The organism is Cryptosporangium sp. NPDC051539 (assembly GCF_044454545.1).
Taxonomy (GTDB): domain Bacteria; phylum Actinomycetota; class Actinomycetes; order Mycobacteriales; family Cryptosporangiaceae; genus Cryptosporangium.
In genome coordinates this window covers 270776-328446 of record NZ_JBITDV010000009.1, presented here as the reverse complement: position 1 = coordinate 328446, position 57671 = coordinate 270776, and the positions used below count along the sequence as shown (strand labels likewise).

At 72.4% G+C, this 57671-nt stretch carries 40 protein-coding genes (1 of these 40 cut by a window edge); 18 read left to right on the top strand and 22 right to left on the bottom strand.

The window, feature by feature from the left end:
- Positions 1-305, bottom strand: the 5' portion of a protein-coding gene (locus tag ACIBZJ_RS28020) for a lantibiotic dehydratase (RefSeq protein ID WP_395934686.1). 1957 nt of this gene lie to the left of the window's left edge; the window shows 305 of its 2262 coding nt (coding positions 1-305); its start codon is at positions 303-305; its stop codon lies off the left edge, out of view.
- A gap of 148 nt (positions 306-453) precedes the next feature.
- Between ACIBZJ_RS28020 and ACIBZJ_RS28015 the strand changes: the two genes are divergently transcribed.
- The 4 genes from ACIBZJ_RS28015 to ACIBZJ_RS28000 are packed head-to-tail and all read left to right on the top strand — an operon-like array spanning position 454 to position 3830.
- Complete coding sequence (locus ACIBZJ_RS28015) at positions 454-1437, top strand: ATP-binding cassette domain-containing protein (RefSeq protein WP_395934684.1); 984 nt, start codon at positions 454-456, stop codon at positions 1435-1437.
- Positions 1434-2252 carry an ABC transporter permease gene (locus tag ACIBZJ_RS28010; protein WP_395934682.1) on the top strand — a complete coding sequence of 273 codons (819 nt, stop codon included), beginning with the start codon at positions 1434-1436 and terminating at the stop codon, positions 2250-2252. Before ACIBZJ_RS28015 ends, ACIBZJ_RS28010 begins: the two co-directional genes overlap by 4 nt.
- Before the next feature lie 16 nt (positions 2253-2268).
- Entirely contained in the window at positions 2269-3063 is a 795-nt protein-coding gene (locus tag ACIBZJ_RS28005; protein ID WP_395934680.1) for an ABC transporter permease, read from the top strand.
- Positions 3060-3830 (top strand): thioesterase II family protein, encoded by a 771-nt coding sequence (locus ACIBZJ_RS28000; RefSeq protein ID WP_395934678.1) that lies wholly within the window; start codon positions 3060-3062, stop codon positions 3828-3830. The genes ACIBZJ_RS28005 and ACIBZJ_RS28000 overlap by 4 nt, the downstream gene beginning before the upstream one ends.
- Here ACIBZJ_RS28000 and ACIBZJ_RS27995 read toward each other — a convergent pair whose 3' ends face one another.
- Positions 3831-6458: a type I polyketide synthase gene (locus tag ACIBZJ_RS27995; protein ID WP_395934676.1), complete on the bottom strand. Its 2628-nt coding sequence runs from the start codon at positions 6456-6458 to the stop codon at positions 3831-3833.
- A gap of 139 nt (positions 6459-6597) precedes the next feature.
- On the opposite strand from ACIBZJ_RS27995, the gene ACIBZJ_RS27990 reads away from it, so the two are divergent.
- The 8 genes from ACIBZJ_RS27990 to ACIBZJ_RS27955 are packed head-to-tail and all read left to right on the top strand — an operon-like array spanning position 6598 to position 30302.
- Positions 6598-11736, top strand: coding sequence for an amino acid adenylation domain-containing protein (locus ACIBZJ_RS27990; RefSeq protein ID WP_395934674.1), 5139 nt, complete (start codon positions 6598-6600; stop codon positions 11734-11736).
- Positions 11733-17003: an SDR family NAD(P)-dependent oxidoreductase gene (locus tag ACIBZJ_RS27985; protein WP_395934672.1), complete on the top strand. Its 5271-nt coding sequence runs from the start codon at positions 11733-11735 to the stop codon at positions 17001-17003. Before ACIBZJ_RS27990 ends, ACIBZJ_RS27985 begins: the two co-directional genes overlap by 4 nt.
- A 1-nt stretch (position 17004) precedes the next feature.
- Entirely contained in the window at positions 17005-20088 is a 3084-nt protein-coding gene (locus ACIBZJ_RS27980) for an amino acid adenylation domain-containing protein (RefSeq protein WP_395934670.1), read from the top strand.
- Complete coding sequence (locus ACIBZJ_RS27975; protein WP_395934668.1) at positions 20085-20846, top strand: thioesterase II family protein; 762 nt, start codon at positions 20085-20087, stop codon at positions 20844-20846. Before ACIBZJ_RS27980 ends, ACIBZJ_RS27975 begins: the two co-directional genes overlap by 4 nt.
- A complete protein-coding gene (locus ACIBZJ_RS27970; RefSeq protein ID WP_395934666.1) occupies positions 20843-23953 on the top strand; it encodes an amino acid adenylation domain-containing protein in 3111 nt (1036 codons plus the stop codon). Before ACIBZJ_RS27975 ends, ACIBZJ_RS27970 begins: the two co-directional genes overlap by 4 nt.
- The gene (locus ACIBZJ_RS27965; protein ID WP_395934664.1) at positions 23950-24297 is read left to right on the top strand and encodes an acyl carrier protein; all 348 of its coding nucleotides are present in this window, start codon (positions 23950-23952) and stop codon (positions 24295-24297) included. The genes ACIBZJ_RS27970 and ACIBZJ_RS27965 overlap by 4 nt, the downstream gene beginning before the upstream one ends.
- A gap of 6 nt (positions 24298-24303) precedes the next feature.
- The gene (locus ACIBZJ_RS27960; RefSeq protein WP_395934662.1) at positions 24304-29658 is read left to right on the top strand and encodes an SDR family NAD(P)-dependent oxidoreductase; all 5355 of its coding nucleotides are present in this window, start codon (positions 24304-24306) and stop codon (positions 29656-29658) included.
- Positions 29655-30302 (top strand): 4'-phosphopantetheinyl transferase, encoded by a 648-nt coding sequence (locus ACIBZJ_RS27955; protein WP_395934660.1) that lies wholly within the window; start codon positions 29655-29657, stop codon positions 30300-30302. Before ACIBZJ_RS27960 ends, ACIBZJ_RS27955 begins: the two co-directional genes overlap by 4 nt.
- 21 nt (positions 30303-30323) lie before the next feature.
- On the opposite strand, the gene ACIBZJ_RS27950 is transcribed toward ACIBZJ_RS27955, so the two are convergent.
- The 8 genes from ACIBZJ_RS27950 to ACIBZJ_RS27915 form a co-directional block, all read right to left on the bottom strand.
- On the bottom strand, positions 30324-31187 hold the full coding sequence (locus ACIBZJ_RS27950; RefSeq protein ID WP_395934658.1) for a 3-hydroxyacyl-CoA dehydrogenase family protein: 864 nt from the start codon (positions 31185-31187) through the stop codon (positions 30324-30326).
- A 110-nt stretch (positions 31188-31297) separates the two neighbouring features.
- Positions 31298-32593 carry a sensor histidine kinase gene (locus tag ACIBZJ_RS27945; RefSeq protein ID WP_395934656.1) on the bottom strand — a complete coding sequence of 432 codons (1296 nt, stop codon included), beginning with the start codon at positions 32591-32593 and terminating at the stop codon, positions 31298-31300.
- The gene (locus ACIBZJ_RS27940) at positions 32590-33237 is read right to left on the bottom strand and encodes a response regulator transcription factor (RefSeq protein WP_395934865.1); all 648 of its coding nucleotides are present in this window, start codon (positions 33235-33237) and stop codon (positions 32590-32592) included. Before ACIBZJ_RS27940 ends, ACIBZJ_RS27945 begins: the two co-directional genes overlap by 4 nt.
- Positions 33218-34543: a cation:proton antiporter gene (locus ACIBZJ_RS27935; RefSeq protein WP_395934654.1), complete on the bottom strand. Its 1326-nt coding sequence runs from the start codon at positions 34541-34543 to the stop codon at positions 33218-33220. The genes ACIBZJ_RS27940 and ACIBZJ_RS27935 overlap by 20 nt, the downstream gene beginning before the upstream one ends.
- Complete coding sequence (locus ACIBZJ_RS27930; protein WP_395934652.1) at positions 34540-35874, bottom strand: cytochrome P450; 1335 nt, start codon at positions 35872-35874, stop codon at positions 34540-34542. The genes ACIBZJ_RS27935 and ACIBZJ_RS27930 overlap by 4 nt, the downstream gene beginning before the upstream one ends.
- A gap of 5 nt (positions 35875-35879) precedes the next feature.
- Complete coding sequence (locus ACIBZJ_RS27925) at positions 35880-36935, bottom strand: alpha-hydroxy acid oxidase (RefSeq protein ID WP_395934650.1); 1056 nt, start codon at positions 36933-36935, stop codon at positions 35880-35882.
- A complete protein-coding gene (locus ACIBZJ_RS27920; RefSeq protein WP_395934648.1) occupies positions 36935-38497 on the bottom strand; it encodes an NAD(P)-binding domain-containing protein in 1563 nt (520 codons plus the stop codon). The genes ACIBZJ_RS27925 and ACIBZJ_RS27920 overlap by 1 nt, the downstream gene beginning before the upstream one ends.
- Positions 38498-38532: 35 nt before the next feature.
- Positions 38533-40011 (bottom strand): aromatic amino acid ammonia-lyase, encoded by a 1479-nt coding sequence (locus ACIBZJ_RS27915; RefSeq protein ID WP_395934646.1) that lies wholly within the window; start codon positions 40009-40011, stop codon positions 38533-38535.
- A 62-nt stretch (positions 40012-40073) separates the two neighbouring features.
- Here ACIBZJ_RS27915 and ACIBZJ_RS27910 point away from each other — a divergent pair, with 62 nt between their 5' ends.
- Together ACIBZJ_RS27910 and ACIBZJ_RS27905 are read left to right on the top strand one after the other, a co-directional pair.
- Positions 40074-41606, top strand: coding sequence for an NAD(P)-binding domain-containing protein (locus ACIBZJ_RS27910; protein WP_395934644.1), 1533 nt, complete (start codon positions 40074-40076; stop codon positions 41604-41606).
- Positions 41607-41608: 2 nt separating this feature from the next.
- Positions 41609-43018, top strand: coding sequence for a class I adenylate-forming enzyme family protein (locus tag ACIBZJ_RS27905; RefSeq protein ID WP_395934642.1), 1410 nt, complete (start codon positions 41609-41611; stop codon positions 43016-43018).
- Positions 43019-43027: 9 nt separating this feature from the next.
- Here ACIBZJ_RS27905 and ACIBZJ_RS27900 read toward each other — a convergent pair whose 3' ends face one another.
- A complete protein-coding gene (locus ACIBZJ_RS27900) occupies positions 43028-43642 on the bottom strand; it encodes a TetR/AcrR family transcriptional regulator (protein WP_395934640.1) in 615 nt (204 codons plus the stop codon).
- Between the two features lie 141 nt (positions 43643-43783).
- Between ACIBZJ_RS27900 and ACIBZJ_RS27895 the strand changes: the two genes are divergently transcribed.
- The 3 genes from ACIBZJ_RS27895 to ACIBZJ_RS27885 are packed head-to-tail and all read left to right on the top strand — an operon-like array spanning position 43784 to position 46148.
- Positions 43784-44245, top strand: coding sequence for a cupin domain-containing protein (locus ACIBZJ_RS27895; protein ID WP_395934638.1), 462 nt, complete (start codon positions 43784-43786; stop codon positions 44243-44245).
- On the top strand, positions 44242-44586 hold the full coding sequence (locus tag ACIBZJ_RS27890; protein ID WP_395934636.1) for a hypothetical protein: 345 nt from the start codon (positions 44242-44244) through the stop codon (positions 44584-44586). The genes ACIBZJ_RS27895 and ACIBZJ_RS27890 overlap by 4 nt, the downstream gene beginning before the upstream one ends.
- The gene (locus ACIBZJ_RS27885; protein WP_395934634.1) at positions 44583-46148 is read left to right on the top strand and encodes an MFS transporter; all 1566 of its coding nucleotides are present in this window, start codon (positions 44583-44585) and stop codon (positions 46146-46148) included. Before ACIBZJ_RS27890 ends, ACIBZJ_RS27885 begins: the two co-directional genes overlap by 4 nt.
- Before the next feature lie 204 nt (positions 46149-46352).
- On the opposite strand, the gene ACIBZJ_RS27880 is transcribed toward ACIBZJ_RS27885, so the two are convergent.
- Entirely contained in the window at positions 46353-47255 is a 903-nt protein-coding gene (locus ACIBZJ_RS27880) for an NADP-dependent oxidoreductase (protein WP_395934632.1), read from the bottom strand.
- Positions 47252-48283, bottom strand: coding sequence for an alpha/beta hydrolase (locus tag ACIBZJ_RS27875; RefSeq protein ID WP_395934630.1), 1032 nt, complete (start codon positions 48281-48283; stop codon positions 47252-47254). The genes ACIBZJ_RS27880 and ACIBZJ_RS27875 overlap by 4 nt, the downstream gene beginning before the upstream one ends.
- 123 nt (positions 48284-48406) lie before the next feature.
- On the opposite strand from ACIBZJ_RS27875, the gene ACIBZJ_RS27870 reads away from it, so the two are divergent.
- Positions 48407-49018 (top strand): TetR/AcrR family transcriptional regulator, encoded by a 612-nt coding sequence (locus ACIBZJ_RS27870; protein WP_395934628.1) that lies wholly within the window; start codon positions 48407-48409, stop codon positions 49016-49018.
- Positions 49019-49115: 97 nt separating this feature from the next.
- On the opposite strand, the gene ACIBZJ_RS27865 is transcribed toward ACIBZJ_RS27870, so the two are convergent.
- From ACIBZJ_RS27865 to urtB, 9 genes are all read right to left on the bottom strand, one after another.
- Complete coding sequence (locus ACIBZJ_RS27865) at positions 49116-49526, bottom strand: SgcJ/EcaC family oxidoreductase (protein WP_395934626.1); 411 nt, start codon at positions 49524-49526, stop codon at positions 49116-49118.
- Positions 49527-49645: 119 nt separating this feature from the next.
- A complete protein-coding gene (locus ACIBZJ_RS27860; protein WP_395934624.1) occupies positions 49646-50650 on the bottom strand; it encodes a sigma-70 family RNA polymerase sigma factor in 1005 nt (334 codons plus the stop codon).
- Between the two features lie 377 nt (positions 50651-51027).
- Positions 51028-51594, bottom strand: coding sequence for a TetR/AcrR family transcriptional regulator (locus ACIBZJ_RS27855; protein WP_395934622.1), 567 nt, complete (start codon positions 51592-51594; stop codon positions 51028-51030).
- Positions 51595-51724: 130 nt separating this feature from the next.
- Entirely contained in the window at positions 51725-52297 is a 573-nt protein-coding gene (locus ACIBZJ_RS27850; RefSeq protein WP_395934620.1) for a TetR/AcrR family transcriptional regulator, read from the bottom strand.
- Positions 52294-54015 (bottom strand): purine-cytosine permease family protein, encoded by a 1722-nt coding sequence (locus ACIBZJ_RS27845; protein WP_395934618.1) that lies wholly within the window; start codon positions 54013-54015, stop codon positions 52294-52296. The genes ACIBZJ_RS27850 and ACIBZJ_RS27845 overlap by 4 nt, the downstream gene beginning before the upstream one ends.
- A 59-nt stretch (positions 54016-54074) precedes the next feature.
- Positions 54075-54758: an ATP-binding cassette domain-containing protein gene (locus tag ACIBZJ_RS27840; RefSeq protein ID WP_395934616.1), complete on the bottom strand. Its 684-nt coding sequence runs from the start codon at positions 54756-54758 to the stop codon at positions 54075-54077.
- 1 nt (position 54759) lies between these two features.
- A complete protein-coding gene (gene urtD / locus ACIBZJ_RS27835; protein ID WP_395934614.1) occupies positions 54760-55554 on the bottom strand; it encodes an urea ABC transporter ATP-binding protein UrtD in 795 nt (264 codons plus the stop codon).
- A complete protein-coding gene (urtC, locus tag ACIBZJ_RS27830; protein ID WP_395934612.1) occupies positions 55551-56639 on the bottom strand; it encodes an urea ABC transporter permease subunit UrtC in 1089 nt (362 codons plus the stop codon). The genes urtD and urtC overlap by 4 nt, the downstream gene beginning before the upstream one ends.
- A gap of 11 nt (positions 56640-56650) precedes the next feature.
- Positions 56651-57535: an urea ABC transporter permease subunit UrtB gene (gene urtB, locus ACIBZJ_RS27825; protein WP_395934610.1), complete on the bottom strand. Its 885-nt coding sequence runs from the start codon at positions 57533-57535 to the stop codon at positions 56651-56653.
- Positions 57536-57671: the final 136 nt, after the last annotated feature.

Here is a 57671-nt window from a genome sequence, read left to right as displayed (position 1 = left end):
TGGGGCTCGTCCCCGGCCCGCAACGCCGCGACCCAGGCCGCCAGCCAGTTGTCGAGGATCTCGGGGTTCTGCCAGGCCAGCGCGCCGAGCAGGAAGTCGTCGAGCACCAGGTCGCGGCACGCGGCCCGGGTCGCGGCACGCAGCCCGCTCTCGCGCTCCGGGCCGGCCGGCAAGGCCAGCTCGCGCTCGGTGGCCAGGCCGCCGAGCCGTTCGATCGGCCCGCCCGCCGAGCGCAGCGCCATCAGGCGCCAGACCGACCAGCCGCGGTCCAGGGCGAAGCGGTGCGTGCCGTCGGTGCCGGTCATTCGGTCAAGCTAAGGCGCCGGTCACCGTGCGCACAGCCACCGATATACGGGACGCGGACGTATCCCGCGAACAGGTGACAGGCGCACGGACCGCCGGCTCCCCAATCATGGCGATGTCCTTGTCACTGCGACGTCGACGGGGTGTTCGGTGCCCACAGAGCCCGTGATCAGCGTGCGCGACCTGCGCCGAGACTTCCTGGTGCCGGTCCGTGACGCCGGCCTGAACGCGGCCGTGGCCAGCATCTTCCGCCGCAAGACGCGCGCCGTGGCCGCGGTCGACGGGGTCTCGTTCGAGATCACCCCGGGCGAGGTGGTCGGCTTCCTCGGCCCGAACGGCGCGGGCAAGACGACCACCCTGAAGATGCTCTGCGGGGTGCTCCACCCGACCGGCGGCGAAGTACGCGTTCTGGGCTTCACACCGGCGCAGCGACGGCACGAGTTCCTCAAGCGGATCACGCTGGTGATGGGCAACCGCAGCCAGCTGCAGTGGGACCTGCCGGTGGAGGACTCCTTCGAGCTGAACCGGGCCATCTACCAGACCCCCTGGGCCGAGTACCGCCGAACCAGGAACGAGCTCGTCGAGCTCTTGCAGATCGGTGACCTGGTCCGCAAACCGGTACGCAACCTCTCGCTCGGCGAGCGCATGAAGGCCGAGATCGCCGGCTCGCTGCTGCACCGGCCCGCGGTGCTCTTCCTCGACGAACCGACGCTGGGCCTCGACGTGGTCATGCAGAAGCGCATCCGTTCGTTCATCCGCGAGTACGTCGCTTCGGGTCAGGCGACGGTCTTGCTCACCAGCCACTACATGGCCGACGTCGAGGCGCTGTGCAAGCGGGTCATCCTGATCGACGGCGGGAGAATCGTGTTCGACCGGCCGCTGGCCGAGCTCGGCGACCAACTGGCGATCTACAAGGAGGTCGACGTCACGCTGGAGCACGCCGCCGACCTCTCCGAGTACGGACAGGTCGTGAAGGCGGAGTCGGGGCGGATCCGGGTGCGCATCCCGCGAGCCGAGATCACGACGGCCACCGCACACCTGCTCGCCCACCACCCGGTGATCGACCTGTCCATCTCCGACCCGCCGATCGACGACCTGATCGAGACGATCTTCGCCGGGCCGGTGCACCAGTGACGACACCGCGGCTCGGCCGGCTGGGCGGGTTCTACGTGAAGACCGCCGGCGTCGCCGTCAGCAAGGAGTTCCAGTACCGCGCCACGAACTACTTCCTCCTCGCCACGATGGTGTTCGAGGCCCTGCTCTACCTGCTGCTCTGGCAGGCGGTGGCCCGGGTCGCCGGCGGCTCGGTCGGCGGCTGGACGATCCACACGCTGGCCGCCTACTTCATCGTCTGGACGCTCGTGCGGAACATGACCACCGCCACGACACCGCACGACTTCGAGGAACGGATCCGCGACGGCACGTTCACCGGCGCACTCCTGCGGCCCATCCATCCGATCCACCGTGACCTGGCGGAGTACGCGGGCTGGAAGCTCGTCATGGTCGTGCTCTGGGTCCCGGTGGCGGTCGGGCTGGCGTTGATCTTCCGGCCCGCCCTGAGCGTGACGCCGCTGGAAGCCGTCGTCTTCGTGGTCGCGATCTGGGCCGCCTACCTGCTCCGTTCGCTCTATCTCTGGCTGCTCGGGCTGACGTCCTTCTGGACGACTCGGGCCGGAGCGGCGTTCGACCTGATCCTCGCGGTGGAGCTGCTGCTCTCCGGGCGGCTGGTGCCGATGTCGTTGCTTCCCGGCTGGGCCCAGCGCGTCGCGGACTTCCTGCCCTTCAAATGGGTCTTCGGCTTTCCGATCGAGTCGGTCGTCTCGAACCTGAGCGCCACCGACCTCCTCCACGGCCTCGCCATGCAGCTGGTGTGGATAGGCGTCGGAGCGACCGGCGTCCTCGGCGTCTGGCGTCTGGCCGTGCGGCGGCACACCGCCGTGGGCAACTGACCAGGAACGGAGCGGGATGAAAACGTCGGAATTGCCCGCCCTGGGCTGGCGGCTGCTGCGTGTTCAGATCCTGAACGAGCTGCAGTACCGCGCGAACTTCTTCGTCCAGCTGCTGCAGAGCGTCCTGTCGATCGGTATCAGCCTGGTGGTCGTCGGCCTGGTGTTCGCGCAGATCCACGACCTCAACGGTTGGACGAAGCCGCAGCTGATGGCGTTCGTAGGGGTCTTCACACTGGTCGGCGGGGTGCTCCGGATGTTCGTCCGGCCGATGCTCGAGCGCCTGGTCCGCGACGTGCAGGACGGCACGTTGGACTTCGTCCTGGTGCGGCCGATGGACGCCCAGTTCGTGGTCAGCACCCGGGCGGTGGACGCCTGGCAGGGCGTCGACGTGCTCGCCGGTCTGGCCGTCATCGGCTGGGCCGTGATCGGACTGCGCCCGATGGTCGGCCCGGTCGAGGTGCTGCTTTTCCTGGTGACGCTGGTGTTCGGCCTGCTCATCATCTACTGCTTCCTGTTCTGCCTGATGTCCACCGTGTTCTGGTTCGTCCGCGTCGACGGCATCGCCGAGATGTTCGAGTCGGTGTATCAGGCCGGGCGCTGGCCGCTCACGATCTATCCGGGCTGGCTGCGCGTCAGCCTGACCTTCGTCGTGCCGATCGGCTTCTCGATCTCGCTGCCGGCGGCCGCGATCGCGCACCGGCTCTCCGGTGCCGCGGTACTCGGTGAGGCGCTCGCTGCCTGCGCGCTCGCCCTCGTCACCCGCTACGTCTTCACGACCGCACTTCGGCACTACTCGGGAGCGTCCGCATGAGCCTTCCCACCACCCCCGGCGTCCTGACCCCGTGGGTGCAGTTCGCCGGCTCCACCCCGAGCCACCGCCTGCGCCTGCTCTGCTTCCACCATGCCGGTGGGGGCGCGTCGTTCTACCGGCAATGGGTCCCGAAGCTGGCGGCCCACGGCATCGACGTGTGGCCGATCCAGCTTCCCGGCCGGGAGCAGCGCTTCACCGAGACGAAGGCCACCGACCTCACGGTCCTGGCCCGGGAGCTGACGCGATTCCTCGCCCCGCGACTCGACGGGCAGCCCTACGCCGTCTACGGGCACAGCGCCGGGGTCGCCGTCGGCGCCGCCTTCGCGCTTCGGATGCGTGAGATCGGGCGGCCGGGGCCGGTGCACGCCTTCCTCGCGGCCTGCCGCCCGCCGAGCCACCCCGACCCCGACTCGCCGGTGCACCAGCTCTCGACCCCGGCGCTGCTGGCCAAACTTCGGGCCTACGGCGGCACACCGCCGGAGGTCTTCGACACCCCGGAACTGATGGAGATGATCCTGGACGTCACGCGGGCGGACCTGCGACTGGTCGAGACGGCGCCGGCTCCGGCCGGCCCCTGGTTCCAGTGCCCGGTCACCGCGCTCGGCGGGGAGGCCGACCGGACGGTCCCGGCCGAGCTGCTCCCCTATTGGCGGGTGGTGTCCGGCGGACGTTTCGACTGCGCGGTGCTGCCCGGCGGCCACTTTCCCGCCGCCGAGCACCTTCTCGAACAGATCACCGGCGTGTTCGCCACCGGAAGCGCGCGCTAACTAGCGCGGGTCGGCCCAGAAGCGCTGCCGATCGTAGGGGTAGCCGGGTGCCGCGATCCTGCGGTACTCCCCCTGCTCGGCCCGCCGGCGCCAGTAGCCGATCGTCCTGCCGTCCACCCACAGCTGGGAAAGGAGTCGCTGCAGAGCCTCGCCGGTGCGCTCGCCGCCGGCCGCCGGCAGGACCCGCGACCGGCTCGCCCGCAGGTCCGGCCGGGCTCTGAGCAGGGGCTCGAGCGTTCCGCCGCCGATCTCCACCACGGTCGTCGGCCCGGCGGAGAGCACCGCGGCGGCGGCGGCGTCGAAGTCGACCGGCGTGATCAGCTGGGCCGCCCAGAAGTCCGGAGAGACCGCGTCGCCCGCGGCCGGCCCGGCCCCGGGCACCGTGGACACCAGCGACAACTCCGGCCGGCGCCAGGCCAGGTCGGCGAGCCGGTCGCGCCAGAGCGGCACCAGCGGGCCCAGCTCCGGGTCCGGCAAGCCGTGTGCGGCCCGCGGCGCACGGGCCGGCACGTGGTGCGCGGCCAGCCGCCGGGCGACCTCGACGATCTCGTCGTCCGGCCCGACCAGCTCGACCTGGCGCGCCCCGTTCACCGCGGCGACGCTCACCGCCGCGGGCAGCAGGTCGATCACCTGCCCGGCCCCGGCGCCGACGGTGAGCGCGCTGCGCCGTGGCGACGTCTCCACCAGCCGGGCCCGCTCGGCCACCGCACACAGCCCGGACTCGAAGTCCAGTCCTCCCGCCACGGCCCCGGCGACGAGCTCCCCCAGGCCGTGTCCGAAGACGACGTCGGGGTGCGCGCCCCAGTGGATCAGGCTCTGCGCGAGCACGTACTGGGCGGTGTACAGCAGCGGTAACGCGGTCAGCGGTCGCGCCAGCGCCGCCGGATCCCCCGCGGCCAAGGCCGGACGCAGATCCACGTCCAGTAGCGGTTCCAACACGTCGAAGGCGGCGTCGCAGCCCTGCCGGAAGAGCGCTTCGTGGACGTAGAGGTCGCGCATCGCCGGGAGGTGCCGCGGCTCGACGCCCGGGAAGACGAAGGCCAGCCGCCGGGCCGTCCCGTCCGGCCGGATCAGGCCTCGCCTGGACCGCAGGAGCGTCGTGGCCTCGGCCGGGCCGGCGGCGACCAAGGCCGCGCGGGTCCGCTTCACGGTCCGGCCGGTGCGCAGCGAGTGCGCGGCGTCGGGGAAGTCAGCCTCGTCGAGGCGGGCGAAGTAGCCGGTCAGACGCTGGGCCAGCCGGTCGGCGGCGGGCGCGTCGACCGCCGACCACAGCACGGCTTCGACCGCGGGCTCGCCCGGCGGCGGCGGCGGTCCGGACGGAGCCTCTTCCAGGACGAGATGGGCGTTGGTGCCGCCGATGCCGAACGAGCTCACGCCCGCGCGTCGCGGCCCGTCCGGGCCCGCCGGCCACGGCATCGACCGGGTGGCGACCACGAAGGGCGTGTCCTCCCAGTCCACCTGACGGTTGAGCCGGTTGACGTTCAGCGTCGCCGGGATCCGACCGGCCCTCAGCGCGAGCACCGTCTTGATCAGACCGGTGACCCCGGAGGCCTGGCCCAGATGGCCGACGTTGGACTTCACCGACCCGATCGCGCAGTACCGGTCGGGAAGCTCCGGACCGCCCACCGCACGGAACGCGTCGACCAGCCCGGCCAGCTCGATCGGATCGCCGATCGGGGTGGCCGTCCCGTGCGCCTCGACGTAGCCGATCGTGGCCGGGTCCACCCCGGCGACCCGGAGGGCGCGCTGGATGCACTCGCTCTGCCCGGCGACGCTCGGCGCCGTGAACCCGGCCTTGCGGTCGCCGTCGTTGTTGATCGCCGTCCCGCGGACGACGGCGTACACCGTGTCGCGGTCGGCCAGCGCCGTGGCCAGCGGCTTCAACACGACGGCACCGGCGCCGCTGCCGAAATTCGTGCCCGAGGCCTCGTCGTCGAACGGCCGCGAGACGCCGTCCTTCGACAGCGTTCCGCCCGACACGTGGAAATAGCCGCGATCGACCGGGAACTCGACGTCGGCGCCACCGGCGATGGCCAGGTCGCAGTCGCCGACCCGCAGCGCGTTGCAGGCCTCGTGCACGGCGACCAGCGACGTCGAGCAGGCCGTCAGCACGGTCAGCGCGGGCCCCCGCAGACCGAGCTTGTAGGCGACGAACGTGGCCAGGTAGTCGGGAGAGTTTCCGAGGTCGATCGCCATTCGACCGGCCGACCGGTAGAGATCCGGACGCTTCTCGACGAAGTCGATCCGGTAGCTGTTCATGTTGCTGCCGGTATAAACGCCGATCCGGCCGGCATAGGTCTGCGAGTCGTAGGCCGCGTGTTCCAAGGCCGAATGCGCGGTTTCGAGGAAGAGGCGGTGCTGCGGATCCCGGACTTCCGCGTCGCGCGGGGAGAGGTCGAAGAATCGGGCGTCGAAGCCGTCCACGTCGGCGAGAATCGGCCGCCGCCGCACGTAATCGGGATCGTCGATGTCGTCCGGATCTTCGCCCGATTCGAGCAGCTGCTCGCGGGAAAGTTCGGTGAGGCACTCCCGGCCGGCGAACAGATTCGCGCGGAACTCCTCGAGATCATTCGCGGCGGGAAAACGACCGGCCATTCCGACGATGGCGATCGGCTCGGCGGTAGCCATGCAATGCGCTCCTCCCGCGAAATGCTCGCGATGCTCAGCCGCTGGAAGTCTGGTCGCGGCGCCGCGGCGGCGACACGTCCCGCAAATCCGCGACATGTCGGGGAGGGACCGGCGTCGTTAGCGTTCCGGCAGATCGCCGATGACGACCGGGGTGGATTCGATGCCGGGTGAACTCGCCACAAGTCGCGCCGGGCGCAAGCCCGCCGCGGCCGGCTTCGTGGCGGTTCACCGGCGGTTCGCCCATGTCGCGGAGCGCTGTCCGGGCCGGATCGCGGTGGTCTCGGCCGGCCGCCGGCTGACCTACCGGGAACTCGCCGTGCGGGTCGAACGGCTGGCCGCCCGGCTGGCCGCCGCCGGGCTGGTTCGGGGCGGTGCGGTCGGGGTGCTGGTCGACGACGCGGAGCCGTCGTTCGTCGTCGCCGCCCTGGCCATCTGGCGCGCCGGCGGAATCTATCTGCCGATCGATCCCGGGCTCCCGGCGGCCCGGCGGGCGCGGATGCTGGCCGACATCGGTCCGGTGGCGGTCGTGGCCCCGGAGTCGCTGCGTCCGGCCTGGCCGGACGGCCCCGTCCCGCTGCTCAGCCCGGAAGACCCGGATGACCCGGAAGCCACCGAAGACACGGAGGACCACGGCGCCGTCCGGAGCCACCGACCCGGGGGCGACGACATCGTGGGCGGGGACGTCGTGGGCGACGACATCGCCTACATCGTCCATACGTCCGGCTCGACCGGCGAACCCAAGCCGGTCGCCGTGTCCCATCGGGCTCTCGACGCCGCCTGCCGCGGCTGGGACCACGTCCACGACCTCACCGGCTCGCCCGGCACGACGCTCCAGGCCGCCGGCCCGTCGTTCGACGTCCACGTGGGAGACCTCGTCCGGACGCTGTGCTTCGGCGGCCGGCTGGTGCTCTGCCCGCGGCCGGTCCTGCTCGACCCGGAAGCGCTGTGGCGGCTGATCGACGCCGAGTCGGTCCAGATCCTCGAGCTGACCCCGGCGGTGATCCGGCTGTTGGTCGACTGGGTCGCCTGGGCCGGGCGCCGGCTGGCGTCGGTCCGGCTCTTCGCCAGCGGTGGGGACCAGTGGCGGGCCGCCGACTACCGGCGGCTGCGGGCCGTGCTGCCGGCCGACGCCAGGGTCCTCAACACCTACGGCGTTTCGGAAGCCACCATCGACAGCACGTTCCACGACGTCAGCGAGGAGTCTCTCGAGGGCGACGTGATCCCGATCGGGTGCCCGTTCCCGGACGTCGAGATCGCCGTGCTCGACGCCGACCGCCGTCCGGTGGCAACGGGCGAGCCGGGCGAGTTGTACCTGGCCGGGCCCTGGCTCGCGGTCGGGTACCACGGCCGGCCCGCGGCGACCGCGGAACGCTTCGTCGCCCACCCGAGCCGGCCGGGCGAGCGGATGTACCGCACCGGTGACCTGGTCCGTCAACGGGCCGACGGCGCTCTGGTCCACCTCGGCCGGCTGGACGACGAGGTCAAGGTCCGGGGCGTCCGGATCAGCCTGGGTGGCATCGAGGCGACGCTGGCCCGGCACGACGAGGTGGCCGACGCGGCCGTCGTCCTGCACCGGGCCGACGGCAAGGAACTGCTCACCGCCCACGTCACGCTCGCACCGCTGACCGGCACGGCGCCGGATCCGGCTCAGCGGCTGCGCGCGTACCTGGCCGCACAGCTCCCGGCCGCGGCGGTTCCGGCCGCGGTGCTGGTCCACCGGGCGTTGCCGCTCACCCCGTCCGGCAAGGTCGACCGGGCGGCGCTGGCCCGGCCCGCTCCCGACCGCGAACTCACCCCGGCCGGCGAGATCGAACGGAAAGTCGCCGCGGAGTGGCGCGCGTTGCTCGGCCGGCCCCCGCGCGACCGGGCCGAGAACCTCTTCGAGGCCGGCGGCGACTCGCTCAGCGCGGCGAGGCTGGCGATGGCGATCCAGCACGCCTTCTCGCTCGACTTCACCGTGGGCCAGGTGATGTCGGGCGCGTCCTTCGGTGAACTCGCCGACGCGGTGGCAGCGGCCGGCGCAGTGTCAGCGGGGGGCGCAGCGGCAGCGGGGGGCGCGAACCGTGCGGGCGGCCCCCGGGCGAGCGGGCTGGACACCGCTCCGCTCACTCTGGGCCAGCACAGCCTGTGGTTGCTGCACCAGTTCGACCGCACCGACCCGACCTACCACCTGCCGACCGTCGTACGCCTGACCGGCACGCCTTCGGTGGACGCCGTGCGCGCCGCGCTCGACCGGCTGGTCGAGCGGCACGACGCGCTGCGGTGCCGGGTGGAGGCCACCGGCGAGGGTGCCCGGTTACGCGTGGAGCCGCGGGCCACGATTCCGTTCGACGTGCTCGACGCGGGCCACGATCCGGACGCCGTGATCGCGGACCTCGTGCGGCGCCCCTTCGACCTCAGTACGGCGCCGCTGATCCGGGCCGCGCTGGTCCGCCACCGGGCCGACCGGCACGACCTCGTCCTCGTCGTCCACCACCTGGTCTTCGACGACTGGTCGGAGCGGGTCGTACTGCGGGAACTGGGCCGCCTCTACACCGCCGAAGTCACCGGCGTCCGGGCCGACCTGCCCGCACCGCGGCTGCGCATCACCGACGTCGCGGCCTGGCGAGCCGAGCGGGTCAGCGGCCCGGCCGGGACCGCCCAGCGCGAGCATTGGCGCCGGGCGCTGGCCGGCTTGCCCGGTCCGCTCGACCTGCCCGGCCCGATGCAGGCCCCGCCGCACCCCGGGCCGGGTAACCACCACGTCGAGCTGGATCCCGAGCTGACCCGGCAGGTCAGGGCGACGGCCTCGTCCCACCGGGTGAGCCCGAACGTCACGATGCTGGCCGCGCTGAGCGTGCTGCTGCGGCGCTGGTCCGGCCGGCCCGACCTGGTGGTCGGCGTCCCGTTCGGCCATCGCGACCGGACCGGCACCGAAGACCTCGTGGGTTTCCTGGTGAGCACGCTGCCGGTGCGGCTGCGGGTCGAGGCGGACGCGCCCTTCGCCCAGGTGCTGTCGGCCGCCGCCCGGCGGCTGGCCGAGGCGTCGTCGAACGCGGACCTGCCGATCGAACTGCTACTGCACGACCTCGGCGTCGAGGCGGCCGAGCGCAATCGCCTGTTCCGGGTCTGGTTCAACTGGCTGGGCACCCCGGCCGAACCGCCCGCCATGGCCAGCCTCTCGACCCGGGTACTCCCCACGCCGCCGCCCGGAGCGCTGTTTGATCTCTGCTGCTACGTCACCGAGCGCGGCGACCGGCTCCGGCTCGACCTGGTCTACGACCCCGGTGCGCTCGACGCCCCGCACGTGGCCGAGTTCGCGCGGCAATACGCGCTCCTGCTCGGCCGGCTGTGTGCCGAGCCCGACCGCCCGGTCTGCACGCACAGCCTGGTCACCGACGTCGCCGCGGCCCTGCTGCCGACCGGCACCGCCGACCTGCGCACCACCGCGCCCGCTCTGGTCGGGCGGCTGGCCGCAACGGCCGCCGAGCGCGCGCCGGACGTCGCCCTGCGCGGCCCCGGCGGGACCACCAGCTACGCCGGCCTCTACGCCCTCGCCGGCGCGTGGAGCGCGACGCTGGCCGCCGCCGGGGTCGGGCCGGGCGACGTCGTGCCGATCCACGCCGCGCGGGTCGTCGAGCTCGTCCCCGCAGTGTTGGGCGTGCTCGGCGCCGGTGCCGCCGTCAGCATCCTCGACGAGGAGCATCCACCTTCCCGCCTCGCCCGTCAGGTCGAAACGCTCGGCGCCACGACCGGCGTCCGCGTCGCGGCGGAGCTACCGGACGAGCTCCGCACGACCGGCCTCCGTTGGCTCGACGCGCCCGATCCCGGGGCGGCGGGAGCGAGCTGGCCCGCGCGGACCGAGCGGGACGGTGCCGCCGCGTACGTCGCCTTCACCTCGGGCAGCAGCGGCCGGCCGGAGGCAGTCAGCGCCACCCGGGCACCGCTCGGCAATTTCCTGGCCTGGTATCCCGAGCGGTACGAGCTCACCGCAGCGGATCGGTTCGCGCTGCTGGCGGGCCTCGGCCACGACCCGCTGCTGCGCGACGTCTTCGTGCCGCTCGCCCTCGGGGCGAGTCTGGCGGTGCCGCCGCCGCCGTTGCTCCGGGATCCGGTCGGGCTGCTCGGCTGGCTCGCGGCCGAGTCCACGACGGTCCTTCACGCGACTCCCGCGCTGTGCCGGCTGCTGAGCGTGCCGCCCGCACCCACACCGCTAGCGGCGCTACGGCTGGTCTGCTGCGCAGGCGACCTCCTGCAGCCGACCGATGTGGACGGCATCCGGCGCTGGGCGCCGAACGCGACCGTCGTCAACGCGTACGGCACCACCGAGACCCCGCAGATCGTCAGCCACGCGGAGGTCGACGCCGCGCCGACCGGCCGCTCGCCGCTCCCGGTGGGGCGAGGCGTCCCTGGCGCCGAGCTGCTGGTGACCGACGCCGAGGGGCGTTCCTCGGGCATCGGCGAGGTCGGCACGATCACGGTCAGGAGCCCGTACCTGGCCACCGGCTTCCGCGCCGAGCGCCCGGGGTTCGCCGCCGATCCGGTCTCGAACCATCGCCGCTTCGTCACCGGCGACGTCGGCCGCTACCGGCCGGACGGCTCCGTGACCGTCCTGGGACGCCGGGACACGCAGGTCCAGGTGCGCGGATTCCGGGTGGAGCTGGGCGAGATCGACCGGTGGTTGCGTGCCCACCCGGGGCTGCGGGATGCCGCCGCCGCGGCCCGCCCGGGAGCGGACGGTGACCTCCAGATCGTCGCCTCGGTGGTGCCTGCCCCCGGTCACCCGCCGCCCGACGCCGACGCGATCCGCGCTTTCCTCCGGCGTGCTCTGCCCGACTACATGCTCCCGGTGGAAGTGCGGGCCATCAACGCCGTCCCTCTGACGCCCAACGGAAAGATCGACCGGCGCCGTCTGGCCGAGGACACGGCGGAGACCGGGCTCCTGCGCGCACCGGCCGCGCGACCCGTCACCGACCTGGAACGACTCGTCACCACGATCTGGCAGCAGGTCCTGGCGCACGAACGGGTCGGAGCCGAGCAGAACTTCCGCGAGCTCGGGGCGACCTCGGTGCTGATGGCCCGGGCCCACGTCGAGTTGCAGCGGGTCACCGGCCGGCTGATTCCGATCACGGCGTTGTTCGAGCACTCCACCGTGCGCAGCCTCGCGCTTTTCCTCGCCGGTGGCGGCGCAGCCTCGCCGCCGGCCGCCGCGCCCCGGACCGCACGCCACCTGCCCGCGCTCCGGCAGCGCCGCCTGGCGGCCCGCGCCGCCGCTCGATCGAAGGAGACAACGCCATGAGCAGCACCATGCGGGGGCCGTCCGACAGCGTTGCCGTGGTCGGGCTGGCGGCGCGCTTCCCCGGCGCGTCCGACGCGGAGCAGTTCTGGCGCAACCTCCGGGCCGGCGCCGAGGCGATCGGGTTCCCCTCCGACCCCGAGCTGCTCGCCGCGGGGGTTCCCGCCGCCCTGCTGGCCGAGAGCGACTACGTGAAGGCCTTCGCCGAGGCACCGGACCTCGAGCGGTTCGACGCCGAGTTCTTCGGTTTCACCCCCCGGGACGCCACTCTCCTCGACCCGCAGATCCGGCTCTTCCTCGAGGTCGGGCACAGCGCGATCGAGGACGCCGGGTACGACCCCCACCGGATCGCCGACGGCACCGGGGTATTCGGCGCGGTCGGCAACAACCGTTACGTCGACCTGCACGTACGCGACCCGCAGCGCTACGAGACCACCTCGGCGGAAGGCGCGACGCTCAGCACGCTGAGCCACCCCGACTACGCCTCCACCCGGCTCTCCTACCGATTCGGCTTCAACGGACCGTCGCTGACCGTCTCGACCGCGTGCTCGAGCTCCGCGGTCGCCGTGCACCTGGCCTGCCAGGCGTTGCGGACCGGCGAGTGCGACGTGGCCGTGGCGGCCGGCAGCGAGGTCGAGATGCCCGCGCACTCCGGCTACTGGTGGGAGCCGGACGGTCCGCTGTCCCCTGACGGTCACTGCCGCCCGTTCGACCACCGTGCGGCCGGCACGATCTTCGGCACCGGAGCGGGCGCGGTGGTCCTCAAACGCCTCGACGACGCGCTGGCCGACGGCGACCACGTCCGCGCGGTGATCCGTGCCTCGGCCACCACCAACGACGGCTCCGCGAAGGCCGGTTTCACGGCGCCGGGTGTGGCCGGCCAGGTCCGGGTGATCCGCGAGGCGATGCTGCTGGCCGACGTGGACGCCACCGACGTCTCGTTCGTGGAGGCACACGCCACCGGCACTCCGCTGGGCGACCCGATCGAGGTGGCCGCACTCACCCAGGCCTACCGGTCGCTCGGCGCCGACCGGCGGACCGATCCCGTCGTTCTCGGCTCGGTCAAGGGCAACATCGGCCACCTGGGCCACGCTTCCGGCATCGCCTCGCTGATCAAGCTGGTCCTGTGCCTGGAAAACGAGGAGCTGGTGCCGACGGCCAACTTCGCCGGGCCGAACCCGCGGATGGCCATCGCCGATACGCCGTTCGTGATCGGGGACCGGACCCGGGCCTGGGCGCGGTCCGCCGCCCGGCCGAGGATCGCCGGGTTGAGCTCGTTCGGTTTCGGCGGCACGAACGCGCACCTGGTGGTCGAGGAGGCGCCGGTGCGTCCCCGCCCGGAACCCGCCGAGCGGCCGCGCGTCGTCGTCTCGTCGGCGCGGACCGTGGAGGCGGCCCGATCGCAGCGAGCCCAGCTCTCCGCGCGCTTCGACCGGCTGGCGCCGGCGGACTACGCCGACGCGGTGGCCACGCTGCAGGACGGCCGCACACCGCACGCGCTACGGTCGGCCGTCGTCGCCGCGACGGCCGGCGAGGCCGCGACCGAATTGGCCGCCCTGTCGGCCCGGCCCGAGCCGGACCGTTCCGGCGCCCCTCGGCCGGTCGTCTTCCTGTTCCCCGGTCAGGCGGCCCAGTACCCGGCGATGGGCGCCGGGCTGCACGGTCTCGACAGCGCCTTCACCAGCGCCCTGGACAGCTGCTTCGAGCAGTTCGCCCGGTGCGGCTGCGAGCTCGGCGAGCGCTGGCGCACGGCCGGCCCGGACGAGCTGGCCGACACCGCGCTGGTCCAACCCCTGCTCTTCTCGGTCGAGTACGCGCTGGCCGCGATGTGGCGGGCCTGGGGCATCGAGCCGGCCGCGGTCCTCGGGCACAGCGTCGGTGAGCTGACCGCGGCGACCGTCGCCGGCGTGTTCGACCTGCCCGACGCCGCCCGGCTGATCAGCGTGCGGGCCCGAGCCATGGCCGCCGCTCCGCCCGGCGGGATGCTGGCCGTCAACCTGGGCGTCGACCGGGCGGCCGAACTGCTCGGCAGCCGGCTCCGCATCGCCGTCGTCAACAGCGCGCGGCAGACGATCCTCTCCGGACCGACGGATGCGCTCCACCGCCTGGCCGCCTCCCTGCGGGACAAAGGCATCGGATCGCAGCTTCTGTCCATCCGGCACGCGTTCCACAGCCCGGACATGCAGGAGGCGGCGGACCGGTTCGAAGAAGCCTTCGCCGACGTGCGGCCGCGCAAGCCCACCGTCCCGATGATCTCCACGGTGCTCGGCACCCCGGTCGACACCGAGGCCTGCCTGCCGACGTACTGGTCGACGCAACTGCTGGAACGGGTGCGCTTCGACCGTGCCGCCGACCACCTGCTCGGCGACGGCCGCTGGACGCTGCTCGAAGCCGGTCCGGGACAGACGCTGACCCGGCTGCTGCGGACCCGGGCGGAAGTGCGCAACGGCTCGAGCCACACGGTGCCGACGCTTCCGGCCGAGGCCGGGGGCGACGACTACCGGTGCGCGCTGCGGGCGGCCGCCACGGTCTGGACCGAAGGCCACGACCTCGACTGGGCCGCCCTCCGCAACCAGGAGCCGTTCCAGCGGATGTCGCTGCCGGGCTACCCCTACCAACGCGATCAGCACTGGCTCCCGCTCCGGCGGAACGAGCCCGACGAGCCGCAGGCCGCCGCCGCGCCGGCCGCCGCGCCGGCTGGCCAACCGTCGTCGGCACCGCCGTTCAGCACGCTGACCTGGCTGGAGAGTCCCCGGCCGCCGGCCAGCGCCGACGGTGGCGGCGGGCTCGCCGTGGCGTTGGTCCCGGCCGATCACGAGGCAGCGCTGCCGGCTCTGATCGCACTGCGGCTCGCCGGTTACCGGGTCGCGGTGGTACGACCGGGCACCGGGTTCGCGCAGGTCGGCGAGGAGTTCCGGATCGCGGTCGAGCGGCCCGGGGAGCTCGAGGGAGTCTTCGGCGCCCTGCGCGAGCGGGGCCGGACCCCGGCCCTGCTGGTCCACGCGCTCGGCCTCGACGCCTTCGCCGCGCCCGATCGTGCGACCTGCGACGACCAGCTCGACACCGGCTTCTACAGCCTCATGGGCCTGGCCCAGCAGGGCAGCCGGCACGCCCCGGCGGCCGACCTGCTGGTATTGGCCCGCCGCTCGGCCGACCTCACCGGCGCCGAGCCGATCGACCCGGTCAAAGCCACCGCGCACGGCCTGGTGCTCAGCCTGGCCAAGGAGCAACCCGATCTCTACTGCCGCCTGATCGACGTCGCCGACCAGGTCGACGAGGACGCGCTGGCGGCGGAGATCCGGGTTCCGGGGGCGGATCCGATCGTCGCGCTCCGCGGTCCGTCGCGCTGGGTCCGGGCCGAGCGGCCGTACGAACCGGCCGGCCCGGCGCCGCAACTGCGCCGCCACGGCGTCTACGTGCTGACCGGCGGGACCGGTGGCCTGGGCCTGGCGGTGGCGAAGGCCATGGCCGGCACCGGGATGCGCCCGCACCTGGTCCTGCTCGGCCGGCACGCCACGGACGCCGCGGCGGCTCCCGAGGTCGCCGCCCTCCGCTCGCTGGGCGCCACCGTGACGGTGGAGAACTGCGATCTCGGCGACCGCCGCACCACCCGCAGGGTCTTCGACACCCTGCGCGCCCGCCACGGCGGCATCAACGGCGTCGTCCACCTGGCCGGCGTCGCCGGGGACGGGATGCTGCTGCTGCGCGACCCGGCCGCCGCTGCCGCGGTGCTCTGGCCGAAGGTCGCCGGCACGCTGGTTCTGGGCGAAGTGCTGTCCGAGCAGCCGGGGTTGGACTTCCTGGCGACGTTCTCCAGCCGCGCGGCCGTCGACGGGCTGGTCGGCAGCGCCGACTACGCCGGGGCGAACGCTTTCGCCGACGCCTACACGCGCCTGCTCGTTCGCTCCGGGATACCGGCGCTCAGCGTGAACTGGCCGGCCTGGCACACCGTCGGCATGGCGGCCGTCCCCGACCCCGACCCGGTCGGGACCCGCCGCTGGACCACGGTGCTGAGCGTCGCCGACTGCCCGATCCTGGACGAGCATCGCATCGACTCCGTGCCGGTCCTTCCCGGCACCGGCCACCTCGACCTGGCCGTCCGGGCGTTCCGCGCGCTGATCGGCCCGGCCGACGCGGCCCTCCGGCTGTCCGAAGTGGTCTTCCAGGCCCCCTTGGCGGTGCCGGCCGCGTGCCCGGTCGAGGTGGCGCTGCGGCCGGACGGCGACGGCTGGCGGTTCGCCGTGGCCTCGGGCACCGAGGCCGGCGGAGACCGGGTGGAACACGCCACCGGCCACGTCACCGGGCAGCCCCGCGCGGCCGAAGCGGAACCCGGTGCCCTGCCCGCGCTGCGCAGGCGTTTCACCGAGCCCGCCCCTGACTATCCGCCCGAACTGTTCACCGTTGGGCCGCGTTGGGCGATCGTCGGCCGGGTCGGCGCCGCTCCGGACCGCCCCGGCGAGCAGCTCGTCGAGCTCGCCCTGCCGGTTCCGTTCCAGGGCGATCTGGCCGTGCATCCACTGCACCCCTCGGTGCTCGACTGCGCCACGTCGGCGGTGCGGATACCCGACGCGGACGGACCCAGCGTGCCCTTCGGCTACGAGTCCCTGGAGCTCTACGCCGACCTGCCGGCGACGGTGTTCAGTCACCTCCGACGCCGGCCGTCCAGCGCCGAGCTGGTCGTGGCCGACGCCGACCTCTACGCGGGCGACGGCCGGCTGGTGGCCCGGATCGAGGGCTTCGCGATGCGACGGGTCACCCAGGCCGGCTTCCGCGCGGCGACCGGTCTGGACGGCTCCGGGCGACCGGCCGCGACGCCCGGCATCGCGCCGGACGAGGGCGGCCGGCTGTTCCTGACGCTGCTGGGCCGCCCACGTCCGCATCAGGTGCTGGTGCGACCGCACCTGGGCAACGCCCCGATCCCCCTCCCGGCCCTGCCCGGTGCACCGCAGGTCCGGACGGTGGACCCGCCGGCGACCCGAGCTCCGGCGGCGATCCAGCCCGTGGCGTCCGCCCCGGCATCAACGACGGAGCCGACCGGCACGGCGTCGGTCTCGGCTCGGCTGGCCGCGATCTGGCGTCGGGTGCTGGGCGTGGACTCGCTCGACGCGCGGTCGGACTTCTTCGAGCTGGGCGGCAACTCTCTCGGCGCGGTCGAGCTGATGTCGGCGATCCGGGCCGAGTTCGGCGTCCGGCTCAGCGTCGTGAGCCTGTTCGATCATCCGACGCTCGGCTCGTTCGCCGCTCGGCTCGCCGTCGAAGGGGAGAACTGAAGTGCAGCCCGTCCTGGACGTTCTCGAACCACCGGTCAGCAGCAAGGAACAGGCCCAGTGGATGCTGCACCGGCTGGTACCCGGCCGTGGGATCTGCAATCTCGGGTTCGGGATGCGAGTGGACACGGCGCTGCGCTGGTGGCCGCTGCAGGAGGCGCTGAACCATCTGGCCCGCCGCCACCCGGCGTTGCGCGCGGTCTTCAGTTCCTCGTCGGGCGAACTGCGCAAGCGCTATCTCGACGCGGACGAGGTCACGGTGCCGCTGGTCGCCGAGCCCGGCACCGAGGAGACGCTGGAAGACCAGATCACCGCTCTGATCTCCGCGCCCATGGACGTCGAGCGCGGCCCGCTCGTCCGGGCGCACCTGATCCTGCTCCCCGGCGCCAGCGTGGTCTGCGTCGTTCTGCACCACATCAGCGCCGACGACGTGACGACGCAGGTGCTGGTGCGCGAGCTGGCAGCGCTCTACGACGGCTACGCCGCCGATGGGCCACCGGCCGACCTGGCCGGCCCGGCGCCGGTGTACACCGAGCCCGAGCCCACCGACGCCGCGGTCGCGTACTGGACCGGTCACCTCGCCGGCATCGACTCCGGACGGCAGGCGCTCGCCGGGGCCCGCCCGATCCCGGGCCGCCCGACGTTCGCCGGCGACTGGATCGACCGAGAGCTCTCACCGCCGGCCTACGCGGCTCTCGGCCGTCTGCGCACCCGCACCCGCACCACCGACAACATCGTCCTGCTCGCCGCGTACTACGCGCTCCTGGCCCACCACGACGCCGGGCCGGACCTGGCCGTCGGGGTGATGACCAGCGCCCGGCGGGGCGGCGTCGGCAACGAGGGAGCGGGCTACCACGCCAATACCCTGCCGATCCGGGTGAACGTCGACTTCGACGCCGGCTTCCAGTCGCTCACCCGGGCCACCAGGGACGCTTTCCTCGGCGGCCTGGAACACGGCCTCGCGCCGTTCGAGGCGGTCCGGCCCGTCCTCGACACCCGCTCGGCCGACTGGCGGACGCCGTTGTTCCGGCAGTCGTTCAACTATCGGCCCACCGGTTCGGAGCAGCTCACCCTGGCCGGTGAGACCGTCCGGCTGATCGACGGGCACACCGGGATGAGCCGGCTCGACCTCGAACTGATCGTCTGGGCGCGGAAGGACTCGCTGGCCCTCACCGCCCTGTACAGCACCGAGGTGCACGACCGCCAGTACGTCGCGACCCTGCTCGAGCGTTTCGAGAGCCTGCTGCTCGCGCTGGACGCCCACCCGGACCTTCCGCTGCGCGACATCGACCCGGCCACCCCGGCCGACGTCCGCCTGCTGGCCCGCGTCAACGACACCGCCCGGGAGTGGCCGGCCGGATCGGTGCTCGACCTGGTCACCGCGGCGGCCCTCGCGGCACCGGGAGCCCCCGCCGTCGACGGCCACAGCTATCGGGAGTTGCGCGCCGCCGCCGCCGGCATCCGAGACGTGCTGGTGGCCGACGGCGTCACCCCGGGCGAGGTCGTCGGCCTCTACGCCGATCGAGGTTTCCCCCTCGCCGCCGCCACGCTGGGCGTCTGGTCGGCCGGCGCGGTGTACCTGCCGCTGGACCCGGCCCATCCGCCGGCACGCGCCGCCCGCGAGCTGGACGACGCCCAGGTGCGGGTCGTGCTGGCCGACCGCGACCTGCCGGGCCGGTGCGCCGGGGACCGGCGGGTCGTGCCGATCGCCGCGGTCCCGCCGGGCACACCGCACGACGACGTGGCGTGCCACGCCGACGCACCGGCGTACCTGCTCTTCACCTCGGGCTCGACCGGGCGCCCGAAAGGGGTCGAGGTGACCCACGGCAACCTCGTCAACCTCGTACGCCACTTCGCCGAGGTGCTGGACGTGGGGCCGGCCGACCGGGTGCTGTGGCTGACCACCTTCTCCTTCGACATCTCGGCGCTGGAGCTGTTCGTGCCGTTGAGCTCGGGCGCGAGCGTCGTGGTCGCGAGCGACCAGGCCCGCGTCGACCCGGCGGCGCTGGGTGAGCTGCTGCGACGGGAGCGGGTGACGGTGGCCCAGGCGACCCCGACGACCTGGCGGCAGGTGGCGCCCCGGCTCGCCGGGCAGTTGCGGGGAGTGCGGGTGCTGTGTGGCGGTGAGCCGGTCACGACGGCCCTCGCCGAACAGCTGCTGGCCCAGGGCTGCCGGGTGTTCAACGTCTACGGCCCGACCGAGACGACGATCTGGTCGACGGCCGCCGAGCTCAGCACACCGGTGCCGGAACGAGTTCCGATCGGCCTCCCGATCGCGAACACGACGGTCCACGTCCTGGCCGCCGACGGCCGGCCGGTGCCCCCCGGAATCCCGGGCGAGTTGTCCGTCGGCGGCGCCGGCGTCGCGCTCGGCTACCGGGGCGCACCCGAACTGACCGCGGCCCGGTTCCGCACGGATCCCCGCTTCGGTCGCTGTTACCGCACCGGCGACACGGTCCGGCTGCGCCCCGACGGGCAGCTCGAGTTCCTCGGGCGCAACGATCGCCAGGTCAAGATCCGCGGGCACCGGATCGAACTGGGTGAGGTCGAGTCGGCGCTGGAGGAGCATCCGGCGGTCCGCGCCGCGGCCGCGTTCGTCGCGACCGACCCGGCCGGTCACCCCCGGATCGTCGCGGCCGTCGAGCCGGCCGGCGACCGCACCGCTGAGCTGACCGCGCTGCTGCACCGGCACAGCGCCGAACTGCTGCCCAGCGCGGCGGTGCCGGCCAAGTTCGTCGTCCTGTCGGCCTTTCCCGTCACCGGCAACAACAAGGTCGACTACCACCAGCTCGCCGAGCGGGCCGCGAAGCCCGCGGCCGACGGGGGCGGCGAGCTGCCCGACGAACCGGTGCTCCGCCTGCTGGTCGAGCTGTGGCGCTCGGCGCTGGGCGATCCGGCCCTGGGCGCGGCATCCCACTTCTTCTTCTCCGGCGGCCACTCGCTCGCCGCCGTCGAGCTCGCCGCGCGGATCGGCGTCGCCGTCGGCCGTGACGTCGACTTCAGCGCCGTGTTCGACGCACCGACGCCGGCCGCCATGGCCGAGCGGATCACCGCCGGCCGGATCACCGAGGGAGGAGAACCGCGATGAGCGACCAGGAGTGGTTCGTGCCGCTGGCCGGCGACGACGGCGTCGCGCTGTTCTGCCTTCCGCACGCCGGAGCCGGCTGCGCCCAGCTCGTGCCGTTCGCGAAAGCGGCGGCCGCGCACGGGCTCTCGGTCTGGTCGGCAAACCTGCCCGGGCGGCAGGGCCGCCGCTCCGAAACCCCGATCTCCGACTGCCGGCAGCTGGTCGACGAGTTGGTCGAAGACCTGCTCCGGCGGGTGGACCGGCGGCCGTACGCGCTGTTCGGCTATTGCGGTGGGGCCCTGCTCGCCTTCGAGATCCTCCGCAGCGTGCTGGCCCGCGGCGCCCCGATGCCCACCCGGCTCGTCGTCGCGTCCTACGACGCGCCCGACATCGCCTGGCGGCCGCGACGGATCGCCCAGCTGCCGGCCGACGCGCTCTGGGAGCATCTGCTGGCGGCCGGCGGCATCCCGGCCGGCCTGGCCGCCGAACCCCGGATGCGTGCACTCACCGAGGCCGCGATCCGCGCCGACTTCACGCTCCTCGGTGCCTATCGCTACCGGCCCGGACCGGCGCTCCCGGTACCGATAACCGTCTGTTACGGCGAGCAGGACCCGCACGTCCAGCGGGGCGCGATGCTCGGCTGGCGTCGGCACACCACGTTCCCGGTCGAACTGCGCGGCCTGCCCGCCGGCCATTGGCTGCTCGACGAGGCCCCCGAGCAGCTGGCCGAACTCACCGCCGCGGCGACCGTCGAAGCCCTGGCCGCGGACCCGGCATGAGCGGCGCCCTGAACGCCGTCGAGCTGAACGCCGTCGAGCGAGCGCTGTGGTCGTTGCAGCAACTCGTTCCCGACAAGGGCGTCTCCAACATCGCGGTCGCCGTCGAGCTGCCGCAACCGGTGCAGTGGTGGCCGCTGCAGGCCGCGGTCGATCTCCTGGTGGCACGGCACCCGGCGCTGCGTTACCGCTATCCGACCGTCGGCGGATTGCCCGAACGCAGGCCGGCCGAGGTCGGCGAGGTCCGGATCGACGTCGACATCCGCACCTGCGGCGCGGCGAGCCTCGAGGACGAGCTCACCCGTTATGCGGCCGGCTCCTTCGAGCTCGGTACCGGACCCCTGATCCGCGTCGGCCAGTTCCTGGTCGAGTCGGGCGTGCAGGTGATCTGCCTGGTCGCTCACCACATCGTGACCGACGCGGCGAGCTTCCACACCCTCGCGTTGGAGCTCGGCGAGGCGATCCCGGCGCTCAGCGAGGGCCGGTCGAGCGCGGAGCCGGTCGGCCCGCTGCCGGCCCCGGCAGTCGTCGAACCGGACGAAGCCGCCGTGGCGGCCTGGCGGTCGGACCTGGCCGGCGTGGATCCGAGCGGCATGCGGCTGGCCGAAGGCCGCGTCCCCACCGCCGCCCCGACGTTCGCCGGCGCGACCGCGACCCTCCCCGTCCAGGGCTCGACCGTCGCCGATGCGCTGGGAGTGCTCCGCAAACGCTGCCGCGCCACCGACGCGACCGTCCTGCTCGCCGCGTACTACCTCACCCTGTATCGGCACGGAGCCGCTGAGGACCTGGTCGTCGGCGTCATGATGGACACGCGGAAGGAGCGCACGGCCGGGCACGTCGGTTACGACGTGGCTACCGTTCCGCTGCGCGTTCGGCTCCGTCCGGAGGCCACGTTCGCCGACCTGGTCTCGCAGGTGTCCGGAAAACTGGTCGCAGCGATCGAAACCGGGCCGGTCTCCTTCGAGCTGCTGGCCGCCGACCATGCCCCCGCTCCGGCCGGTGCGGACGCCGACGACGACCCGAACTGGTGGCGGAACCGCCTGGTCCGCCATCTGTTCAACTTCCGCCCCGGCTACGCGACGGCCTCGCCGCTGGGCGCCGGGTCGCGGCTGCGCGAGGTTCACACCGGCTTCTCCCGCTTCGATCTGGAACTCACCGCGCAACGGGCCGACGGCCGGCTGCACGTCCACCTGTTGCACTCGACCGAGGTGCACGACCCGCCGTTCGCCGAACGCTTCCTCGCCCGTCTGGACCTGGCGCTCCGCCAGGCCGCGGCCGATCCCGACCGCGTGCTGGCCGACTTCGACCTGCGCACCGAGGCCGATCGGACGGTGATAGCCGACGCGAACCGAACGGAGCGGACCTGGCCGCTCCCGCACACGGTCGTCGGGACGATCGGGGCAGCCGCACGAGCCCGAGCCGACGCGGTGGCAGTGCGGCACGACGGCCGCTCGACGACGTACGGCGAGCTGTTCGCCGCGGCCTGGGCGGTCAGGGAGACCGTGCTGCGGCACTCGACCGGGCCCGACCCGATCGTCGGGCTCGCCGGGCGTCGGGGCGCGGGGCTGGCCGCCGCCGTGCTCGGTGTCTGGTCGGCGGGCGCCGCCTACCTGCCGATCGACCCCGGCCAGCCGGCCCGGCGCATCGCCGCGCAACTGGCTGACGTCGACTGCCGGCTCGTCCTGGGTGCCGACGAGCTCGCGCCGGAGTGCCGCGAAGGACGCCGTTGCCTCCCGCTGCCCGACCTGTCTTCTCCGGGCGAGTACCGCGAACCGCCGCCGGAGCCGCTGCCCGGCGGCGCCGCGTACGTGATCTACACGTCCGGCTCGACCGGGCGGCCCAAGGGCGTACGGCTCACGCACGCGAACCTGCTCAACGTCGTACGGCACTTCGCCGCCGAGCTCGACGCCGACCGGACGACCAGCATGACCTGGCTGACCACGTTCGCCTTCGACATCTCGGTGCTGGAGCTCGTGCTCCCGCTGACGGTCGGCGGCCGCGTGGTCGTCGCCGGCGACGACGCGCCGGCCCACCCGGCCCGGCTGCTCGAACTCATCGAGCGGGAACGCGTCTCGATCGTCCAGGCGACCCCGACGACCTGGCGGCTGACCGCACCCGGTGCCGCCGGACGGCTGGCCGGGCGCACGCTGCTCTGCGGCGGCGAGCCACTCACCCCGGCACTGGCCCGCGACCTGCTCGCCACCGGAGCCCGGGTGGTCAACGTGTACGGGCCGACCGAAACCACGATCTGGTCCACGGCCGCCGAGATCACCTCGGACGCACGGATCACGGTCGGCCGTCCGATCGCCAACACGCGGGCCCACGTCCTCGACGACCGGGGACGGCCGCAGCCGATCGGGCTGGCGGGAGAGCTGTGCCTGTCCGGCCAGGGTCTCGCGGTCGGCTACCACGACCGGCCGGCGCTGACTCGGGATCGATTCGTCACCCATCCCGAGCTGGGCCGGTACTACCGGACCGGTGACCGTGCCCGCTGGCTGCCCACCGGCGACCTGGAGCTGCTCGGCCGCACCGACCGGCAGGTGAAGTTGCGGGCCCATCGGATCGAGCTGGGTGAGATCGAAGCCGTCCTCGAGAGCCACCCCGCGATCTCGGCCGCCGCCGCCGTGCTGCGCGGCGACCCGGCCGGGGCCGGGGTCATCGCCGCGTTCGTCACCGTGGCCACCGGAGCCGATGCGGTCTCCCCCGCCGAGCTCTGGGACCACGCCGCGGCCTCGCTGCCGGGCTACTCGGTGCCCACCAGCATCACGGTCCTGCCGGCCGTGCCCCGCAACTCCTCGGGGAAGGTCGACTACGGCGCGCTCGACGCGCTGCCCGACGCGGTCGAGGAGATCCCGCGGCCCGCCGCCGTGGCAGTTCCGGCGGACCCGCTCGAGACCGACCTGCTCGCGCTGTGGCAGGCGCTGCTGCGCCGTCCCGGGCTCGGCCCGGACGCGAACTTCTTCCTCAACGGCGGGCATTCGCTGCTCGCCGCCCAGCTGGCCGAAGTGGCCTCGGACAAACTCGGTCAGCGACTGACGATGAGCATGGTGTTCCAGGCGCCGACCCCGGCGGCCCTGGCGACGCTGGTGCGGAACGGACGGCAGGCGTGACCCCTCATCGGTCCGGACCGGAGCGGCATCTGCGAGACACACTCGCCGAGCTGGTTCGCGAGCAACTCGGCACGCCGATCGACGCCGACCGCAGCCTGTTCGAGGCCGGACTGACCTCCGTAGCGGCGCTGGCCGTGCACGCCGGTCTGCAGCGGTCGATCGGCGCGGAATTTCCCATCTCGACCCTGTTCAAGTATCCAACGACGCGCGCGCTGGCGGCTTTCCTGGCCACGGCTCTCGACGAACCGGCGGCGGCCCCGCTCGACGCCGCTCCCGGCGACGCCGGTTGGACCCCCCGCGCACGGCGGGAGCTGCGGGCGCAGCTGCGCCAACGGAAAGGGTGAACTCTGGTGGCCCCTCTGGACGAGCCGATCGCCGTGGTCGGCATGGCCTGCCGACTGCCGGGCGCGAGCGACCTGGACGAGTTCTGGCGCACCCTCGTCGAGGGTGCGGAGTCCATCACTACCCTCACCGAGGAACAGCAGCTCGCCAACGGAGTCCCCGAGGCGCGGCGCCGCAACCCGGACTACGTCCCGGCGGAGCCGATGATGCCCGGCTTCGACCGGTTCGATGCCCCGCTGTTCGGAATGACCGCCCATGAGGCCCGGCTCTGCGATCCCCAGCTCCGCGTCTTCCTCGAGACGTGCCACGCCGCGCTCGAGCACGCCGGGTACGACCCGTTCGGCATGGACGAGAGCGTGGGCGTCTTCGGCAGCGCCGGGCCCAACGACTACTTCCAGCATTACGTCAGCAAGCAGCCGGAACTTCGCGGCGGAGCCGCCGGCATGCAGGCGCAAACCCTCAACCAGGCCGACTACCTGGCCACGTTCACCTCGTACAAGCTGAACCTGCGCGGACCCAGCATGACCGTGCAGACGGCCTGCTCCAGCTCGCTGGTCGCCACGCACGTCGCCGCGCAGTCGCTGCGGGCCGGGGAGTGCGAGCTCGCGCTGGCCGGTGCCGCGGTGGTCGACCTGCCCGCCGGCCGAGGCCATCTCTGGACGCCCGGCGGCGTGCACAGCGCCGACGGGCATTGCCGTCCGTTCGACGCCGCCGCGACCGGCACGCTGTTCGGTAGCGGCGCGGGAATCGTCGTCCTGCGCCGGTTGGACGACGCCCTGGCCGCGGGCGACCGCGTGCTGGCCGTGATCCGCGGCAGCGCGGTCAACAACGACGGCGCGGACAAGGTCTCTTTCAGCGCGCCGAGCGTGACCGGGCAGTCCGAGGTCGTCGCCGAGGCGATGGCGCTGGCCGGGGTGAAGCCGGAGCAGATCGAGTACGTCGAGGCGCACGCGACCGGGACGGCGCTCGGCGATCCGATCGAGATCGCCGCGCTGGCCGAGGCGTTCGCCGGTCCGGCCGGCAGCGCGCGCACGGCCGTCGGTTCGGTCAAGTCGAACATCGGTCACCTGAACCCGGCGGCGGGCATCGCCGGGCTGATCAAGACCGTGCTGATGCTCGACCGTGAGGCCGTCGTGCCGAGCATCAACGTCACCGAGCTCAACCCCCGCTTGGAGCTGGACTCCACCCCGTTCACCGTGGTCACGGAGCTGCGGCCCTGGCCGCACCGGCCGGACCAACCGCGGTACGCCTCGGTCAGCTCGCTGGGTATCGGCGGGACCAATGCCCATCTGGTCCTCAGCGACGCGCCGCGGCCGCGGGCCCGGACCGAGCCGGACCAACCCCGTGTGCTGGTCTGGTCGGCCCGCTCGGAGCCGGCGCTCGAGGCACTGCGGACCACCCTGGCCGGCTACTTCTCCACGAGCGACGGACGCGACTTCGCCGACGCGGTGGCCACGCTCCAGCACGGACGGACCCTGCATGCCGTCCGTGCGGCGGCGGTCTGCGCGGACCCGGTCGAGGCGGTCGCCGCGCTGACCACGCCGGCGCGGTTGATCACCGCCACCGCGTCCCCGGATGCGTCCACGGTGTTCCTGTTTCCGGGGCAGGGCTCGCACCAGGCCCGGATGGGAATCGGACTGTACGGCCGGGTCCGGTCGTTCAGCGTCGCCATGGACGAGTGCCTCGAGCTGTTCGAGCAGGCCGGCCGGCCGCTGCACGCGCAGTGGTCGGCCGGCGTCCGCAACGATGACACCGCGATCGTGCAACCGCTGCTCTTCGCGGTGGAGTACGCGCTCGCCGCGCTGTGGCGCGACTGGGGCGTCGAGCCGAGCGCCGTCCTCGGGCACAGCATCGGCGAACTGGCCGCCGCCGCCGTCGCCGGAGTGCTGGACCTCCCGGACGCGGTCAGGATGGTGCACGCCCGGGCGCAGGCGATGGCCCGGAACCCGGTCGCCGGCGGGATGCTCGCGGTGTCCGCCGCCGCCGAGGCGCTGCCCGAGCTCGGCCCACTCGCGGTAGCGGCGGCCAACGGATCGGCGCAGACCGTCCTGTCCGGACCGCTGGCGGCGCTGGAAGCAGCAGCCGGGGAGCTCGAGGCGGCCGGGCTCCGGACGCACCCGCTCCCGGTCTCGCACGCCTTTCATCACCCGGGCTGGAAAGTCGCGGCGGCCGAGTTCGAAGCCGCCATCGCGGGCCTTCCGCTCCGGCCGCCGCGGATTCCGCTCTACTCCGGTGCGACCGGCCGGCAGGTCACTGCGGCCGAGGCCGTCGATCCGGCGTTCTGGGCCGCCCAGATAGCGCAACCGGTGCAGTTCGACGCCGCACTGCGATCGGTGCAGGAGCTGCCCGATCGGGTCCTGCTGGAGGTCGGTCCGGGGCGCGCACTGACCACCGTGGCGCGACGAACCGAAGGCGTGGGCGCGACCGTCGGCGGACTGCCCGGCGGCGCCGACGAGCCGCGCGCGGTGCTGCTGGCGGCGGCCGAGCTCTGGACGCACGGGGCCGACGTGGATTGGGACGCCGCCGGCCAGCCCCCGCCCGCACGCCGGTCGGCCGTCCCCGGTTACCCCTATCAGCGCGAGCGCCACTGGATCGACCTGCCCGCCGACGAGCCCGCTCGCGCCGAGCCGGCCCCGCAGCCCGCACGTGGGCCGTTCAGCGTGATCGAGTGGGTCCCGGCAGCGCGGCCCGGCCTGACGACGCCGACCGGCAACGCCGTCGTGCTGCTGCCGACCGACGCCGACCGTGCGCTACGCACCCTGCTGGCCGTGGAGCGGGCCGGCTACCGGGCGGTCCGGGTCCGGACGGCCGACCGGTTCGGCGAGTCCGGGGCCGAGTTCACCGTCCGGCCGGGCCACCCCGGCGACCTGCGCCGAGTAGTCGGCCTCCTGCACGAGCGGGGACTGCGGCTGACCGCGTTCGTGCACGCCCTGGGGGCCGGCCCGACCGCGCCGACCAGCTCCGCCGCGCTGCCCGGAGCGCTGGACGCGGCGTTCACCAGCGCCTTCACCCTCGCCAAACTCGCGGTCAGCGGGCCCGCCGGCCATCCGGCGCCGGCCTTCGTCGTCGTCACCTCCGCATCGGTGGACGTCTCCGGGAACGACCGGTTGGAGCCGGTGAAGGCGACCGTGCTGGGCCTGGTGAAGTCGCTCCGGGACGAGATGCCGGGGCTGCGCACGGCCGTGCTCGACGTCGCCGATCGGGTGAGCGTCGCTGACCTCGCGGCCGAACTGCGGGCCGTTGACCCGCCGGCGGCGGTCGCACTGCGCGGGCGGCGGCGGTGGGTCGCCGTCGAGCGTCCGCTGGAGGTGCCCGAGGTCGAACGGGAGGCCGTCAGGGACCGGGGCGTCTACCTGATCACCGGCGGGTTCGGTGGGCTCGGCGGGAGCGTTGCCCGCGCGCTGGCCGCGACCGGCAAGCAGCCGAGGCTGATCCTGCTCGGCCGCCGGAACCCGCTCGGGGACGCCGCTCCCGCCGGGGTGGACGAGCTGCGTGCGCTGGGCGCGCAGGTGGAAGGCGTCGCCGCCGACGTGACCGACGGGCCGGCCCTACGCGCTGCCCTCGCCGAGGTCACCGGGCGGATCGGGCCGATCAACGGCGTGTTCCACCTGGCCGGCGTGCCCGGCGGCAACATGGTGGCGTTCCGCGACGAGTCCGACGCGTTGGCGGTGCTGGCGCCCAAGACGCTCGGTGCCGTGCACCTCGCCGAAGCGCTGGCCGACGCCCCTCCGCTCGACTTCACCGTGCTGTTCTCCAGCCGGGCGGCCGCCGACGGGCTGGTCGGCGGGGCGGACTACGCGGCAGGCAACGCGTTCCTGGACGCGCTGGCCGGCGCCGCGCCGCCCGAGGCCGGCCGGATGCTGAGCATCGGGTGGCCGGTCTGGCTGGGCGCCGGCATGGTGGACCCGGCCGGCCCGGACCTCACCCGGCTGGCCGACGACGTCGCCCGGCGCGCGGACGGACGCGCGACGGCGAAGATCACCACGGAGGCGACCTACAGCGCGCGGACCCACTGGATGCTGGACGAGCACCGGGTCGGGCGCACACCGCTGCTTCCCGGGACCGGCTACCTGGATCTGGTGCTCCGTGTCTTCACCGAGCGGCTCGGCACGCCCGGCCGGGCGGTCCGGCTGGCCGACGTCGTCTTCCGTGCGCCGTTCTTCGACGAGCAGGAACGGCTGCTGCGGCTGGAACTGGAACCCGACGGCGACGCCTACCGCTTCACCGTGAGCTCGGAGCGGGACCGGACCTGGACCCTGCACGTCAGCGGTACGGTGGCCGGAGTTGATGCCGACGCCGAGAAAGTCGACATCGCGGCGGTCCGCACCCGGATGCTGGCCGCGGATCCCGTCGGGTCGCGCCCGACGCCGGGCGGCGGGCCGATCACGCTCGGCCCGCGCTGGCGCTGCGTGGAGGAGGTGCTCCGGTCCGGCTCGGAGAAGCTGGTCACGATCGCGCTGATGAGCGCGTTCCGCAGCGATCTGGACGAGCACCGCCTGCATCCGGCGTTGCTGGACATCGCGACGGCTGCCATCACCAGCGGCGCCGAAGAGGAGTCCTACGTGCCGGTGGTGTATCACCGGATGACGGTCTACGCCGATCTCCCCGGCACCTTCTACAGCCTGGTGCGCCGGCGTTCTGCCGGGTCCGGCACGGCCACCGGTGACATCGACCTGATCGCGCCGGACGGCACCGTGCTGGCCCGGGTCGAGGGCTTCACGATGCGCGAGGTGCAGTTCACCGAGGGCTGGGACCGGAAGGCGGCCGTGGCGGCTCCCACCCCGGCCGAGCCTGTCCCCACCCCGGCGGAGCCTGTTCCCACCCCGGCGGAGCCTGTCGACGGGCTCGAGCCGGCCGAGGGTGGGCGGTTGCTGATGCGTCTGCTCGCCGCGGGGTCGAGCTCCTCGGTCCTGGTGCGGCCCCATCGTGACGGCCGTCCCCTGCCGCTGGCCGGGCCCGGCCTCCCGTCGGCCGAGTCGGTCGCCGCGGTCGCGCCGGGCCGGTCGGTCGAACCGGCCGGACCGGCCGGAGCAGGCGGACCGGCCGGAGCAGCCGGAGCAGCCTCCCCGACGGCTGAGGTAGCCGTGTCGGCCCTGTCGGCCCTGTCGGCCGCGTCGGCCGCGGTGCCGGTGGGGGCGGCCGAGCGTCTGCGCCGTCTCTGGGCCGAGTCGCTGGGTGCGGCGCCCACCACCGGCGATACCGACTTCTTCGACGACGGCGGCGACTCGCTGGTCGCGGTCGAGCTGATGGCCAAGATTCGGGCGGCGTTCGGCCTCGACCTGAGCATCGGCCTGCTACTGGAGGTCCGGACGTTCGACGCGCTCCTGTCGGTGATCACCGGAGCCGCGGGCAGCCGGCCGTGATCGCGGCGCTGCTCCCGGCGGCCGTGGTGGTCGTCGAGGCCTACGCCGACGACCCGCACGCCATGCTGTTCCCGGCCGAGCGGGACGCGATCAGCGCGGCGGTGCCGGTCCGCCGGAACGAGTACGCGACCGTCCGGGCCTGTGCCCGCCAGGCCCTGGCCCGGCTGGGTCTGCCCCCCGCGGCCATCCTGAGCGGGGCCCGGGGTGCGCCGCAGTGGCCGGACGGCGCCGTGGGGAGCATGACCCACTGCACCGGATTCCGCGCCGCGGCGCTGGCTCGCACCGGCGCGGTGACCAGCCTCGGCATCGACGCCGAGCCGCACCGCCCGCTGCCCGACGGCATCCTGCCGACGATCGCCGGCCCGTCGGAGCAGGCCGTCGTGCGTGAGCTGAGCCGAAGCGCGCCGCACGTCCGCTGGGACACGTTGCTGTTCAGTGCGAAGGAATCGGTCTACAAGGCTTGGTTCCCCCGGACCGGCCTCTGGCTGGGGTTCGAGGAGGCCGAAATCGACCTGCGGCCGGACGGCACCTTCAGCGCTCGCCTGGTCGGCGACGCCGGAGCGGCACCCGGGGCCCCACCGGCCGGATTCCAGGGACGTTGGACGGCCGGGCGGGATCTGTTGGCCACCGCGATCGCGTCCTGACCGTGGGTCGGATGCGGCCCGTCAGTGGAGCCGAGCGCCGTACTCGAAGAAGCCACGCCCGGTCTTACGGCCGTAGTCGCCGTCCCGGACCTTCTCCAGCAGCAGGTCGCACGGCCGGCAGCTCTCGTCGCCCCGGCGCTCGTAGAGCACCTGCAGCGAGTCGACGAGGTTGTCCAGACCGATCAGGTCGCCGGTGCGCAGCGGGCCGGTCGTGTGCCCCAGGCAGCCCTCCAGCAGTTGGTCGACCACCTCGGCCGACGCGACGCCTTCCTGCACGAGCATCGCGGCGGTGTTGATGAGCGGGTGCAGCAGCCGGTTGATGACGAACCCGGTCGAGTCGTTGATCACCAGCGACTCCCGGCCGAGCGCGGCGAGCAGGTCGGCCGCGGCCGTCATCGTGCGCTCGGCGGTGGACGAACCGCGGACCACCTCGACCATCGTGATCAGGTAAGCGGGGTTCATGAAGTGCACGCCGAGCAGATCCTCCGGCCGCGAGACGTACTCGGCCAGCTCGTCGATGGAGATGCACGAGGTGTTGGAAATCAGGACGGTGCCCGGGGCGGTCGCCCGGGAGATCTCCGTGAGCAGCTTCGCTTTCACCTCGACGACCTCGGACACCGCCTCGACGACCGCGGTGGCGTCCTTGACCTGGCCGAGCACGGTGGTGGTGGTGAGCCGGCCGTGCGGAACGTCGGGCAGGGCACGCATCAGCCGCGCGTGCCGCAACTTCTGCGCGATCGTCTGCGCCGCTTCGGCCAGCACCTGCTCGTCCAGGTCGACGAGCGTGACCGAGAGGCCGTGGCCCAGCGCCAACGCCGAGATGTTCGTGCCCATGACCCCGGCGCCGATGACGGCGAGCCGATGTTCCGCGTGATCGAGTCCCATGTCCGCTCCGCCGCTCGACGCCGAGGTTCCGCCCTGCCGCTTCCACCCTGGCCGACCCGTCCGCGGGCCGGCACACCCCAGTTCGCGGGACTTGCCGCGTCGATACTCGTTCACCATCGCGCCCGCCACCGCAACGGACGCTCGAGCCGGGGGCGACGCCAGGCGGCGCGGAGGCGCGGTGTCGTCGGGGGCGGGGCCGCGGGCAGCCGGACGGTGAAGATCGCGCCGCTGCCCGGCCGGCCGTCCGCCGTGATCGTGCCGTGGTGGCTGCTCACCACCTCGCGCACCAACGCGAGCCCCAGGCCGAAACGGCGATCGCCCGCGCCCGGGCCGCAATGGAAGCGGTCGAAGAGGCGGCGCGCGTCGGCCGGGTCGAAGCCGTCACCGGTGTCCGCGACGACGAGTTCCGCGAGGCCGCGCCGCGTTCGTCGCACGGTGACGGCGATCCGGCCGGAGGCCGGAGTGTGGGTGAGCGCGTTCGCCAGCAGCTCTCCGACGACCCGGCGCAGCGCCGAGTCGATGCCCGGCACCGGCAGCGGCTCACCCGGAGTTTTCAGCGTCACGGTGATCGCGCGCTCGGCGGCGCGTTCGGCCTCCGCGGCCACTGCCGTCGCCGCCAGGCCGCTCAAGTCGATCGTGGCACGTGCGCGTGCGCCGGCCGGTGCGGCGCCGAGCCGGGCCGAGAGCAGCAGCTCGTCGACGATCTCGCCGAGACGCCGGGTGGTGCCCACCAGCCGGTCCAGGTCGCGGACGTCCGGGGACGTGGCCTCGGTCCGGGCGCGCCGGGCCAGCAGCTGGGCGCGGACGTGCACCTGGGCAATGGGTGTGCGCAGCTCATGGCTGGCATCGGCGACGAACCGACGCTGCCGGCTGAGCGCCTCGGCGAGCGGGGCGACGGCGCGCCGCCCCACGATCAGGCCGATCAGCGCGGCGGCGAGCAGCCCGGCCGCACCCGCGAGGGCGAAGGCGCGGAGCAGCCGGCGGCGGTCGGCGAGCTGGTAGCGGGCGTCGAACACGGCCTGCACGGTCGCCTGTCCTCGCGGCTGCGTGCGTACGTAGTAGACGGTGCCGTTGCGCTCGATCGTGGCCAGCCGCGTGCTGCGGTCGGCGGCGGCCGTCCGCAGCTCAGCCGTCATCGGCAGACCCGCAGGCGGCGCGACGGGTCCGGTGTCGAGCCGCGTGCCGTCGAGGACGAAGATCCACGCGCAGGCCGGTGGGTCGCTCGGGCTACCCTGCCTCGCGTCCCACTGCAGTACCCGCTGGATCTGCTGCTCCTGGCTATGGAGCAGGCCGGCGTAGGCGATCCCGCCGGCCACCGCGACCAGCGTGCTGAGGGCGAGCCCGACCAGCAGGCCGATCCGGACCCGGGCCCGCCGGACGATCGCCCTCGAGACCGGATCCGTCACAGGGTACCGAGCCGGTAGCCGAGGCCGTGCACCGTGCGCACGACGGCCTTGCCGAGCTTGCGGCGCAGGTAGTAGACGTACGTGTCGACGATGGACGCCGCGGCGGCCTCGTCGAAGACCCGGCTGCGCAGATCGCGCCGCGAGTGCACGGTGTGCGGCCGGGCCGCGAGCACCCGCAGGAGCTCGAACTCGCGGGCCGACAGGGCGACCCGGGTGCCGTCGGGCGCGACCGCGTCCCGCAGGGCCAGGTCGAGCAGGCCCGCGCCGACCCGCAGCGTCTCGGTCGCGTCGGCGGTGCGGCGGCACAGCGCCCGTACCCGGGCGCTGAACTCGTCCAGGTCGAACGGCTTGGCCAGATAGTCGTCGGCACCGGCGTCGAGGCCGGCGACCCGATCGGCGACGGTGCCGAGGGCGGTCAGCATCAACGCCCGGGTCGACACGGCCCGGGAGCGCAGCCGCGTGACCAGGTCGAGGCCGTCGAGGGCGGGCAGCCGCCGGTCGATGACCATCACGTCGTAGGGCCGGGTCAGGCCCAGATGGAGACCGCGGTGGCCGTCGGGAGCCTGGTCGACCACGTACCCCTCGTCGACCAGGCTCTCGCTGAGAAGACCTCTCAGATCCCCGTCATCCTCGACCAGCAGCAGTCGATGGGGTTTCGCCCGAAGCACCCATCGACGATGGCATATATCCCGGGTTGGCGAGAGCGTTAGTAGAGTCTTCAAGCATCGAGCTACTCTTCAGCCGCTCGATCCAGGTCAGCAGCGGTGTCGTCATCAGCGTCGTGACCAGAGCGACCAGCACCAGCACGGTGAACAACGACGAGTTGACGATGCCGGCCTCCAGACCCACGTTGAGTGCGATCAGCTGCATGAGGCCGCGGGCGTTCATCAGCGCGCCGACCCGGAGCGCGACCCCCTGCGGCTCGCCGCGCCACCGCGCCGCGGCCCAGCAGGCGCCGAACTTCCCCACGATCGCCACCGTCACGCAGCCGACCGCGAAGAGCAGCACAGCGGGGTTGCCCAGCAGGCCGAACTCGGTGCGCAGGCCGGAGAACGTGAAGAACAGCGGCAGGAACACCGTCGCGGCAACCGGGGTGAGCGTGTCGACCACCCGGTCGGTACGCGCGGTGCGTGGCATGACCACGCCGACCGCGAACGCCCCGAAAACCGCGTACAGGCCGATCTCGTCGGTGTACCAGGCGACCAGGAACAGCGGCGCCACCGTGCCCAGGGTCCGGGCCTGGTCGCCGAGGCGGTCACTGGTCATCAGCGCGGCCGCGGCACGGCGTCCGCCGAACCAGAGAACGAGGCCGAACAGCACCGCGCCGCCCGCCGTGATCGTCGCGGGCCCGGCCTCGCCCGACGCGAACGCCAGCACCACGGCCAGCATGATCCAGGCGATCAGGTCGTCGATCGCCCCGCTGGCCAGCGCCAACGTGCCGTGCCGGGTGCCGGCCTGGCCGCGTTCGGTGATGATCCGGGCCAGCATCGGGAACGCGGTGATCGCGAGCGCCACACCGACGAACGCAGCGGAGACGCCGCGCGAGGTACCGTCGGCCTGAATCGGCACCATCCCGGCGGTGGCCAGTACCAGCAGCACGCCGAGCAGCAGCGGCGCGGCCACACCGACCACCGAGACCACCCCGGCCGTGCTGGCCAAGCCGGTGACGCGGTGAGCGGTGAACGCGTACCCGGCCTGGAACATGAACAGCACCAGGCCGACCTGGCCGACGACGTAGAGCACCGGCAGCAGCGAGGCGGGGAACAGCGCCTTCTCGACGTCCGGCAGGAGCAGGCCGAGCAGCGACGGCCCGAGCAACACCCCGGCCAGCATCTCGCTGACGACCGGAGGCTGGCCGATCCGGCCCAGGAGCCAGGACACCGCCCGGCAGAACAGCAGGATCACCGCGACGGCGATGAAGAACCGCGGTGCCAGTTCCGTGGGCGTCACCGGTGTGCCTCCTCGAAGTAGGTAGCGCAGAGCCTCTGTCGCCGGGCGTCGACGACCATCCAGGTGCCGAACACGAACTGCACCAGCGAGCGGCCGACGTCGGCCCAGCCGTCCCGCAGCCGCATCGCCCGCAGGCGCAGGCCCCCGGGCCCGGCGACCCCGGCCGGCGTCAGATACGCCGGACCGCGGCTGGGCAGTGAACGGGTGTGCGAGACCGACGAGGCGAGGAGATAACGACGCAGGACCTCCCGGGTCGCCGCACGCAGCATCACCGGCGCGGCACCACGCGCGGGACAGGCCCGGTTCGCGGTCACGCCGTACGGGACGAAGTGCGCGTCCTTGCGCCGGAGCGTCAGCCAGCGGTCCGGGTCGAAGGTGTCGTCGGGGGCGGGTCCGGTCCGCTGGAACGCCAGATAGTTGAAGAGCAGCACCGACCCGGCCGGCAGCGTCAGGCCGTCGTGCACGACGATCGGCGCCGACGTGATGCGGTGGGCGATGCCGAACAGCGGGTGCAGCCGCAGCGTCTCGTCGATGAACCGATCGATCGCCTCGTCGTCGTCCACCGCCGGTGCCGCGGCCGGATGCCGGGCGGCTGCCAGCAGCACGTGCGCCATCGCCTCGGACATCTGCACGACGGCGGTGTTGAAGAACGCACCCTGCAGGTACCAGGCCGTCTCCTCGACCGAGAACTCCGGGTACGGCAGCGTCACCGGGCAGGTCCCCGACCGGATCCGGGCGATCAGGTAGCGGGTCAGCCGGTCGCGGCGGTCCAGGTGCCGCAGTCCGGTGCCTTTCAGGGCGGTCACCACGTCGTTCGCGTTGGCCACGATCAGCGTCCGTGCGTCCGGCGGGCAGTCCTCGCCGAAGACCAGTTCGTAGTAGACCTCGGCCCAGACCGGCATCATGAGGTCACGCAGCCGCACGTGGCTGACCCGGTCGACCGGCAGATCGTCGAGCACCCGCCGGGTCGCGACCGCGGCCAGCCGGTCGGAGCGCCGGTGCGGCAGGGCCAGCACCTGCCGGGTCGTGCGCGCGACGGTCCGGTAGCGCTCCCCCGGCTCCAGGTGCTCCTGGTGCATCTGCGGGCCGGGCGCCAGCCAGTACCAGAACAGGTCGGACAGGCCCGCGCCCCGGCTGCGGCCGTCGGCCGCGGGGTCGGCGTACACGCGCTCGAAGTACTCCGCGCCGACGAGGGGCCCCGGCACCGGGATCCCTTCGGCGCCGTTCACCCGGGCGAAGATCCGTTCCCGGAGCCGGATCACCGCGGCCGGCAGCCAGCGCGGCACGGTCCACGCGCCGATCGCCAGGACGAGCAGGAGCGGCGCGGCCATCGCGCTCACCGCCGCGACCCGGGCGCGACGAGATCAGCGGTGAGCTCGGCGGGCCGCGCGACGCCGCAGAGGGCCAGTGCCGCGTCGAGCTCCGCGCGCAGCAACTCCAGCACGTGACGCACCCCGTCGCTCCCGCCTGCCGCGAGCCCCCAGATCACCGGCCGTCCGATCAGTACCGCCCGCGCGCCCAGCGCCAGCGCGACCACGACGTCCGCACCGCGCCGCACGCCGCCGTCGAGCAGGACCGGGATCCGCCCGCCCACGGCCCCGGCCACCGGTGCGAGTGCCTCCAGCGTCGCCACGGCCCCGTCGAGCTGGCGCCCGCCGTGGTTGGACACGATCAGAGCGTCCACGCCGTGCTCGACGGCGAGCAGCGCATCGGCCGGGTGCAGCACACCCTTCAGCACGATCGGCAGCGTCGTCCGGCCGCGTAGCCAGGCGATCCGGCTCCAGTCGAGACCGGCGTCCATCACGATGTCCCGGACCCGCCCGTGGGCGTCGCGCATGTTCTCGCAGGCCAGCCCGGCCGGGAGATCGAGGAAACCGTGCCGGAGGTCGCGCTCGCGCCGGCCGAACACGGGCGAGTCGACGGTGACGACCAGCGCCCGGCAGCCCGCTTCCTCGGCCCGGCGCACGACGGCCGCGGTGAACTCCAGGTCCGGCTGAGGGTAGAGCTGGAACCACAGCGCTGCTCCGGCCGCGGCGATCTCCTCGACGCCCTGGGTGGCCGCCATGCTGACCACCATCGCGGTGCCGGCCCCGGCGGTGCCGCGCGCCGTCGCGGTCTCGCCCCCCGGATGCGCCAGCAGGTGGAACGCGGTGGGCGCCACCAGTACCGGCATCGAAAGCTCGGTGCCGAGCACCGTGGTCCGCAGGTCCCGTTCCCCGCCTCCACGCAAGATCCTCGGGACGAGGCGCCGCCGGGCGAACGCCTCCTCGTTGCCGCGCAGTGTGCGCTCGTCGCCGGCCCCGCCCGCGAAAAAGTCCCAGTGCACCGGGTCGAGCCGCTGCCGGGCGATCGCGGCCACCTCGGCGAGGTTCACGCCCTCGACGGTGAGCATCAGCTCGCGGTGCCGGCGAGGCAGCGCTCCAGGAACGCGGTCAGCGGCGCGACGTGCACCTGCGGCCGGTCCCACTCGTTCTCCAGGTTTTCGGCCAGGTGATGGGTCGCGATCAGCCGGTTCTCGCGGTAGTAGCGCACGACCGGGTGGAGGTACGCGGCGTCGTGGGCCTGGCCCACGGTGTCCTGCGCGATCCGCGACACCGTGATGTCGAACGGATCCACCTGGTCGTGCTCGGGCCCGTATTCCAGCGTGACGACGAACGCGGTCCGGTCGTCGTGGTCGGCGGTGGAGAGCCCGCTGCGCGCGAAGTACTCGACCGGCACCTCGTCGTGGTAGCGCGCATCCGCCCCGGAGACCGTGACGACGTCGCCGAGGAAGCCGAACTGCTGCCAGAGCGCCGAACTGCGGTTGACCCGGCTGACGATCGCGCCGGTGATCGCCTGCGGGGTGGCGTCCAGCTTCTCGGCCGGCCACGGCGCCTCGCCGTACCGTCGCTCCAGGATCTTGTGGAGCGCGCGCACCCCGTAGCGGAAGCCGTGGATGAATCCGCTGGTGGACTTCTTGAAATCCCGTTCCTGCGAGAGCGTGCCGGCGAAGTAGAGGCCCTCCACGTTCACCGACTCCCAGGCCTCGGTCTGCGCGGGGAAACGGCCGTTGACGGCCAGTTCGGGGCGGCAGGTGTCGTCGAAGATCGAGTCGTCGAACGCGAAGCCGGTGCACGCGAGCACCCGGTCGTAGCGAAGCTCCTTGATCACTTCGTCGGCCCGGGAAAAGCTGAACGTGACGGTGTAGCCGTCCTCGTCCCTGGCGATGTTCCTGATCGAGCCGTCCAGGATCGCGTTGGCCGACTTCAGCTGGTAAGTGTCCAGGAAGTTGTTGTTCACCGCCCGCAGGTGCCCGACGTAATGGGTACGCCAGGCCATCCGCACCGAGCTCGGTCCGGCCACATGGATCAGCGTGGTCGTCTCCATCAGTGCGTCCGCGGTCTCGAACGCGGAGTTGCCCTTGCCGATGATCAGCACACGCTGATCGAGGAAGCCGCGCGGGTCGATCGGCATCGTGTCGTAGCGCTCGACCAGGTCGAACCCCGGGATCTCCGGCGCGTACGCCCGCGAGACGCCGGTCGCCACGACGACCCGCCGGGCACGGTGGACCGCGCCGGCGGTGACCTCGAAAACGCCGTCCCGTTTGGTCACTCGGGTGACCCGCTCGCCGTAGCTGACCTTGGCGCCCGTCCCGGCCGCGAAGTCGGCGAGGTAGCGCACCATCACGTCGGCGTCCGGGAAGTAGCGCTCGGTGTAGTTCGTGAAGCGCAGCGCCGGATCATCGCTGAGGAGCGAGTTCCAGTCCAGCCGCAGGTTGCGCTCCGGGTCGTCCGAGCCGGTGCGCGGTTTGTTGATGGAGATCAGCTGCCGGTGCCGCGGGTAGCGGGTGAAGAAGGCGCCGGGAGCCTCCGCCGCCTCGAGCACCAGATAGTCGCGCTCACCGTCGGCCTCCAGCAGCGCGGCGAGCTGAAGACCGGCCGGACCGGCCCCGATGATCAGGTAATCAAGCGTCACGGCGGTCACCGTAGGGGCGAGAAATCAAAGAAAACTCAGGCCGACTCGCGTTCCAGCAGGTCCGCCGCGATCCGCACCTCGTGCTCCAGCGGACGGTCGGGATCGACCGGGGGGATCGCGGCGGCCAGCGCATCGAGCGCCGCGGCACAGCCCCGCGCAACGGGCGGGCGCGCGCCGACGTGCCGGGCCTGACGCAGCCCCAGCGCCAGCGACCCGCAGATCAGCCGGAGCAGCCGCGCCTGGTCCAGCGCTCGCAGCGCGGCCTGCGTCCCGAGCGGGATCACGTCCTGGTTGTGCAGGTTGGTGGGCAAGCTCTGCATGCTGGCCGGCATCGCGTCCCGGCGGATCTCGGTGAGGAACGCGGTGGTCGCCAGTTGCACGCCTTGCAGCCCGTGCTGACGGCCGGGACCCGCGGCGAGCATGGGAGGCAGGCCACCGTTGCGGTGCGGGTCGACCAGCAGGTCGAGCTGGCGTTCGGCGAGGTTGCCGAGCTGGGCGATCACCATCGACAACACGTCGCCGGCGAACGCCGCGGGCTGGCCGAAGAAGTTCCCGCCGTGCACCACCTCGTCGTCGGCGGCGAAGAAGAGCGGGTTGTCGCTGACACTGCCCAGGTCGGCCTCCACCACACCGTCGACGTAGCGCAGCGCGTCCTCGGCCGCCCCGAGCAGCTGCGGTGCGCAGCGGATGCTGTACGGCTCCTGCAGCGGCCGCCCCCCGGACGGCACCGTTCCGGCCAGCGTCGCGCGCATCGCCGCTGCCACGTCGACGGCGCCCGGGTGGTTGTACCGGGCGATCAGCCGCTCGTCGAGGAACTGCGGGTCGCAGCCCAGCTGGTCGGCGAGCACGCAGGTCAGCACCCGGATCGACCGATGGGACGCGCGCACGTCCTCGAGCGCCAGCGCGGAGGCGGCCGTGGTCAGCGACGTGCCGTTGACCAGGGCCAGCGCGTCCCGGCCGTCGAGGGCGAGCGGCGTCAGGCCGGCCGCGGCCAGCGCGTCGGCGGCGGGCATCCGGACACCGTCCAGATAGGCGTGCCCGCGCCCCCGGAGAGCCTGTGCCGCCGCCCCCAGCGGAATCAGGTCGCCGCTCGCGCCGACCGAGCCGTACCGCGGCATCACCGGCACGAACGTCGTGGCCAGCATCGCCGCGAGCGCGTCGACGACGTGCGGCGACACCCCGGAGGCCCCCTGTGCCAGCGACCAGACGCGGACCAGCATCGTCGCCCTGGCCACCCCGGCTTCGACGTCCGGGCCCTGTCCGGCGCCGAGGTGCGCCAGCGTGTTGTCGGCCTGGTCACGCATGTCGCTCCGCCCGGCGTAACCGACGAGCGCCCCGAACCCCGTCGTGTTGCCGTAGACCGCACGGTCGTCGCCCAGCACCTTGCCGAGGAACGCCCGCGACGTAGCGACCCGCTCGCGGACCTCGTCGCCGACCACCACCGTGATCGGCTCGGCCGCGGCGCGCAGGGCGGCGGCGGGCAGCGGCCCGGCCAAATCAACTCGTGTCGTCATCGCCCGGACGCTAGGCACGGATTCTCAGAGCGTTTTGAATTCCCCCCACTAGTTTCGCGCCCATGACGCACGACTATCTGATCATCGGCGCGGGACCCGCGGGACTGCAGCTCGCAGCGCTGTTGGAGCGCGACGGTCAGGACTACGTGGTGCTGGAGGCCGGCCCGGCGCCGGGAACGTTCTTCACCGTCTATCCGCGGCACCGCCGGCTGATCTCGATCAACAAGGTGCACACCGGCTCCGCCGACCCGGAGTTCAACCTGCGCGCCGACTGGAACTCCCTGCTCACCGACGACCCGGCGCTGCGATTCACCCGGTACAGCAAGCGCTACTTCCCGCACGCCGACGACCTGGTGCGCTACCTGGCCGACTTCGCCGTCGGCCTGCGCGTCGAGTACGACACCGCGGTTTCCCGGGTCGCCGTCTCCGACGGTCTCTTCCGGGTCACCACCGCCGCGAAGACCTGGGAAGCGCGGCGGGTCGTCGTCGCCACCGGTGTGTCGCAGCTCTCCGTGCCCGACATCGACGGCGTCGAGCTGGCCGAGCGGTACGACACCGTCAGCGTCGATCCCGAGGACTTCACCGACCAGCGGGTGCTGATCGTCGGCAAGGGCAACTCCGGCTTCGAGACGGCGGACGCGCTCGTCGAGAACGCCGCGGTCATCCACGTGGCCGGACCGCACTCGGTCAAGCTGGCCTGGCAGTCGCACTACGTCGGCCACCTCCGCGCGGTCAACAACAACTTCCTGGACACCTACCAGCTCAAGTCGCAGAACGCGGTGCTGGACGGCACGATCCAGAAGATCTCCCGGCGGCCCGAGGGCGGCTACCGGGTGGAGTTCCTCTACGCCCGCACGGTCGAATCGGTCCGGATTCTCGAGTACGACCGGATCATCCTCTGCACCGGATTCCGCTTCGACGCCTCGCTCTTCGACGGCACCTGCCGCCCCGAACTGGCCGTCGACGATCGCTTCCCGGCGCAGACCGCCGCGTTCGAGTCGGTGAACGTGCCGGGGCTCTACTTCGCCGGGACGCTGACCCAGCAGCGCGATTTCACGAAGTCCACAAACGGTTTCATCCACGGCTTCCGCTACGGCGTCCGCGCTCTGCACCACATCCTGCACAGCCGCCACGGGAACCGGCCGTGGCCGGCCGAGCGGCTGGACGCCACGCCGGAAGCGATCACCGACGCGGTCATCACCCGGATCAACCGCACTTCCGCGCTGTGGCAGCAGTTCGCCGTCCTCGCCGACGTGGTCACGATCACCGGGCAGACCGCGTGGTACCACGAGGAGGTGCCGGTCGCGTACTTCCAGGACGGTGGGCTCGGCTCCCCGCCGGTCGCGTTCGTGGTGACGCTGGAGTACGGCCCGGACCACGACACCGTGGACCCGTTCGACATCTCCGTACCCCGGATCGCCGAGAACGATCCGATGGCCGCGCACGGCGCGAGTTACCTGCACCCGGTCATCCGGGCGTACCGCGACGGCCGGATCGTCGCCGAGCACCACCTCGCGGAGAATCTCGAGAACCACTGGAACTTGCCGACGGTGCATCAGCAGCCGCTTGCGGTGTTCCTCAAGGGCATCCTCTGACGATGTGGCCGCAGGCGGTACTCGACCGGCTCGAATCCGACGGCGATCGGCCGGTCTTCGAGGACGGCGACCGGATCGTCGACGGATCCGGGATGGCGGCGCTGATCCGGCGGATGGCGGCCGGACTGCGCAGCGCCGGCGTCGCCCCCGGCGACGGTGTGGCGCTGCAGGTCGGGGTGGTTCCGGAGGCGTTCGCGGCGACGATCGCGGCGTTCGCCGTGGGGGCGCGCGTGTCGGGCATTCGCCCTGGCCTGACCGACGAGCAACGGCGCCACCTGCTAAGCCGCGACGACGCGCTGCTGATCGACGCACCCCGGCTGGCCGAGCTCGCCGCGACCCCGGACGACCGTGTGCCGCTGGTGGCGGCCGGCCGGCCCGGGGACATCGCCCGGATCATCTACACCAGTGGCAGCACCGGCTATCCCAAGGGCTGCGTACAGACCTACGCGGCGATGACCGCGGCCTGGGCCGCCCACCCCGACCGCTGGCCCCCGCCGATCCGCGACCTGGCCTCGCGCCTGCGACGCTATCTGGTCTTCGGGTCGCTGAGCAGCCAGGTGATGCTCGAGTACGGCGTGCTCACACTGGCCGCGGGCGGCACGATGGTCGTGGCCCACTCCCCCGACTTCCCGGGCGCGCTCGTCCGGCACCGGGCCACCGCCAGCGTGATCACCGTCGGCAAGCTGTATCAACTGGTCCGCGACCAGCGGGAGAAGCCCGTCGACCTGACCCACCTGGGCGCGTTGCTCGTCTCCGGTTCACCGGTGGAACCGGGGCGGCTGGCGGAGGCGCTGGACGTGCTCGGCCCCGTCGTCTTCCACGGTTACGGTCAGACCGAGACCGGCATGATCACGATGGTGACCCCCACCGAGATGCTCGCGTCCGAGGCGGCGCTGGCCTCCGTCGGCCGCCCGCCGGCGGTCACCCAGCTGTCCATCCGCGACGACGCCGGGAACCCCGCGCTCGAGGGCGAACTGTTCGTCCGGACGCCGTCCCAGGCGTCGGGATACTGGAAAGATCCGGCCGAGACCGCCGAGGTCTTCGCCGGCGGCTGGGTCCGCACTCGCGACCTGGCCCGGGTGGGAGACGACGGCTACCTGCGCCTGCTGGGCCGAATCCGCGACGTGATCATCGTCAACGCCACCCTGGTCCACGCCGGCCCGATCGAACGGGTGCTCGCCGGCCATCCCGACGTGGCGGAGGCGTACGTCGTCGGCAGGCCGGACGAACGGACGGGCGAGGCGATCCACGCTTACGTCGTCCCCACGGCGGGCCGGACGACGACCCCGGGCCCGCTGCGCCGGCTGATCGTCGAACGCCTCGGAGAGGCCTCGGTGCCGCTGACGATCACCGCGATCGACCGGGTCCCGCTCGCGCCGAGCGGCAAACCCGACAAGCAGGCACTCACCTAACGACCTCGGTCACGTCGCCGGCCGGGGGCTGATCGTGGTGATCGCTGCCGCGGTGGTTCGTCGGGCGGACGCCACGAGGCCGGCGACGGCGTCGTCGGGAGTCAGGCCGCACAGGTCGACGAGGGTGAAGACCGACTCGGCGCTGACGACGAGAGCCAGGTCGCGAACGAGCTGCTCGACCTCCGGATGCCCGGCGAGCCCGTTCCGTTCGATCCAGGGTGCGAGCGCGTACTCGATGAGCTTGAAGCGACTCACCGGGCGGGTCGTGGCCTGGGACGGTTTGGCGATCGTGGACGCGACGACGGTCCGCACGACGCCCTGCCTGCGAAGTACCGCCCGGCCGAGCGTCTCCGCGGCCTGACCTATCCGTTCGACCGGATCCTCGCCGGTGGTCACCGAACGCAGGGTCGCGAGCTGGTCTTCCGCCTCCACCGCGGCGCGCAGCAGCGAGATCAGGTCGGGAAAGTACCGGTAGGCGGTCGCCTCGGACACCCGCGCCTCCGCCGCGATCAGCGGCATCGTGATCTCCGCACCCGTGTCGGCCAGTTCGCGGGCGGCCGCGACGATCGCCGAGCGGGTGCGTTCCATCTGGTTGGTGCGCCGACGGGAACTCGGCTCGTCCACGGTGATCCTCCCCTGCGCCTCGGTCGACTATACCCCGCGCCCTCACGAAGCGAGCTCACTATCTTCGTGAGAGCACACTTGCATGAAGGCGCCACTATCCCTACGGTCGGAGCGACGGCAAACACCAGTCAGGGAGATGTCATGGTTGCGGTACAGATCGTCGGTCCCGACGACGGCGAACTCATCGTCAACGGGCCGGCCCGGATCCGGATCCTCGAAGACGGCAGTAGCACCGACCACCGCCTGGGCCTGGGCGAAGTGATCATTCCTCCGCACACCCCCGGGCCGCCCCAGCATCGTCATGCCCAGCACGACGAGGGCTTCTACGTGCTCACCGGCACGGTGACGTTCACCGTCGGACAGGAGGACCACGACGCGCCGGCCGGCACCTGGGTCATGGTCCCCCCAGGGGCACCGCACACCTTCGCCAACCACGGCGACGTCGAAGCCCGCATGCTCAACACGTTCACCCCGGACCTGTACGTGCAGTACTTCCGCGACCTCAAAACGATGGTCGAGTCCGGGCAGCAGCTGACGGCCGCGTCCGTCACTCAGGTGTGGGCGAAGTACGGCACCGAACCGTCCACCGAGTACGCCCCGTGATCGTTCTGCTGATCCTCAACGCGGTCGTCGCGATCGCCGGGGTCGCTTTCTCGCTCATCGGAGGATTCCGCCCGGAGGCGCTGAGCGAGAGCGGGAAGCCGACGGCCGGCGAACGGTTCTACGGCTGGATGTACGCGACGCGAGGAGTGCCGCTGGGTGTGACGGCCGGTCTCGCGCCGCTGGTGTGGACCGTCCCGGCCACCGTGCTCCTGCTCCTCGCCGCCGCCGCGGCCCAGGTCGGTGACGTCACGATCGGCGTCGCCACCCGGAAGTGGACGATGATCGCCGGCGCCTCGGTCGCGACAGCGGTTCATGTCGTCACTGCTGTCGCCGTCCGATGACGCCGATCTCGCGGTCGCGACGCACCATCGTCTTCGCGACGGTTCTGTTGGGAATGTTGCTCTCGGCGCTGGATCAAACGCTCGTGTCGAGCGCGCTACCGACGATCGTGGGAGATCTCGGCGGCTCCAGCCATGTGAGCTGGATCGTGACGTCGTACCTGCTGGCTCAGACGGTCGCAGCCGTGCTCGCCGGAAAATTCGGCGATCTCTACGGACGCAAACGCATTTTTCAGCTCAGCGTCGTCGTCTTCCTCGTCGGGTCGTTCTTTTGCGGTCTGGCCAACGGCATGGGCATGCTCATCGCCGCCCGCGCGGTTCAGGGCATCGGGTCCGGCGGTCTGGTCGTGACGGCCAGCGCGCTGATCGGCGAAATCATCCCGCTCCGCGAACGAGGCCGGTACCAGGGCGCCCTCGGTGCGGTGTTCGGCGTCACGACCGTCATCGGTCCCCTGCTCGGCGGTGTCTTCACCGATCACCTGTCGTGGCGGTGGGCGTTCTACGTGAACGTCCCTCTCGGGATCCTCGTCGTCCTCGTCGCCGCTCGGACGATCCCGGCGCTGGCCACGTCGTGGGGCGGCGCGGAGTACGCCTGGACGTCGGCCACCATCGTCGGGCTGTTCGCCGTGTCGATCCCGGCGCTGGCCGCGTTCGTCTGGGCGGAGCGCCGGACTCCGGAACCGATTCTGCCGATACGGCTTTTTCGCAGCCGGGTGTTCTCCGTCGCCTCGGCGCTCAGTTTCCTCGTCGGGTTCGCCATGCCCGGCGCGTTGTCGTTCCTCCCGTCCTTCCTGCAATACGTCGGTGGCGCCAGCGCGACCCTCTCCGGGGTCCGGACGCTGCCCCTGGTGCTCGGGCTGCTGATCACCTCGGTGACCGCGGGACAAATCGTGGGCCGGACGGGTATCTACAAGCCCTTTCCGATTGCCGGGACGAGTCTGATCGGCCTCGGGTTGTTCCTGCTTTCCCGGATGGACGAACAGACGTCGATCGCCGTGCAATCGGCCTCGATGTTCGTGCTCGGCGCGGGCATCGGCCTCCTGCTCGCGCTCCTCCTTCCGCAGGTCGGCTTGCGCGGCGCCACGCGGGAAGCCGCCCGCAGCGCGGGCGAAGGATTCGGCATGCCGACCGAGGCGAACTCCGACTCGCAGCTGGAAGTTCTCGTCAGCCAGATCGTGCGCCGGGATCCCGGAGCCGTGCGGGCCGGTCCGGACCTCCCCACCGCGTGGGGCCTGATCGTCGTCAACGTCCGCGACAAGGCACTGGGCGGACCGGCTCGCCAAGCCGACATCGAGCATCGGCTACACCTTCCGCACGGCGTCCTCACCTCGTTCTTCGATCACCTCGCCGACGCGGGCTACCTGACCCGTACCGGCGACCGGCTCGAGCTCACCGAGCGCGGGCAGCGGGCCGCCACGGCGATCGTCGACGGCTGGACGGCCTGGCTCAGCGGCCAGCTGTCCAATTGGGACTCCGACCAGGTGCGAACGGCTCTCCGCCGCATCGCCCGCCGCCTCCTGATCGAAGACCCCGTTGCGCTGAGGGAGAGCCCACGAGCGACCTGACGATCGCCGTCACTCACGGAAAGCGGCGGTCAGCTGTTCCGTCACCGCTGCGTCCGGAGCGCGGTCACGCGACCAGGCCGGGCCACGCCGCCGCGCGTGCGGCGTGACCGGCGGGCAGGACGCCGCCGGCGTAGCCGGAATCAGCGTGGATGCCGGTGAGAATCGCCTCCGGCCGGGGAGACGCGCACCGACGGTGGAGTCGGATCAGCCGACCAGCAGTACGAGTTTTCCGCGCACCCGGCCTGCCTCGCCGACACGGTGTGCCTCCGCCACGTCGGTCAGCGGGAACGTCCGCCCGACCGGGAGCGCGAACCGGCCGGACTCGATCAGCTCGCCGATCTGGGTGATCACGTAGAGCGCACGACCTGCGTCGCCTCGGCTGAACCGCACGCCGTGCCGCTGGGCACCGGCGAAGTCGGCGATCGTGATCACGTGCTCCGCACCACCGGCGAGGGTGACCAGCTCCGGCAAGATACCGCTCCCGGCGACGTCGAGCGCGAGGTCGACCCCGTCGGGAGCGAGCGCACGGATCCGCTCCGCCAGGCCGGCACCGTAGGCGACCGGTTCGGCGCCGAGCGAGCGCAGGGCATCGTGGGTGGCCGGGCTGCCGGTACCGATCACGCGCGCGCCCCGGGCCACGGCGAGCTGGACGGCGGCGCTGCCGACGCTTCCGGAGGCGCCGTTGATGAGCAGCGTGTCGCCCTTCTCGACGCCCAGCTGGTCGAGGGCACGCGCAGCCGTCTCGGTCGCGGCCGGTAGTGCGGCGGCCTCAGCGAAGCCGAGCGACGGCGGGATGGGCGCGTAGTTGGACAGCACGGTCAGTTCCGCTTGCGCGCCGCTGACGGCGGAGAACCCGAACACACGGTCACCGACCGCGACATCGGTGACACCGGCGCCGAGTTCGTCGACGATGCCCGCCGCCTCGTAGCCCAAGGTCTGCGGAAGCTCCTCGTCCAGCAGCCCTTGACGCTTCTGCCAGTCGCTCGCGTTGATCCCGGCGGCGCGCACCGCGATCCGGACCTGACCGGGGCCCGGGTGCGGCTTCGGAAGATCCGCGATCTCGAGGACCTCCGGGCCCCCGAACCGGCTGAACTCGACGGCCTTCACGAGGCCCCGTCCTCCCGCCCGGTCGTGGCCCGAGCGCGGTGCTCACCAAGGCCGTGATTGTCCAGGCCGTGCTTGTTCAGGAACCGACGCTGTTCGGCAGCGGCCTCCCGGTCCTCCGGGCTGTCGCCCCCGAAACCGCCGTGCGGCATGGCCTCGAACACGTGCAGTTCCGCCTCCACACCGGCGCTGCGCAGCTTGCGGTGCATCCGGACGGTGTTGGAGAGGAACAGATCGCGGGTCCCGCTTCGGAGGAACGTCGGCGGGAACCCGGACAGCTCACCCAGGACCGGCGAGAGGTACGGATCCCGCAGGTCGGCCCCGGCCGCGTACAGGGCGTTCGTCGCTCGCAGGCTGCGGAGGACGTTGTCCACGCCGGCCAGGGTCCGGAAGGTGTCGCCCGCCTCGGTGAGGTCGACCTGCGGGGTGTTGAGCACGAGGGCCGCGGGCATCGGCAGCCCGGCGTCTTTGGCACGCAGCAGGAGGGCCGCGGCGATGTTTCCGCCCGCGGAGTCGCCTCCGAGGAACACCCGCGACGGATCGCGGTCCACCACCGCGCGGCGGTACACAGCGATCGCATCGTCCAGCGCGGCCGGGTACGGGTGCAGTGGCGGCAGCCGGTAGTCCACGCCCCACACGAGCATGCCCGTGGACGCCGCCGTCCTGGCTGTCGTCGTACGGCACGCGTCCCCGCCGCCGACCAGGAGACCCCCGGGATGCATCCAGAGGAAGACCGGCTCGTCCGCGTTCCGCTCGACTCCGTCGGGCCGCGCGGCGTACACGGTGACGCCGTCCACGTCGAGGTCCTCGACGGTGACCGGCAGTGCGGAGACCGGAAACCGCTGGGCCGTGGATCGGTTCGCCTGCTCGGCCATCGCGAGCCAGGCCTCGGCGTCCCCGGCAGCCGGATACGACAGCTCGCCGCCGTCGACGGCGAGCCACGCCTGCGCCTGCTCGCTGACCGTGGAGGGAGCCGGGAACGTGCGCTCGTGCGTGACCGTGACCGGCGGCACGACCGTCTGTGGCTGCATGGGACCTTCTTCCCTCGACCGACGCGACCGGCCGGGCGGCGTCGGCAATCATGTGCGGGGCCCGGTGGCGGACCGAGCATTAGATTAACCGAGTAAATTTAATCGGACAAGAAAGTGAGACGGATGCCCAGAACCGGCGAGCGCGGAGGCCCGCAGACACGCGCACGGATCCTGGAGGTCGCGAACCGGATGTTCCTCGAACGCGGCTACGAAGCCGTCACCGTCGCCGAGATCGCGCGCGAGGCCGGAGTCTCTAAGGTGACGGTCTTCAACCACTTCCTGCGCAAGGAAGACCTCTTCATGGACCGCGCGACCGACGCGGTCGACCTGCTGCGCTCGGCCGTCCGCGACCGCGCACCCGGCGTCGACGCGCTGACGTCCCTGCGGGACACGAGCTTCCGCCTCCTCGACACCCGGCACCCGCTCTCCGGTGTCTCCGACCGGTCCGAGCCCTTCTTCCGGACGATCGCGGAGTCGCCCGCTCTGGTCGCGCGCGCGAGAGCCATCGCGTCCGAACTGCAGACGACGCTGACCGACGAACTCGATCGCGACCCGGCCTTCGCCGGCGACGGGACACTTCTCGCCGCGTTCTTCATCGCCGGCTACAGCGCGGTGTTCGTGGAGACCGCCCGCCGCCGCGTCGCCGGCGAGCCGACGACCACCGTGGTGGAGGACCAGCGCGTGCGTCTCGAGCGGCTGTTCGCGGCCTTGCGCGACGGACTCGGGCCCGCGTGAAGCCCCTGCACTCCACCGGAGGCTTCACGCGGTTCGACGCTCGGACGTCAGGCCCCTCCCCCGCTACGCACGGTCGCCACCGGCGGCGGGTGAGGTGTCACTGCCCGGGCGCCAGTACCGGGCTGTTGTGATACGCGGCGATCAGCCACTGGCCGTCCCGCTTCTCGAAGACCCAGGTCGCGTTGACCTTGCGCTCGTCCGGAACCTCGGTCTCGCCGGCGAACAGGATGCCGGATTCGCTGACGACGATCGCCGCGTCATGTCCGACGAAGCGGAAGCTGAGCTGCTTGTTGCGGGTCGAGCTGCCCTTGAGCGGGCCTTCGAAGCCCAGGGCCATGTTCTGGCGGATCACGTCACGGTTCTCGCGGAGCGAGCCGGTCATGATGGCGGTCGCGTCCGCGGCGTAGTTGGCGACCATGCCGTCGGCGTCGCCTGCCTCCCACGCCTGGTAGGAGTCGACCAGCACGGCCTGGATGGCGGCCTCGTCTTTCGCACGACTGTCGGACAACGGGTTCTCCCCTGGTGGCCGGTTCGCCGGGGTATTCCGGCGAACTCGCCACTACATACCGACGGAGCGGCCAGAACTCATCGCGACGCCGAAGAGAAAGGGCCGGGCGGCACACTTCGTCAGGCTTCGAGCGTGGCGGGCAGCTCGAAGGAGGCGAACACCTCGGCGTCCCGGAAGACCGAGTTGCGGCTGATGCCGTTGCTCGTGACCGTGAAGACCTGCAGCGTGTGCAGTTCGAACGCCCCGGTCGGGCCGCGGTTGTAGGCGGCGAACCCCGGCTGCCCGTTGGCACCGACCGGCCGGAAGCGCCACTCGCTGCCGCTCTTGGCGAACACCCAGTCCATGAAAACACCGTAGTTCTCGCGCCCGACGAACCAGTTGACCATCGGGGGCATCTCCATGATCACGTCTTCGGTGAGCAGTCGTTTGAGGCCTTCGACGTCGGCCTTCTCGAAGGCCTTCAGGTACCGGTCCACCCAGGCGTGCTGCTCGGCTCCGGACGGCTCGGCGACCTGCTCCTCCGCGATCCCCGCCTCCTTGAGCCGCGCCCTGGCCCGTTGCAGCGCGCTGTTGACCGAAGCGGACGTGGTGCTCAAGACGTCTGCCGCCTCGGCCGACGAGAAGTCGAGCACCTCACGGAGGATCAACGCCGCACGCTGGCGCGCGGACAGGTGCTGCAGAGCGGCGACGAAGGCCAGCCGCAGGCCGGTGCGGTCGGTCGCCGCGACGCCCGGCTCGCCCCGGCTCAGCAGGGAGTCCGGAAGCGGCTGGAGCCAGGTGACCTCCCCGCCGGGGACCAACGGTCCGCGCGGATCGCTCTCGGCGACCAGACCGGACGGCAGCGGACGGCGGCTGCGGCTCTCGAGCGCGGTGAGGCAGACGTTCGTCGCGATGCGGTACAGCCAGGTCCGCACGGAGCTGCGGCTCTCGTCGTACCGGTCTCTCGCGCGCCACGCCCTCAGGTAGGTCTCCTGCACCAGATCCTCGGCATCGTGGACCGAGCCGAGCATCCGGTAGCAGTGGGCCAGCAGCTCCGACCGGTACGGATCGATCCTGCGATCGAAGTCTTCGGCTGTCGCCGGCGCCACGCCCGTGCCCTTCTCCCGGTACGAAAGGGTGACCATAGCCTCCGCCGCGGGCCGGAGGAGTTGTTCGTTCGGCAATCGGCCGGCGGCGAGGTGGAGCGCGGCGCCGCCGTCGGGGGATCTCGACGTCGCGGGACGATCCGGTCCCCGGGTCGTGGGCCACGGTCGAAAGCTCTGACCTGCGGCTCGACCGCATCACGATCGGGGCCTCCTTCGAACGTCCTGGCCCTCCGGGCGACGGATGGGCGCGGCCCAGCGGGATCCGGCCTGATCGAGTCGGTCAGCGGACGCGACGACGGACGACCCGGAGTCGTCACAGCGGACGCTGAGCTGCGGGAAGGCGGCGCGAATCGGGTCCCGTCCGGTCCGCCAGGTGTCCGCGCACGAACAGCCTCTGGCTGGGCTCGTGCGCTCCGCTACGGGACGACGCGGTCGCGGATGGTGTCGAGCACCGCCTCGGCCGCCCACGCGGCGGCGTCGGCGATGTCACGCCGGTCCATGCCGAACTCGCGGCGGAAGGTCACCCAGGTCCCGACGGAGTCGAGGTGCGAGAGCGCCGCGATGATCGCCCGGCGCTGCGCCGCGTCGAGGGAGGGCACCTCGGCGTCCAGCAGCCGTTCGAGCTGCGCCCGGCCGGGCGACGGCGCCGCGCCGCTCACGCCGCGCATCGCGGTCTCGGCGACGACGTGCGCGAGCTCGGGCCGGGCGTCGTACCGCTGCATCGCGTCGCGGATCGCGAGGGGGATGTCGAAGATCGAGTCCGACTCCTCGCGGGCGAAGAGCGTCGCCTCGATCCACGCTGCGGTCGCCAGCAGCAGGTCGACGCGCGTGGGGTAGTTGCGGAACACCGTGCGCTCGCCGATGCCGGCCCGGCGCGCGATGACCCGGTACGACACGTCGTCGCTGCCGACCTCTTCGATCAGTTCGGCGTAGGCGGCGAGGATCGCCACCTGCGTACCGCTCAGCGCCGACGCAGCCGTCACCCCGGTCACCGCTCGACCCCGGTCACAGCCTGCCCCCCGTTCGCGGCCCGACCCGCGAGGACGGCCCGACCCGCGAGGACGGCCCGGACCCCCGTCACGGCCCGAACCCCGATCAGCGGCCCGACTCCCGTCACTGCTCGGCCCACGTCGCCTCAGGCAGCCTCGCGAGCACGGTGCCCACGGCGCGGTCGAACGCGTCGCAGATCTCGGCCGCATCCAGGTCGAAGCCCGTGCGCAGCCGCGCCCAGAACATCGCCGACGAGAAGTAGCGCAGGGAGGCCGCGACCCGCCGCCGATCGCGCCGGTTGAGCGTCGGCGCCGCCACGTCGAGCATCGCCTCGATCGCACGCGTGAGGTAGGCCGGCCCGGCGGCGTCGAGCGTCGGCGAGATCGCGGACGCCCGCGCCCCGACGTACGCGTACGCGGGCGACGCGTCGAAGGCGCGGAAGCGCTCGTGCGCGGCGGCGCAGAAATCGGACACGGTCACGAACGGCGGGAGCGGAAAGCAGGTCTCCTCGATCCAGTTCGAGAGCGCGGCGAGCAGGTGCGCGCGCGTGGGGTACTGGCGGTAGATCGTGCGCTCCGAGATGCCGACCTCGTCGGCGAGGGCACGATAAGAGATGTCGTCGAACGTCCGCTCACGCAGCAGCACCGCGGCGCTCGCGAGGATCGCGGTCGCGGTGTCGACCGACTCCTCCTTCACGTCTCCTCCCCTCGGCCGGCCGGCCCTCGGCCGGCTGCCCCTCGGCCGGCTGCCCAGCGACCAGCAGCCCAACGCGGGGGCTCGGTGACTTCCGCCGGGAGCACGTATCGATCGGAGTCGTCGAGCGCGAGCGCGAGCGACGAGACGTACTGCACCTCGCCGTGCGGTCCCCTCTCGGCCGAGGCCAGCATATCCGGCCGCTCGAACGTGTACCCGGTGACATGGCAGCGGAGCCGCTCACCCGAGGGGTTGCCGTCGGCGTCGAACCGGGGGGAGTCGATGCCGTCGGACTGGCGGCGCAGGTAGTAGCGCCCCCTCGTGGCCAGGGCCATGACCGGCGTGGCGACGATCGCGACGCCGATCGCGATGAGCACCGAGAACGGCTTCACTCCCGGGCCGAGCAGCCCGGCGAACGCGAGCAGCGACAGCGCCGAGGCGAGCCCCACCGACACCAGCCCGACCGGGTTCCAGTCGTGGAGCATGCCGCGGCGGAATTCGGGAAAACGCGGCGAGATGCGCAGCACCCATTTGTTGATGGCGATATCGGCGGCGATCGTCACGAGCCACGCCATCACGACGTTCGCGTAGAGGCTCAGCACGAAAGAGATGAGCGTGAAGACGTCCAGCATCATGAGCGCGTAGGCGATCACGAGGTTGAACAGCACGAAGATCGTGCGCCCCGGGTAGTGCTTCGCCATCCGGGTGAAGACGTTCGACCACGCGAGCGAGCCCGAGTAGGCGTTCGTCACGTTGATCTTCACCTGCGCCACCACGATGAGCACTAGGGCGAGAACGATCGCGAGCCAGTCGGGGACGAGGGTCTGGTACATCACGACGAACTGCTTGACCGGTTCGGTCGCGCGGTATCCGAGGGTGGGTTCGACCTTGACGAGGAGGTAGACCGCGAGAAACACCCCGATCACCTGCTTGGTGCCGCTGAAGATGACCCAGCCCGGGCCCGCGAACGCGAACGACGTCCACCACGAGCGGGCGTTCGACGGAGTGCGCGGCGGCATCGCGCGGAGGTAGTCGATCTGCTCCGCCAGCTGCGGGGTGAGGGCGAAGCACACGGCCGCACTCGAGACCACGGCACCGAACTTGACCGAGCCGTCGGAGTTGCCGGTGAACGAGGTGAAGGCGTGCACCGCCTCGGGGTCGGAGACGAGGATCCACAGCAGCGGTAGCAGGGCGAGGGCGAGCCACAGCGGCGTGGTCCAGAACTGCAGGCGCTCCAGCGCACGCATGCCGTAGATGACGATCGGGATCACGACGACGGTCGAGATGAGATAGCCGAGCCACAACGGCATCTCCGTCGCCACCTGCAGCCCCTGCGCCATGATGGCGCCCTCGAGGGCGAAGAAGATGCAGGTGAAGCCCGCGAAGACCATGGTGGTGATCATCGAGCCGTAGTAGCCGAATCCCGAGCCACGGGCGATGAGGTCGAGGTCGAGGTTGTAGCGGGCAGCGTAGTAGGCCACGGGCACGCCCACGATGAGGATGATGACCGACGCGAACAGGATGCCGAGCGCGGCGTTGGCGGTGCCGTGGTCGATACCGATGCTCGCGCCGATCGAGAAATCGGCGAGGAACGCGATCGACCCGAGGGCGGTGGCGCCGACGGAGGCCGCGCTCCAGCGCCGGAAGGTGCGCGGGACGTAGCGGAAGGCGTAGTCCTCGAGGCTGTCCTCCGCGGCCGCGCGCGCGTTGTCCGTCGACACAGTGGCATCCCCTCGAGGGGATCTTTCCGGGCCGCCGTTACGACCACGTTGCGGGCAGGTCAGATCGCCATCGCGGCTCGCACGGTGGAGGTGGCGGCCGAGCCACCGTCGCCGGTGTGTGTGACGCCGCCCGAGGCGAGCACGACGTAACGCTCGGCCGCCTCCAGGGCGAAGCCGATGTGCTGCTCGACGAGCAGCACGTTGATGCCCTCTTGGGCCAGCTGGACGATGGTCTGCTCGATCTCGGCGACGATCGTGGGCTGGATGCCCTCGGTCGGCTCGTCGAGGATGAGCAGCTTCGGCCCGGTGATGAGGGCGCGGGCGATCGCGAGCTGCTGGCGCTGACCGCCCGAGAGCAGACCTGCCTTCCGGGTGGCGAACTGCTCCAGGGCGGGGAAGCGGGCCAGCTGCGCGTCGATGAGGGCCTTGCCGCCCCGGCGCCCGTCGGCGACGAGCTGCAGATTCTCGAGTGTCGTGAGCTGGCCGAAGGCCTGCTGGCCCTGCGGTACGTACGCCATGCCGCGCGCGATGCGCTGGTTGGGAGCGAGCGACGAGATGTCCTCGCCGTCGAACATCACGCGGCCTTTCGACGGCTTGATGAGGCCGATCGCGAGACGCAGCAGGGTCGTCTTGCCGGCGCCGTTGTGGCCGAGCACGGCCACGACGTTGCCGACCGGCACCGTCACTCCGTGCAGCACCCGCGTGCGCCCGTAGCCGGCCTCGATGTCGGTGAGCTCGAGCATGTCAGTTCTCCGTCCGCTGTTGCGTCGCGGCCACCGGTTCCGGGACGACCGACGCGGCGGCCGCGGTCGCCGCTCCCGCCGTGCCGAGGTAGACCTCCTGCACCTGGGGATCGGCCTGAACCTCGGCCACCGTGCCTTCCGAGAGCACCTTGCCCTGGTGCAGCACCGTCACGCGCGTGGCGAAGCGGCGCATGAAGTCCATGTCGTGCTCGACCACGAGCACGGTGTGGTTCGCCGCGACGCGCTGGAGCAGCTCGCCGGTCGCGGTGCGCTCGTCCTGGCTCATGCCGGCGACGGGCTCGTCGAGCAGCAGCACCTTCGCGTCCTGGACGAGCAGCATCGCGATCTCCAGCCACTGCTTCTGTCCGTGCGACAGGATGCCGGCCGGCGTGGCGAGCTCACCGGCGAGTCCGGTCTCCTCCAGCGCCCGCTCGATCGACGCGTCGACGCCGGGCCGGGCGCGCAGGAGCGAGACCGAACGGCGGTGGCGTCCGGCGGCGATGTCGAGGTTCTGCAGCACCGAGAGCTCGTCGAAGACGCTCGCGGTCTGGAACGTGCGGCCGACCCCGAGTCGGACGATCTTGTGCACCGGCTTGCCGAGCAGCTCCGTCTCGCCGAGCTTCGCCGACCCGGTGGCCTTGGACAGCCCGGTGATGGCGTCGATGCAGGTCGTCTTGCCGGCGCCGTTCGGGCCGATGAGGAACCGGACCTCGCCGGGGTGCGCGTCGAAGGAGACGCCGCTGACCGCGACGAAGCCGGAGAACTCGACGTGGAGGTCCGTGACGACGAGGCTCATGAGCGCACCTCTTCGAGCTCGGCGGGAGCGGGGGCGGGGGGTTCCTCGGGGCTCCGGCGCGGCAGTGTGAACCGGGCCGGCAGCGACGACAGGCCCTTGGGCAGGAAGAGAATGACGACGATGAACAGCAGGCCGAGGACGTAGGGCCAGCCGTCGGGCCAGGTCGAGCCGAGGCTCGACTGCCCCCATCCGACCGCTATCGCGCCGAGCGCGGGGCCGAACAGCGACGCGCGGCCGCCGAGGGCGACGCCCGCGATCAGGAAGATCGAGGCCGCGGCGCCGATCTCGGCCGGAGTGATGATGCCGACGATGGGCACGAACATCGCTCCGCCGATGCTCGCCATCAGCGCGGAGATGACGAAGGCGACGAGCTTGACGGTGCCCGGGTCGTAGCCGAGGAACCGTACGCGCTCCTCGGCGTCCCGGGTGGCAACCAGGAGCTCACCGAAGCGGCTGCGGTAGAGCTGCCACACCGCGAGCAGGCACACGATGAGAAGCGCGGCGGCGATGAGGTACACCATGACCCTGTTCGCCGGGTCGTTCAGCACGAAGCCGAAGAAGTACTTGAAGTCGCTGAGCCCGGTGTCGCCGCCGGTCTCGCGGATCGTGGAGCTGATCAGGGTGGCCAGCGCGACGGCGAGCGCCTGCGCCAGGATCGCGAAGTACGCGCCCTTCACGCCCCGCTTGAACAGCGCGTAGCCGAGGAGGCCGGCCACGATCACCGGGAGCAGCACGATCGCCAGCAGGGTGAACGCGGTGCTGCGGAACGGTTCCCAGAACGCCGGGAGCGGCGCGAGCGGGTCGTAGAGCACCATGAAGCCGGGGATCCGGTCACCGGCGGTCTCCAGCGTGAGGTGCATGGCCATCGAGTAGGCGCCGAGAGCGAAGAACACCCCCTGCCCCATCACGAGCATCCCGCCCCGGCCCCAGGCCAGGCCGATGCCGACGGCGGCGATGGCCCAGCAGCAGTACTTGCCGAGGTTGCTGAGCCAGTGATCGCTGAGCACGAGGGGCGCGACCGCGAGGAGCAGGACGGCGAACACCCCGATGCCCGCCAGGGAAAGCCATGGCTTCCGTTTGGTCATACCAGACTCCCTCATACGAGACTCCGGGTTCGCACCGTGAACAGTCCCTGCGGGCGTACCTGCAGGAAGACGATCACGAGGATGAAGGCGAGCACCTGCGCGAAGCTGCCGGTCGTCCAGTACGCGAAGTACGCGAGGGCGACGCCCACCGCCCAGGCGGCGATGATCGTGCCCTTGAGCTGACCGATGCCGCCGGCGGCGACGACGAGGAAGGCCGGGATGATGTACTGGGCGCCCATCTGGGAGTTCGTGCCGCCGATGAGCGAGGCGGCCACGCCGGCGACCCCGGCCAGACCGGACCCGGCGAAGAACGTCAGACGGTCGACGGTGCGGGTGGAGATCCCCGAGGTCTCGGCCAGGTCCCGGTTCTGCACGGTCGCCCGGATGCGCCGGCCGAACGAGGTGTACTTGAGCCAGGCCGCCAGCGCGGCCACGCAGGCGGCCGCGAGCACGATGGTGAACACCTGCCGCAGCGGCCACTCGTAGCCAAGGACGTTCAGCTGCCCGTCGAGCCAGTCCGGCTTCTCCACCGGAACGCCCTGGGACGGGAAGATCTGCAGTGCCGCCTGCTGCAGGATCAGGCTCACCCCGACGGTCACCAGCAACGTGTCGAGGGGCCTGCGGTACATCCACTGGATGATCGTGATCTCCAGCACGAGGCCGAACAGACCGGCGACGACGAACGCGACCGGGAGCGCGACCGGGATCGACAGGTTGCTCGCGGTGATGACCTGCTGGACCAGGTAGGCGCTGAACGCGCCGATCATGAGGAACTCGCCGTGGGCCATGTTGATCACGCCCATCTGGCCGAACGTGAGCGAGAGGCCCAATGCGGCGAGCAGGAGCAGCGCACCTTGTGCGCTGCCGTTCAGCAGCGGTGTGATCAGGGCGTCCACATGCTCTTCTCTCTGTGCGAGGGATGAGGGGTTGGGGGGGGGGGGCGGGGGGGGCCCCCCCCCCCGGGGAGCCACACACCCGCGCGGCGCCCCCCCCGGGGGGCGCGGGGGGGGGGGGGCCCAGCCGCGGCGCGCG

Coding starts and splice junctions, on each gene's coding strand:
- ACIBZJ_RS28005 (WP_395934680.1), top strand. CDS start 2,269: ATGAAAACGTCGGAATTGCCCGCCCTGGGCTGGCGGCTGCTGCGTGTT.
- ACIBZJ_RS28000 (WP_395934678.1), top strand. CDS start 3,060: ATGAGCCTTCCCACCACCCCCGGCGTCCTGACCCCGTGGGTGCAGTTC.
- ACIBZJ_RS27995 (WP_395934676.1), bottom strand. CDS start 6,458: ATGGCTACCGCCGAGCCGATCGCCATCGTCGGAATGGCCGGTCGTTTT.
- ACIBZJ_RS27990 (WP_395934674.1), top strand. CDS start 6,598: ATGACGACCGGGGTGGATTCGATGCCGGGTGAACTCGCCACAAGTCGC.
- ACIBZJ_RS27985 (WP_395934672.1), top strand. CDS start 11,733: ATGAGCAGCACCATGCGGGGGCCGTCCGACAGCGTTGCCGTGGTCGGG.
- ACIBZJ_RS27975 (WP_395934668.1), top strand. CDS start 20,085: ATGAGCGACCAGGAGTGGTTCGTGCCGCTGGCCGGCGACGACGGCGTC.
- ACIBZJ_RS27970 (WP_395934666.1), top strand. CDS start 20,843: ATGAGCGGCGCCCTGAACGCCGTCGAGCTGAACGCCGTCGAGCGAGCG.
- ACIBZJ_RS27950 (WP_395934658.1), bottom strand. CDS start 31,187: ATGGGACTCGATCACGCGGAACATCGGCTCGCCGTCATCGGCGCCGGG.
- ACIBZJ_RS27930 (WP_395934652.1), bottom strand. CDS start 35,874: ATGGCCGCGCCGCTCCTGCTCGTCCTGGCGATCGGCGCGTGGACCGTG.
- ACIBZJ_RS27925 (WP_395934650.1), bottom strand. CDS start 36,935: ATGCTCACCGTCGAGGGCGTGAACCTCGCCGAGGTGGCCGCGATCGCC.
- ACIBZJ_RS27915 (WP_395934646.1), bottom strand. CDS start 40,011: ATGACGACACGAGTTGATTTGGCCGGGCCGCTGCCCGCCGCCGCCCTG.
- ACIBZJ_RS27910 (WP_395934644.1), top strand. CDS start 40,074: ATGACGCACGACTATCTGATCATCGGCGCGGGACCCGCGGGACTGCAG.
- ACIBZJ_RS27905 (WP_395934642.1), top strand. CDS start 41,609: ATGTGGCCGCAGGCGGTACTCGACCGGCTCGAATCCGACGGCGATCGG.
- ACIBZJ_RS27895 (WP_395934638.1), top strand. CDS start 43,784: ATGGTTGCGGTACAGATCGTCGGTCCCGACGACGGCGAACTCATCGTC.
- ACIBZJ_RS27885 (WP_395934634.1), top strand. CDS start 44,583: ATGACGCCGATCTCGCGGTCGCGACGCACCATCGTCTTCGCGACGGTT.
- ACIBZJ_RS27875 (WP_395934630.1), bottom strand. CDS start 48,283: ATGCAGCCACAGACGGTCGTGCCGCCGGTCACGGTCACGCACGAGCGC.
- ACIBZJ_RS27870 (WP_395934628.1), top strand. CDS start 48,407: ATGCCCAGAACCGGCGAGCGCGGAGGCCCGCAGACACGCGCACGGATC.
- ACIBZJ_RS27860 (WP_395934624.1), bottom strand. CDS start 50,650: ATGGTCACCCTTTCGTACCGGGAGAAGGGCACGGGCGTGGCGCCGGCG.
- ACIBZJ_RS27840 (WP_395934616.1), bottom strand. CDS start 54,758: ATGCTCGAGCTCACCGACATCGAGGCCGGCTACGGGCGCACGCGGGTG.
- urtD (WP_395934614.1), bottom strand. CDS start 55,554: ATGAGCCTCGTCGTCACGGACCTCCACGTCGAGTTCTCCGGCTTCGTC.
- urtC (WP_395934612.1), bottom strand. CDS start 56,639: ATGACCAAACGGAAGCCATGGCTTTCCCTGGCGGGCATCGGGGTGTTC.